Origin of the sequence: Variovorax sp. Varisp36 (assembly GCF_047304235.1) — a bacterium.
Taxonomy (GTDB): Bacteria; Pseudomonadota; Gammaproteobacteria; order Burkholderiales; family Burkholderiaceae_C; genus Variovorax.
The window spans coordinates 1-56,309 of the sequence record NZ_JBGLYU010000034.1 but is presented as its reverse complement, the minus strand read 5'-3'; the positions used below and the strand labels follow the sequence as shown (position 1 = coordinate 56,309).

Sequence of the window (56,309 nt, the reverse complement as noted above, 5' to 3'; positions counted from 1 at the left end):
GCCGCCCGAGCTGACCTACACCGGCCTGACCACGCCCGACCCGGTGATGCTGCAGCGCGAGCTGCGTTCGCTGGTCGAGCGCGGCTTCGGCGCCTGCGCCATCGAGGCCTCGTCCATCGGCATCGCCGAACGCCGGCTCGACGGTGCGCAGATCGCGGTGGCCGTGTTCACCAACTTCACGCAGGACCACCTCGACTACCACGGCAGCATGGATGCCTACTGGCAGGCCAAGGCCGAGCTGTTCCGCTGGCCCGGCCTGCGCGCAGCGGTGATCAACATCGACGACACGCACGGCGCCAGCCTGTGCGCGAACCTGATCGACGCCGGTATCGGCGCGCTCGACGTCTGGACCGTCTCGGCTGGCGGCAAGCCGGCCCGCCTCATGGCGCGCGACATCGGCTACGACGCGCAGGGCCTGGAGTTCTCGGTGGCCGAGCACGGCACCACCGCGGTGGAACGGCTGTCGACCGGCCTCATCGGCCAGTACAACGTGGCCAACCTGCTCGGCGTGCTCGGCACCCTGCGCGCGCTCGGCCTCACGCTGGCCCAGGCCGTGGCCGCCTGTGCCAGCCTCACGAGCGTGCCGGGCCGCATGGACCGCGCGGGAACCGGCGAAGGTGCACCGCTGGCGGTGGTCGACTACGCCCACACACCCGACGCGCTCGACAAGGCCCTGATCGGCCTGCGCCCGCTGGCCAGGCAGCGCGGCGGTGCGCTCTGGTGCCTGTTCGGCTGCGGCGGCGACCGCGACCCGATCAAGCGCCCGATGATGGCCGCCGTCGCCGAACGCCAGGCCGACCGCGTGATCGTCACCAGCGACAACCCGCGCAGCGAGAAGCCCGACGCGATCATCAGCCAGGTGCTGCGCGGCTTCTCGCGTCCCGAGGCCGCGCAGGTGCAGCCCGACCGCGCCATCGCCATCGCCGACGCGATCGCGCAGGCCGCGCCGCGGGACGTCGTGCTGATCGCCGGCAAGGGCCACGAGGCCTGGCAGGAAATTGCCGGCCAGCGCATCGACTTTTCGGACAAGGCCCACGTGCTGCAGGCGCTGGCGAAGCGGAGTGCCGCGGCATGACCGACACGACGCCGCTCAATATCACGCTGGCCCAGGTGCAGCAATGGATTCCGGGTTCGCGCCTCGTGGGTGACGCCTCGACCGTCATCGCGCGCGTGCACACCGACACGCGCACGCTTGCGCAGGGCGACTTGTTCGTCGCGCTCAAGGGCGAGCGCTTCGACGCCAACGACTTCCTCGCCGATGCGAAGAAGCAGGGCGCCGTGGCCGCCATTGCGCACCGCGGCCTGGAAGCCGTCGGCCTCGCCGGCCTCGAAGTGCCCGACACGCTGGCCGCGCTGGGCGCCCTCGGCGCGGGCTGGCGCGCGCAGTTCGAGCTGCCGCTGATCGCCGTGACCGGCAGCAACGGCAAGACCACGGTCACGCAGATGATCGCGGCCGTGCTGTTCGCCGCGCGCGGGGAACGTGCCTTGGCCACGGCCGGCAACTTCAACAACGAGATCGGCGTGCCGCTCACGCTGCTGCGCCTGCGCGCGCAGCACCAGCTCGCGGTGCTCGAACTGGGCATGAACCATCCGGGCGAGATCGCGCGGCTGGCCGCCGTTTCGCGCCCGACCATCGCGCTCGTCAACAACGCGCAGCGCGAGCACCAGGAATTCATGGCCACCGTCGAGGCGGTCGCCGTCGAGAACGGCGCCGTGTTCGCGGTGCTGCCCGATGACGGCACGGCCGTGTTCCCCCATGGCGACCCCTTCACCTCGCTGTGGACCGACATGGCGCATGCCACCGGCGCCCGACGCTGCATGACCTTCGGCGAGTCCGAAGACGCCGACATCTCGCTCGACAGCGCCGAATGGAAGCAGGGCGCCTGGGCCGTGCGCATCCGCACGCCGCTCGGCGCCTTTGACGCGCGCCTGCACATCGCGGGCCGGCACAACGTGGTCAATGCGCTGGCGGCCACCGCCTGCGCGCTCGCGGCCGGCGTGTCGCTCGAGACCATTGCCGAAGGCCTGTCGGCCTTCGAGCCGGTCAAGGGCCGCTCGCGCGCCAGCGAGATCGTGCTGGCCGGCGGCCATGCGCTGACGCTGGTCGACGACAGCTACAACGCGAATCCCGATTCCGTGATTGCAGCCATCGACGTGCTCGCCGCCCTTCCGGGCCCGCGCCTGCTGGTGCTCGGCGACATGGGCGAGGTGGGCGATCGCTCGCCCGAGTTCCATGCCGAAGTCGGCGCGTGGGCGCGCCGGCGCGGCATCGAGTCCGTCTACACGCTGGGCGCGGCGACGATGCACACCGCCACCGCTTTCCAGGAGAGCGGCGGGGGACGCGACGGACGCCATTTCGACGAGTTCGACGCGCTCGGCGCGGCCGTGCTCGCGCGCCTGCCGCAGGTCGGCAGCGTGCTCGTGAAGGGATCGCGCTTCATGAAGATGGAGCGCGTGGTGAAAGCCATCGAGGCACAACAACAAAAGGAGGCCGGTCATGACGCATGAGCCGCGCGAAAAGACATGCTGATGACCCTGGCCCAATGGCTGCAGACGCTCTCGCCCGAGTTCGGGTTCCTGCGCGTCTTCCAGTACCTCACCTTCCGCGCGCTGATGGCCGCGCTGACCGCGCTCGTGGTCGGCCTCGTGGCCGGCCCTTACGTGATCCGCCGCCTTGCCGCACTCAAGATCGGCCAGCCGGTGCGCGGCTACGGCATGGAGACGCACCTCACCAAGAGCGGCACGCCCACCATGGGCGGCGTGCTGGTGCTGTTCGCCATCGCCTTCGCCACGCTGCTGTGGTTCGACATCTCCAACAGGTTCGTGTGGATCGTGCTGTGGGTCACCATGGGCTTCGGTGCCATCGGCTGGGTCGACGACTGGCGCAAGGTGGTGCGCAAGGACCCGGAAGGCATGCGCTCGCGCGAGAAGTACTTCTGGCAGTCATTGGTCGGCCTGCTCGCGGGCTTCTACCTGCTGTTCAGCATCTCCGAAAGCTCCAACTGGCGCGTGCTCGAGCTGTTCTTCGCCTGGGTGCGCTCGGGCTTCGATCTCGACTTTCCGCCCAAGATCAACCTGCTGGTGCCTTTCTTCAAGGAAGTGAGCTACCCGCTCGGCGGCATCGGCTTCGTGATCCTCACGTACCTCGTGATCGTGGGCGCGAGCAATGCGGTGAACCTGACCGACGGCCTCGATGGGCTGGCGATCATGCCGGTGGTGATGGTGGGCTCGGCGCTGGGCGTGTTCGCCTACGTCACGGGCAGCGCGGTGTATTCCAAGTACCTGCTGTTCCCCAACATCCCGGGCTCGGGCGAGCTGCTGGTGTTCTGCTCGGCCATGGCCGGCGCGGGGCTTGCGTTCCTCTGGTTCAACACGCACCCGGCGCAGGTGTTCATGGGCGACGTGGGCGCGCTGGCGCTCGGCGGCGCGCTGGGCACCATCGCGGTCATCGTGCGCCAGGAGATCGTGTTCTTCATCATGGGCGGCATCTTCGTGGTCGAGGCGATCTCGGTGATGGCGCAGGTCATGTACTTCAAGTACACCAAGAAGCGCTTCGGCGAAGGCCGCCGCGTGCTCAAGATGGCGCCGCTGCACCATCACTTCGAGAAGAGCGGCTGGCGCGAGACGCAGGTCGTTGTGCGCTTCTGGATCATCACGATGCTGCTGTGCCTCGTGGGCCTTTCGACGCTGAAGCTGCGGTGACAGGAACATGCGGCATCTGAAAGACCTCCCCGTCCTCGTCCTCGGCCTCGGTGCATCCGGGCTGGCGATGACGCGCTGGTGCGCGCGCCACGGTGCCGTCGTGACCGTGGCCGACACGCGCGAAGCGCCGTCGCTGCTGGCGACGCTGCGGGCGGAACTGCCCGAGGTGGGCTTTGTCGGCGGGCCGTTCTCGGCCGCGCTGGTCGAGGGCACACCGATTCGCGCCGTGTACCGCTCGCCGGGCCTGTCGCCCGAAACCATCGCGCCGGTGACCGATGCGGCGCGGGCCATGGGCCTGCCGGTTGGTGGCGAACTGGACCTGTTCGCGCGCGCGCTGCTGGATCTGCGCACGGTCGAGGTGCCGGTGGTGGAAGCCGGGCCGGAGCCTGAACCCGAAGCCGCCGCCGAAGCGGAAGCACCGGCCGAGCCCGAAGCTCAGGCGCAGCTGGCGCTGGAGGAGCCTGCGCCGGTTGAAGAAGCGGTCGAACCCCCGGCCCCGGCCGAAGCTGCCGAACCTGTCGAAGCGCAGCTCGAATCGACCGTCCCCGCGATGGCCGAAGCGATGCCGCGCGACCCGTCGATGAGCGTTGCCGCCCCGATGCCGTCGGAAGCTTCGGAGGCCGCACCCGCCGAAGTCATCACGACGACGGAAGCCGTCGAGGCCGAACCTGAGCAGACCGACGGCGCAGTGCAAGCAGCACCGGAGGCAGCGGATGTGCCCAAGGCTGCACCCGCCACCGTCTCCCGCCTCCCGACCACAGGCAAGCCCTACGTCCCGACCGCCGCCAGGGAGGCTGCAGAGTTCGTCGCCAAGATCGCCGAGATCTCCGCCACCAATCCGGCCTCGGCCGCGGTGGAGGAAGAGTCGCCCCAGCTCGAACTGGCGCCTCCCGTCGAGCCCGAAGCGCCAAAGGGCTATACGCCCGCGGTGCTCGCCATCACCGGAACCAACGGCAAGACCACCGTGACCTCGCTCACCGGCCAGTTGGTCGAACGCGCGGGCAAGACCGTGGCCGTGGCCGGCAACATTGGCCCGACGCTGCTCGATACGCTGTCCGCGCACATCGATGCCGGCACGCTCCCCGACGTGTGGGTGCTCGAACTGTCGAGCTTCCAGCTCGACGGCGTGCAGGGCTTCGAGCCGACCGCTGCGACGGTGCTCAACCTCACGCAGGACCATCTCGACTGGCACGGCGACATGAAGGCTTATGCCGCAGCCAAGGCGCGCATCTTCGGTTCACGGGGCTTGATGATCCTGAACCGTGACGACGACGGCGTGATGGCCATGCTGCCCGCACCCGTCAGGGTCAAGCTGCAGCGCCCGCAGATCCGCACGCACATCACCTTCGGCAGCGCGATGCCGCTGCGCCCGGGCGACTACGGCATCGAGCGCGTCAACGGCATGGCCTGGCTGGTGCGTGCACTGGAGGCCGACGAAACGCAGAAGCGCAAGCGCGGCGCAGTGGTCGAGGAAGAAATCTTCCTGCAGCGACTGATGCCCGCCGATGCGCTGCGCATCCGCGGCCGCCACAACGCCATGAACGCGCTGGCCGCGCTCGCGCTGGCCAGCGCCGCCGACTGCCCGCTGGGCCCGATGCTCTACGGCCTGCGCGAATACCGCGGCGAGCCGCATCGCGTGGAACCCATCGCCATCGTGGACGAGGTCGAGTACTTCGACGACAGCAAGGGCACCAACGTAGGCGCCACCGTGGCCGCGCTGACCGGTCTCGGCGAAGAGCGCCGCGTCGTCGTGATCCTCGGCGGCGAAGGCAAGGGACAGGACTTCGAACCGCTGGCCGAACCCGTGCGCCAGTACGCGCGCGCCGTGGTGCTCATCGGCCGCGACGCGCCGCTCATCGAAGCCGCGCTGGCACAGACCGGCGTTTCGCTGCTGCATGCCGGCTCGATGGACGAGGCCGTGAAGCTCGCATCCGCACGCGCCAACCCCGGCGATGCCGTGCTGCTGTCACCGGCCTGTGCGAGCTTCGACATGTTCAAGGATTACGCGCACCGCGCCGAGGTGTTCCGCGAGGCCGTGCAGGCCTTCGAGGACAGCCCGCGCGGCATGGGCGATTCGACGGAGGACACGGTTTGAACTCTGCCGCCCCGGGCGCCACGCCCAACGCATCCACCGGCCGCTTCGGCGGCTGGTTCAGGCGCGCCCGCAGCGGGATCGACTCGCTGCCCGTGCACCTGCCCGTGCGGCTGGGCGGCGCCGGCGTCGCGCAGACAAAGGCCACGCCGATGCGCGTGCTGGGTTTCGACCAGGCGCTGGTCTGGGTCACGGTCGCACTGCTGATGTGGGGCCTGGTCATGGTGTATTCGGCCTCCATCGCGCTGCCCGACAACCCGCGCTTTGCGCGCGCCGGCTACAGCGCCTCGTATTTCCTCACGCGGCATGCGGCCTCGGTGATCTTCGCGTTCATCACCGCGCTGCTGGCTTTCCAGATCCCCATGAAGACCTGGGAGCGCGCCGCGCCATGGCTCTTCGTGGCTTCGCTGCTGCTGCTGGTGGCCGTGCTCATTCCGCACATCGGCATCAACGTGAACGGTGCGCGCCGCTGGCTGCCGATGGGCTTCATGCGCTTCCAGCCCTCGGAGCTGGCCAAGCTCGCGATGGTGCTCTACGCCGCCAGCTACATGGTGCGCAAGATGGAGATCAAGGAGCGCTTCTTCCGCGCCGTGCTGCCGATGGGCATCGCGGTGGTGGTGGTCGGCATGCTGGTGATGGCCGAGCCGGACATGGGTGCCTTCATGGTGATCGCGGTGATCGCCATGGGCATCCTGTTCCTGGGCGGCGTGAACGCGCGCATGTTCTTCGTGATCGCCGCGCTGGTGGTGGTGGCCTTCGGCACTATCGTCGCGACCAGCCCGTGGCGCCGCGAACGAATCTTTGCCTACCTCGATCCGTGGAGCGAAGAGCACGCGCTCGGCAAGGGCTACCAGCTGTCGCACTCGCTGATTGCCATCGGGCGCGGCGAGATCTTCGGCGTGGGCCTGGGCGGCAGCGTCGAGAAGCTGCACTGGCTGCCCGAGGCGCACACCGACTTCCTTCTGGCCGTGATCGGCGAGGAATTCGGCCTGGTCGGCGTGCTGCTGATCATCGGCCTGTTCCTTTGGCTCACGCGCCGCATCATGCACATCGGCCGGCAGGCGATCGCGCTCGACCGCGTGTTCTCGGGCCTCGTGGCCCAGGGCGTGGGCGTGTGGCTCGGCTTCCAGACCTTCATCAACATGGGCGTGAATCTCGGTGCGCTGCCGACCAAGGGCCTGACGCTGCCGCTGATGAGCTTCGGCGGCTCGGCCATCCTGATGAACCTGGTGGCGCTGGCCGTGGTGCTGCGCATCGATTACGAAAACCGTGTCCTCATGCGTGGAGGCCGCGTATGACCGGCCGTACCGCACTCGTCATGGCCGGTGGTACCGGTGGCCACATCTTCCCCGGACTCGCGGTGGCCGAGGCCCTGCGCGAGCGCGGCTGGCAGGTGCACTGGCTGGGCGCGCCCGGCAGCATGGAAGAAAAGCTCGTGCCGCCGCGCGGCTTCGCCTTCGAGCCGGTGCAGTTCGGCGGCGTGCGAGGCAAGGGCCCGCTCACGCTGTTCCTGCTGCCGCTGAAGCTGCTGCGCGCCTTCTGGCAGAGCCTGCGCGTGGTGCGCCGCGTGAAGCCCGACGTGCTGGTGGGCCTGGGTGGCTACATCACCTTTCCGGGCGGCATGATGGGCGTGATGCTCAACAAGCCGCTGGTGCTGCACGAGCAGAACTCAGTGGCCGGCCTCGCCAACAAGGTGCTGGCAGGCGTCGCCGATCGTGTGTTCACGGCCTTCCCGAACGTGCTGAAGAAGGCGCAATGGGTGGGCAATCCGCTGCGCGCGGCGTTTACCTCCAAGCCAGATCCGGCCGTGCGCTTCGCGGGCCGCACCGGGCCGCTCAAATTGTTGGTGGTGGGCGGCAGCCTCGGGGCGCGCGGCCTCAACACCGTGGTGCCGCAGGCGCTGGCCCGCATCGAACCGGCGGCGCGCCCGCAGGTGGTGCACCAGAGCGGCGCCAAGCAGATCGACGAGCTGCGCGCCAACTACACGGCGGCCGGCGTCGAAGGCGAGCTCACGCCCTTCATCGAAGACACCGCGCAGGCGTATGCCGACGCCGACATCATCGTCGCGCGCGCCGGTGCCAGTACCGTCACAGAAATCGCGGCCGTCGGCGCAGCAGCGCTGTTCGTGCCTTTCCCCTCGGCGGTCGACGACCACCAGACCACCAACGCGCGCTTCCTTGTGGACGCGGGCGGCGGGTGGCTCGTGCAGCAGACCGACCTCACTCCTGAATTGCTGGCTGATTTGCTACAGAAAACCGGGCGCGACGCGCTGATAGAGAAGGCCGTCAAGGCCAAGACCATGCAGAAGACGAAGGCGGTGGAAGCCGTAGTCCAAGCCTGCGAGGAGCTTGCCAAATGAAGCACGCGATTCGTCACATCCATTTCGTGGGCATCGGCGGCTCTGGCATGAGCGGCATCGCCGAGGTGCTGCTCAACCTGGGCTACAGGATCACGGGCTCCGACCTGTCCGACAGCGCCACGCTGCGCCGGCTCGCGGGCCTGGGCATCGGCACCTTCGTCGGTCACGCTGCTGCGCACATCGACGGGGCCGACGCGGTCGTCACCTCCACCGCCGTGCAGTCGGACAACCCCGAAGTGCTGGCCGCGCGCGAGAAGCGCATTCCGGTCGTGCCGCGCGCGCTGATGCTGGCCGAGCTGATGCGGCTGAAGCAGGGCATCGCCATTGCCGGCACGCATGGCAAGACCACCACCACCAGCCTGGTGGCAAGCGTGCTCGACGCCGCCGGACTCGACCCGACCTTCGTGATCGGCGGGCGCCTGAACAGCGCCGGTGCCAACGCGCAGCTCGGCAGCGGCGACTACATCGTGGTCGAGGCCGACGAGTCGGACGCGTCGTTCCTGAACCTGCTGCCCGTGATGGCGGTGGTCACGAACATCGATGCCGACCATATGGAGACCTACGGGCACGACTTCGCGAAGCTCAAGAAGGCCTTTGTCGATTTCCTGCACCGCATGCCCTTCTACGGCGTGGCCATCCTGTGCACCGACGATCCGGCGGTGCGCGAGATCGTGGCCAACGTGACCTGCCCGGTCACCAGCTACGGCTTCGGCGAGGACGCCCAGGTGCGCGCCGTCGACGTGCGCGCGGTCGGCGGCCAGATGCATTTCACCGCGCAGCGCCGCAATGGCGTGACGCTGCCGGACCTGCCCATCGTGCTGAACCTGCCGGGCGAGCACAACGTGCGCAACGCGCTGTCGGTGATCGCGGTGGCGGTGGAGCTCGGCATTCCCGACGAGGCCGTGCAGCGCGGCCTTGCGGACTTCAAGGGCGTGGGCCGCCGCTTCCAGAGCTACGGCGACGTGGCCGTGCAAGGGGGCCATGCAGCCGGCACCTTCACCGTCATCGACGACTACGGCCATCACCCGGTCGAGATGGCGGCCACCATCGCGGCCGCGCGCGGCGCGTTCCCGGGCCGCCGGCTGGTGCTGGCCTTCCAGCCGCACCGCTACACCCGCACGCGCGACTGCTTCGAGGATTTCGTGAAGGTCATCGGTACCGCCGACTCCGTGCTGCTCGGCGAGGTCTATGCCGCGGGCGAGGCACCCATCGTGGCGGCCGACGGGCGCACGCTGGCGCGCGCGCTGCGCGTGGCCGGCAAGGTCGAGCCGGTGTTCGTCGACGACATCGCGGCCATGCCGCAGGCCATTCTCGACAACGCCCGTCCGGGCGACGTGGTGCTCTCCATGGGCGCCGGGTCCATCGGCGCGGTGCCGGGCAAGGTCGTCGAACTCGGCGCGGCTGTGGCTGCGGCACCCTCAACATCGGAGCGCGGTTCGCGCAAAGGGAGGGCCTCATGAGCCTTCAGAATCCTCAACTCTTCGGCAAGGTTGCCGTGCTGTTCGGCGGCAGTTCCGCCGAACGCGAAATCTCTTTGATGTCGGGCACCGGCGTGCTCGAAGCCCTGCGTTCGCGCGGTGTCGACGCGCACGCCTTCGATCCTTCGCAGCGCGAGCTGGCCGACCTCAAGCGCGAAGGCTTCGCGCGCTGCTTCGTCGCTTTGCATGGCCGCCATGGCGAGGACGGCACCGTGCAGGGCGCGCTCGAACTGCTCGGCATTCCCTACACCGGCTCGGGCGTGATGGCGTCGAGCGTGGCCATGGACAAGGTCATGACCAAGCGCATCTGGCAGGCCGACGGCCTGCCCACGCCCAAGTACGTGCGCCTGGCCTTCGACCAGCAAAGCCGCGAACAGGTCATGGTGGTGCCCGACGTGCTCGGCCTGCCGCTGATCGTGAAGCCACCGCGCGAGGGCTCGTCCATCGGCGTGACCAAGGTCGAGGGCTACTCCCAGATGCAGGACGCGGTCACGCTGTCCGCGAAGTACGACGCCGATGTGCTCTGCGAGGAGTTCATCGAGGGCGAGGAAGTGACCTGTGCCGTGCTCGGCCAGGGGCTCGATGCGCGCGCGCTGCCGGTGGTGCGCATCGCCGCGCCCGAGGGCGCCTACGACTACCAGAACAAGTATTTCACCGACGACGTGAAGTACCAATGCCCGAGCGGCCTTCCCGAGGCCGAGGAGCACGAGATCCAGCGCATCACGCTGGCCGCGTACCACACGCTCGGTTGCCGCGGCTGGGGCCGCGCCGACGTGATGATTCGCGCCAGCGACCGCAAGCCATTCCTGCTGGAGATGAACACCTCGCCCGGCATGACCAGCCATTCGCTGGTGCCGATGTCGGCCCGAGCCGCGGGCATCGCGTACGAAGAACTGTGCCTGCGCGTGCTGGCCTCGGCCGCGCTCGACGCCACGGGGGGGGCGCAATAGCCATGGCCGACGGCATCCCCGCTCCCTTCGACGTCAAGCTCATGAACATCGTCGCGAACATTGCCTTCGCGATGGTGGCGCTCATGCTGCTGGCGGCGGGCGCGTGGTGGGTGCTTCGGCAGCCGTTCTTCCCGCTCGCCGGGATCAAGGTGGACGGCGAGGTCACGCACAACAACGCGGTCACGCTGCGCGCCAACGTGGCACCGCAGCTGTCGGGCAACTTCTTCACCATCGACCTGGCGCGCGCGCGTTCCGCCTTCGAGTCCGTGCCTTGGGTGCGCAGTGCGGTGGTGCGGCGCGAGTTTCCGAACAAGCTGCGTGTGACGCTGACCGAACAGGTGCCGGTGGCCAACTGGGGCGACGAGGCGGGCTCGAAACTGATCAATGGTTTCGGCGACGTGTTCGAGGCCAACGTGGCCGAGGTCGACGACAACCTGCCGCGCCTCGATGGCCCGATCGAACAGGCGGGCCAGGTGCTGGGCATGTACCGTGTGCTGCAGCCGCAGTTCCAGCCCTACGACCTGGCCATCGACGAGCTCACGCTGTCGAGCCGGGGCAGCTGGAAGGTGGTGCTCGACAGCGGCGCCGAGATTGAACTCGGCCGCGGCCAGAGCGAGGAGGTGACGGCCCGCCTGCAGCGGTTCCTGAAGACCGTGACCCAGGTCGCGGGGCAGTACCGCCGCACGATGGCCGACGTCGAGGGCGCCGATCTGCGCCACAACGACGCGTATGCACTGCGGCTGCGCGGCGTCACCACGGTCTCGCCAGAGGCCCCAAGAAAAATCAAGTAGCGAATACCGAGAAATCGAGGACATATCAATGCCCAAAGAATACAAAGACCTGGTCGTAGGACTCGACATCGGCACCGCCAAGGTGATGGTGGTGGTGGCCGAGGTGCTGCCCGGTGGCGAGCTCAAGCTGGCCGGCCTCGGCATCGCGCCGAGCAATGGGCTCAAGCGCGGCGTGGTGGTGAACATCGACGCCACCGTGCAGAGCATCCAGCAGGCGTTGAAAGAGGCCGAGCTGATGGCCGACTGCAAGATCAGCCGCGTCTACACCGGCATCACCGGCAGCCATATCCGCGGCATCAATTCCAGCGGCATGGTGGCGGTGAAGGACAAGGAAGTGACGCCCGCCGACGTGGCCCGCGTGGTGGAGACGGCGCGCGCCATCAACATCTCGAGCGACCAGCGCCTGCTGCTGGTGGAGCCGCAGGAGTTTGTGATCGACGGCCAGGACGTGAAGGAGCCGATCGGCATGAGCGGCATGCGGCTCGAAGCCAAGGTGCACATCGTGACCGGCGCGCAGAGCGCGGCCGAGAACATCATCAAGTGCGTGCGCCGCTGCGGCCTCGAGGTCGACCAGCTGATGCTGAACCCGCTGGCCTCGAGCCAGGCGGTGCTGACGGAAGATGAACGCGAACTGGGCGTGGTGCTGGTCGACATCGGCGCGGGCACGACCGACGTGGCGATCTTCACCAACGGCGCGATCCGCCACACGGCCGTGATCCCGATCGCGGGCGACCTCATCACGAGCGACATCGCGATGGCGCTGCGCACGCCGACGAAGGACGCGGAAGACATCAAGGTCGAAAACGGCTATGCCAAGCAGCTGCTGGCCGACCCCGACACGCAGGTCGAAGTGCCGGGCCTGGGCGATCGCGGCCCGCGCATGCTGAGCAAGCAGGCGCTGGCCGGCGTGATCGAGCCGCGCATCGAAGAGATCTTCTCGCTGGTGCAGCAGGTGGTGCGCGAGTCGGGCTACGAGGAAGTGCTGTCGTCGGGCGTGGTGCTCACGGGTGGCAGCGCGGTGATGCCGGGCATGGTCGAGCTTGGGGAAGACATCTTCCTGAAGCCTGTGCGGCGCGGCATTCCGAAGTATTCGAGCGCGTTGTCCGACATGGTCGCGCAGCCCCGTGCGGCGACAGTCATGGGTCTGCTCGAAGAAGCTCGTTTCGCGCGCATGCGCGGCTTCAAGGTCGCGCAGAAGAATGGGTCGGTAAAGACTGCATTCGGACGTTTCAAGGACTTCATCGTGGGGAACTTCTGACCATGATCCATTCCCCACTCTGGCTCGCGCGTGGAAGCCCTCCATTGCATTTCAACGAGCGATGGCGGCGCACAGGTCCACCATCGTGACGGTCTCATCGTTGATCCCGTCACGGCACAAGAAAAATTCATAGATACACAACGGCAACTGCAAGATTCAAGGAGTTAAAAATGACCATCGAAATGATCGAAGTCGAAGAGTTCAACCAGGGCACGCAGATCAAGGTGATCGGTGTCGGCGGTGGCGGCGGCAACGCGGTCGCCCACATGATGGAACGCGGCGTGCAGGGCGTTCAGTTCGTCTGCGCGAACACTGACGCACAGGCACTGCAGCGCAGCAGCGCGCACAAGATCATCCAGCTCGGCACCAGCGGCCTGGGCGCCGGCAGCAAGCCCGACAAGGGCCGTGAAGCGGCCGAACTCGCGGTGGACGACATCCGCGCGGCCATCGACGGCGCGCACATGCTGTTCATCACGGCCGGCATGGGCGGCGGCACCGGCACCGGCGCCGCTCCCGTGATCGCGCGCGTCGCGAAGGAAATGGGCATCCTCACCGTGGGCGTGGTGACCAAGCCCTTCGACTGGGAAGGCGGCCGTCGCATGACCAACGCCGACGCCGGGCTGGCCGAACTCGAAGCCAACGTCGACTCGCTGATCGTGGTGCTCAACGAGAAGCTGCTCGACGTCCTGGGCGAGGACATCACCCAGGACGAAGCCTTCGCGCACGCCAACGACGTGCTGAAGAACGCCGTGGGCGGCATCTCGGAAATCATCAACGAGTACGGCGGCGTCAACGTCGACTTCGAAGACGTGCGCACCGTGATGGGCGAACCCGGCAAGGCCATGATGGGCACGGCCGCCGCCGCGGGCCCGGACCGCGCGCGCATCGCCGCCGAACAGGCCGTGGCCTGCCCGCTGCTCGAAGGCATCGACCTCTCGGGCGCCAAGGGCGTGCTGGTGTTGGTGACGGCGTCGAAGGGTTCGCTGAAGCTGAACGAGTCGAAGCTCGCGATGAACACCATCCGCGCCTACGCTTCGCCGGACGCGCACGTGATCTACGGCGCCGCCTACGACGACAGCCTCGGCGACCAGATGCGCGTGACCGTGGTGGCCACCGGCCTCTCGCGTGCCGATGCCCGCCGTCAGGCCCCCACGCTCGAAGTGATCCGCACCGGTACCGACAACATCCCGTTCACCGTGCCGACGCTCGGTGGCATGGGTCATGCCGGTGGCAGCGGCAGCCAGCCCAACTACGACGGCATGGCCGTTCCCAGCGTGTGGCGCACCAACCGCACGATGGCCGCCGCGAAGGTGGACGCGCTGTCTTCGGGCGGCATGGACGACTTCGAGATCCCGGCCTTCCTGCGCCGCCAGGCCGACTGATATCGGCTCGCCCCCCGGCTGCGCGCACTTCGTGTCGCTTCGCCTTCCCCCTGCCGGGGGCAACACCTGAGGACCGGCGGAGCCGGATCCTCGGTGTTTCGCGAAGCGGCCTATAGACGCAGAGGGCACGAAGGTTCGCAAGGGGCGCAGGGGGGACCTGAAAGGGACTTCCCCTGACCCTAGGCGCTGCGTTCACTTCGTGCCCCTTGCGTCCATCGTCGGGGGTTTAATGGATAGGACCCATGTCTATCGGTGCCATAGCGAAGGGCATAGGGGCCCACGCCCGGCGCGCGCCTAAAATCCCCGGCGTGCTGCAACAACGAACCCTCAAGTCGATCAGCCGCGCCGTGGGCGTGGGGCTTCACAGCGGCCAACGCGTGGAGCTGACCCTGCGTCCGGCCCCGGCCGACACGGGCATCGTGTTCCGCCGCGTCGACCTGCCGGAGCCGGTCGAGATCCGCATGACCGCCGAGTCGGTCACCGACACGCGTCTCGCGTCCACGGTCTCCACCGGCGGCGCGAAGGTGCAGACCGTCGAGCACATCATGTCCGCCTGCGCGGGCCTGGGCATCGACAACCTCTACATCGACATCACGGCCGACGAAGTGCCGATCCTCGACGGGTCGGCCTCGTCCTTCGTGTTCTTGCTGCAAAGCGCGGGCATCGCGCTGCAGAAGGCGCCGCGCCGCTTCATCCGCGTGACCCGCAAGGTCGAGGTGCGCGAGGGCGAAGGCGCCAACGAGAAATGGGCGAGCCTGGAGCCGTACCACGGCTACAAGCTGAGCTTCGAGATCGACTTCGACCACCGCGTCGTCAACTCCACCGGCCAGCGCGTGGAGTTCGACCTGGGCACTGATTCATACAGCCGCGACATCGCGCGTGCGCGCACCTTCGGTTTCACCAAGGAGGTCGAGTACATGCGCAGCAAGGGCCTCGCGCTCGGCGGCGGGCTGGACAACGCCATCGTGATGGACGACACCAAGGTGCTCAATGCCGGCGGCCTGCGCTATGACGACGAGTTCGTGAAGCACAAGATCCTCGACGCGATGGGCGACCTTTACATCATCGGCAAGCCGCTGCTGGCGGCCTACACCGCGTTCCGCTCGGGCCATGCGCTCAACAACAAGCTGCTGCGCGAACTGCTCTCGCACAGCGACGCCTACGAAGTCGTGACCTTCGACGACGAGAAGCGCGCGCCACGCGGTTTCGGCGAAGTCGCCCGCGCCTGGTAGGCGTCGCCCCGACGATGCTTCTTTTCCGCTGGGCCATCCTGCTGCTTCTGCTGGTGGCGGGCGTGTGCTTCGCGTTCTATGCGGGCACGGGGCAGGCCAGGTACCGGCGCATCGGATGGATCGTGTTGAAGTGGACGCTGCTCGCGGCGTTCGGCTTCTTCGCGGTGCTGATCGCCGAACGCGTCGTGTAGTTGGGCTCGCCCCCAGGCTTCGTGCATTGGCCCGTCAGGCGGCCAGCGCCTGCAACGCCTGCACCTGTTGCGCGAGCAGCGGTCCCTTGCGGTGTGTGGGCACCAGCAGCATGACTGTGTCGCCGACTGCTTTCGGCCTGCCCCAGGGCGCATGCAGCTTGCCTTGCGCGAGCATTGGCGCAACCAGCCGCTCGCGACCCATCAGCACGCCTTCGCCATCGAGCGCGGCCTGCAGTGCGAGGCTGTAGAGCGAGAAGTCGGGGCCGGCCGCGAGCGCGTCGGCTTCGATCGCCGTGGTGCCGGGCCGCGCGGCTTGCAGCCAGCGCGGCCAGTCGTCGCGCCAGACGGTGTCGTGCAGGCCGCCGCAGCGCGCCAGCAGTTCCGTCAGGTCATCGAGGGAGCGCGGCCTGCCGCTGGGTGATGGCTGCTGCAGGCGCGGGCTGCACACCGGCAGCAGCCGGTCGCGTACCAGCGGGATCGCCTGCGCGCCGACGGCTGTTTCGATGTGCTCGCCGGCCCGTGCATAGAACAGCCCGAGATCGAAGGGCTCGCGGCGGAAATTCGGCGGCTGCTCCAACGCCGTGACCGACACCTGCACGCCGGGCAGCGCGGCCTTCAGCCGGGAGAGCCGCGGCGACAGCCAAAGCTGCGCCACGGCCGGCAGCGCAGCCACCTGCAGCGTGCTGCGGCGCGCGGCGGTCTGGGTCTCGTGGCGCAGTGCCTGCACCGCAAGGCCGAGCTGATCGACGGCCGCGCTGAGGGCAGGCAAGGCGCGCCGCCCGTGCGGGCTGAGGCGAATGCCCTGGCTGTGCCGCTCGAACAGTGCGCCGCCGGCCCAGGTTTCCAGCGCCTTGATCTGCTGCGCGACGGCGGCCGGCGTGACGAACAGTTCTTCGGCCGCGCGCGCGAAGCTGCCGTGGCGCGCGGCCGCCTCGAAAGCGCGCACGGCCGTGTGCGGCGGCAGGCGAGGGCGGGGCGGTGCGAGCGGCATGCGAGGATCTTCCAGGCCAAGTTTTTCCAGGGCTCAGGCCTAGATTATCCGGTTTGCCCGGCCGCGCACTGCAGGCGACGATGCGCCCATCCACCACTTCCAGCGAGATCCACCGCATGCCCGCCGCCCTGCAACGCCGCCCCTGGGTTCCCGCCGCCAGCGAAGACCACGTGCTTTCCATTGCCGCCGACGCCGCCGCGCGCGATGCGGCGGGCGTCGCCACCGAGATCGAGCGGCTGGTGGCCGACAACCACCGCATCCACGACATCGACGGGCTGAATCTCAACCCCGCTACCAACGTGATGAACCCAGCCGCCGAGGCGCTGCTGTCGCGCGGGCTCGGCTCGCGCCCCTCGCTCGGCTATCCGGGCGACAAGTACGAGATGGGATTGGAGGCCATCGAGCGGATCGAGGTCGTCGCCGCCGAACTCGCGGCTGAGGTCTTCGGCGCGAAGTTCGCCGAAGTGCGCGTGAGTTCCGGCGCGCTGTCGAATCTCTACGTGTTCATGGCGACTTGCCAGCCTGGCGACACGATCATCGTGCCGCCGCCCAGCATCGGCGGCCATGTCACGCACCATGCGGCGGGCGCGGCCGGGCTCTATGGCCTGAAGCCGGTTTCCGCGCCGGTCGATGCCGATGGCTATACGGTCGATACCATCGCGCTGGCCAGGCTGGCGCGCGAAGTGAAGCCGAAGCTCATCACCATCGGCGGCAGCCTGAACCTGTTTCCGCATCCGGTGCCCGAGATCCGCGAGATCGCCGATGGCGTGGGCGCGAAGCTGCTGTTCGACGCGGCACACCTCTCGGGCATGGTGGCCGGCAAGGCGTGGCCGCAGCCGCTCGAACAGGGTGCGCATGCGATCACCATGAGCACCTACAAGAGCCTGGGCGGCCCGGCGGGTGGCCTGATCGTGTCGAATGACGCGGCGCTGATGGAGCGCATCGACGCCATCGCATACCCCGGCCTCACGGCCAATTCGGATGCGGGCCGCACGGCCGCGCTGGCCCGCGGGCTGCTCGACTGGAAGGCGCATGGCGTAGCCTATGCAGCTGCCATGCGCGAGACCGCGCAGGCACTGGCGCGCGCGCTCGATGCGCAAGGCCTGCCCGTGTTCGCGAAGGCGCGCGGCTTCACGCAGTCGCACCAGCTTGCGGTTGAAGCAGCGCGCTGGGGCGGCGGGCAGCATGCGGCGAAGAAGCTCGCGCGAGGCGGCCTGCTGGCCTGCGGCATCGGCCTGCCGATCGCGCCCGTGGAGGGCGACATCAATGGCCTGCGGCTCGGCGTGCCCGAGATCGTGCGCCTGGGCTTCACGCCCGACGACATGCCGCAGCTTGCCGACTGGATCGCGCGTGCACTCGAAGGCGATGCGGCGTGCGTGGCCGCCGAAGTGCGCGAGCGCCGCACGCGGCTCGGCGAGTTGCGCTACATCGTGCGCTGACTCAGCGCGAACGCCCTTGCCGGTAGGTGCCGGCGTGGGTCTTCGACAGCTGGGCCGCTTCCGCGAGCCGCGCCATCGAGCGCCCCACCTGTGCATGCGTGATGGCGATGCCCAGCGCGTCCGCCGCATCGGCGCCCGGCAGGCCTGGCAGGTCGAGCAGCCGCCGCACCATCTCCTGCACCTGCGCCTTGGCGGCCTGGCCGTGGCCCGCCACGGCCTTCTTCATCTGCAGCGCGGTGTACTCGGCCACCGAGAGGTTGTTGCTGACCAGCGCGGTCACGCAGGCACCGCGCGCCTGCCCCAGCAGCAGCGTCGACTGCGGGTTGACATTGACGAAAATGATCTCGACCGCCGACGCATCGGGCTGGTAGCGCGACGTGATCTCCGCGATGCCGTCGAACAGCACCTTCAGGCGCGCCGGCAGGTTGCCGGTGCCCAGATGCCGGGTGCTGATGGTGCCGCTGGCCACGTAGCGCAGCGCATGGCCGTCCGCGTCGACCACGCCGAAACCGGTGGTCTGCAAGCCGGGGTCGATGCCAAGAATGCGCATGAGAGAAACGAAAGGCCTACGCCCGAGCAAAGAGGAGAGAGAAGGACCGAGCCAGCGCTGGAAAGCCGCGCGATCGCGGGCAGAATCCGTGCCGATTCGTACAGTCTGCCCCGCTTCCCGCAGGGCGCGCCACACAAGGAAGCGAATGTGAATGTAGTCGAGTCCTCCGCGCAGCGGCAACTGGACGAGGCGCAAGCCTTGCTCGAACGCCTGCAGCACCCCGCTGAACGCGCAGCCGCGAGCTTCCGGCGCGTCGAACTGCTCAACGACCTGGGCCGCCGCGACGAGGCGCTGGCCGGCTGCACCTGGCTGCTCGACGAATTCGCGGCCATGCCCGAGGCCGGCGTGGTCGTGCCCTGCTGCCAGGCGCTGCGCCTGCTGGCGCACATGCTGCGCCAGATGCACCGCCCCGCCGATGCGCTCGCCACCCTCGACCGCCTGATCGCCGCGCACGGCCAGCGCGGCGAGCCCGGGATCCGCGAGCACATCGCCCATGCGCTGTACCAGCGCACCTGGTGGATCGACGAGCCCGCGGCGCGCTGCGAGGCCTGCGACGCCATGAGCGAACTGCTCGACAGCCAGCCCGATGCCGCGCTCGACGCCTGGCGCGTGGAGGCCCGGCTGCTCAAGGCCGAGATCGAACATCACCGCGGCCTGCCGCAGGACGCACTGGCCACGCTCGATGCGGTAATCGAGCGCTTCGACGGCAGCACCGAGCCGGGCGTGGTGCTGCGCGTGGCGCGCGCGCGCCTGGCCTCGGTGCTGAACCTGCGCGAGCTGGCGCAGCATGCGCAGGCCCAGGTGATGTGCCTGGCGGTGGCCGACCAGATCGAGGCCGGCCTTGAGGACGCGGCGCCCGAGCTGCGCATCGAGGGCGTGCGGGCGCTGACCCTGTTCTTCGACGGGTTCGGCATCGACGAGCATGCGAACCGCGCCGAGCTGGTCGGCTGGCTGCTCGAGCGCTACGGCCGCGATGCCTCGGCGCAGGTACGCCGCATGGCCGTGCGCCGTGCCTACGACTGGTCGGTGGGCCTGCGCGAGCAGGATGACGGGGAGGCCGCGCTGGCCGCCTGCGAGCGGTTGCTCGCCACCTTCGGCGCGGACTCCGATGCCGGGGTGCAGCGCACCGTGGCGGGCGCGCTGCTCAACAAGGGCTTCGTGCTGCTCGAACGGCTCGGCCGGGCCGAAGAGGCGCTCGCCGTGTACGAGCAGCTCGCGAAGCAATTGCGGGGCGCTCTCACGCCCGAGCTGCAGGACACCCTGGACAAGGCCACCGCCGGCCGCCAGGCCTGCCTGAAGCGGCTGCGCAAGGCCGATGCCGCCGGCAACCTGCCGGAACTGCCGTCCGAGCTGCGCGACGAAGTGCGCGACAAGGTCAGGCAGGGCCGCAAGCATGGCGATGCCGGCGAATCGAACGAGGCCATCGCGCTGTTCGACGAGGTGCTGGCCGCGCATGGCGCGTCGCCGCACCCCGAGCTGCGCCGGCAGTGCGCGCGGGCGCTGGTCCACAAGGCCTTTTGCCTGGTCGCGCTGGAGCGCTTCGCCGAAGTGGTCGTTGCCGCCGATGCGATGGACGCGCGCTACGGCGCCGACCCGTCCACGGAGATGCAGGAGACCGTCGCGCTGTGCCTGCAATACAAGAGCACCGCGCTCGACCGCCTCGGCCTGCACGACGACGGGATGCGGGTGCACGACCAGATCGTCGCGCGCTGGGGCAACTCCGAGTTGCCGGACCTGCGCGGGCGCGTGGTCGGTGCGCTGTTCCGCAAGGGCGCCACGCTGCGCCAGACCGGCCAGCTCAAGGCGGCCGTGGACTGCTACGACGAGGCCATTGCTCGCACCACCGGTGCGAGGGAAGGCACGCTGCAGCTGTGGGCCGCCAAGTCGATGATCAACAAGGCCAAGGCGCTCGACAAGCTCGGCGACCCCGTGGGGCAGGCCAAGGCCTACCGCGCGCTGATCGCGCGCTTCGGCGATTCGGGCGATGCCGCGCTGCGCGAGCGCGTCGCCAATGCCTGCGAATGGCTGGCCGAGGCCGAGGGCCGGCAGGGTCGCGTCGAGGCGCAGCGCGCGGCGCTCGAAGCCGCGCTGGGGCGCTTCGGCACGGCGTTGTCGGCCGAGCAGCGCGCGCGCCTCATGCGCGAGCTGCAGGCGCTGAAGGCCAGGGCGTTCGGCCGAAAGGCCAAGGAGGCCTTCGACCGCGTGGTGCGACGCAAGGCCTGAGCGAGGTCACCCGACACTCGAATCTGAACTGTCTCCGGAGTTCTTTCAGGAATACCGCGGAACCGGCTTTGCCGGGCCGCAGGTATTGCCCCCTGCAAGGGGGTTGGCGAAGCGACACGAAGTGCGCGCAGCCTGGGGGTGTGCCACGTTCAGGCGTTGAAGTACCAGCGGATCGAGTGGAAGAAGATCGGGGCGGCGAAGCACAGCGCATCGACCCGGTCGAGAAGGCCGTTGGCTCCCGTCACGCCCACGCCCTTCTGGCCCCAGTTCGGAATCCCCCGGTCGCGCTTGAGTGCCTTCATCACGAGGTGCCCCATCGATCCCGCGATGCAGGCAATGACCGATACCGCCAGCGCTTGCCCGAACCTGAACGGCGTGATGAACGAGAACAGCGCGCCCACCAGGCTGGCCACGACGATGCCGATACCCCAGCTGGTCCAGTTGAAGCTGCGGCTCACGTTGGGCGCGAAGGGCGTGCGCTGCATGCGGCGCGAGATCAGGTGCTGCACCAGCACCGAGGTCTGCACCACGAACACCAGGAAGAACACGAGGAACGCGCTCTTGCCTTCGTAGCCCGGAAAGCTCAGCAGCAGCAGCGCAGGCACGTGGCTCATGCCGTAGACGCAGACCATGATGCCCCACTGCAGCTTGGCGTTGCGCTCGAGGAACTGGCTCGGGTCGTCGGCCAGCGCGCTCGCCACCGGGATCGCGAGGAACACGTAGACCGGGATGAACACGGTGAACAGGTCGAAGCGCGCGGTGGCCACCAGCCAGAACTGGATCGGCAGCACCACGAAGAAGGCCAGGATCAGGCTGCGGTGGTCGCCGCGCCGCGTGGGCGAGAGCGTGATGAACTCGCGCAGCGCGAAAAAGGAAATCAGCGCGAACAGCACGGTGGCCACGGTTTCGCCCAGCGCCCAGCCGATCCAGAAGATGATCACCATGAACCAGGTGGTGCCCAGCAGCGCGCGGAAGTGCGCCAACTCGGCCTGCCAGGCGGCGTCGTGCACGGGGTTTCGGCGCTCCCGGAAGGTGAGGAAGAACGCGGTGGCGCTCACGATTGCGAGCAGGCCGAAGACGATGAGGAAGAGTGCAGCGACCTGCTGGGTCGGGGTGAGGCTGCGCAGGAACTGGTTCATCTGTCGGTCATTTCAGACATCGCGCAAGGCAATCACCGCGGCACGCGCACGATCAAGGAAGGGCCGGCGCTCTTCGCCTTCTTCGACACGGATCGGCGCGCCGAAAGTGACCGAGCAGAGGATGGGCACTGGCACGATCTCGCCCTTGGGCATCACGCGCTGCACGTTGTCGATCCAGGCGGGCACCAGCACCACCTCTGGGAACATCGTGGCTAGCGTGTAGAGGCCCGACTTGAACTTCTGCGGCTCGCCCGTGTGGCCGCGCGTGCCCTCGGGAAAGATGATGATCGAGTCGCCGCTTCGCAGGGCTTCGACGAGGGGCGCAAGCGGATCGGGCGCAGGAGCTGCCGCGACGGGCGGGGCTTCGGGTTCTGCCGACGGAGGCGGCGGGGCAGGGGGCTCCGGCAGGTCGAGCCGGCCTTGCGCTTCGGGCACCGTCTCGGCGGGCGGTTCCGGTGTCGTCAATGGCAGCAGGGGCTCCATCGACGGCTCGATGCGCTCGGCCGGTGAGGGAGCGACGGCTCGCGCAGCGGGCGCTGGCGGCGGGGCCTCGACCGCCACAGGGGCAGGGGATGCCGTCGCAGCAGGCGCCGCCTGGCGCTCCACGTACACCGCGTTGAACACCTCCGTCGTGATCCAGCGCTTGACCGGCGTGTTGGCCCAGTAGTCGCGCGCCGCGATCGGCCGCGTGATGCTGCGCAGCTCCTCGGGCAGCGCCGCCCAGATCATCACCAGGTCGGCATGGCTCTGGTGGTTGGCGAAGTAGATGCGCTGCTCGGCCTTCGGCGGACAGCCATACCAGCGCGCCTGGGCGCCTGTGAGCAACCGGACGATTCCCAACAACAACCAACCCGTGAGCTTTGCCAGCATATGGGCGCGATGATACGGGCCATGCGATGGCGTCTCGATCCTCTTTCACTCGTGTGGGCGGCGGCCCTGTTCTTCGTTCTCGTGCTGCTGGCCACCGTCGGCGCGCGCTGGGGCTGGCTGCGCAGCTTCTTCGGCGACGTGCTGGCCGTGGTGTGGGTGTACTTCGTCTTCAGGACCGCGATCGCCGCACGCGTATGGCCGCTGGCATTGGCCGCGCTGGGCGTGGGGCTCGCGGTCGAGCTCGGGCAATACCTCGCGGCGGCGTGGCACCTGCACATCCCGAATCGCGCCTTGCGCATCGTGCTCGGCAGCACGGCCGACTGGTGGGACGTGCTGGCCTATGTGATCGGCTTCGGTGCGGTGCTGGCCATCGAAGGCCTGCGCGGCACGCTCAGGGCAGTTCGGCCGCAGGCATCCGTGCCATGACCGTCGACGCCCGCCCGCTCAGGTAGGGCGAACCGAGCCGGCGCTCGAAGAACCTGGGGCTCGGCAGCATCACCGCGAGGCGCGCGGCCTCGCTGGTGCTCAGGCGCGAGGCAGGCTTGCGGAAGTAGTGCTGCGACGCCGCCTCGGCACCGAACACGCCTTCGCCCCACTCGACATTGTTGAGATAGATCTCGAGGATGCGCCGCTTGTCCAGCAGCACTTCGAGCAGCGTGGCGAGCACCAGCTCCTGGCCCTTGCGCAGCAAGGTGCGTTCGCTGGACAGCAGCAGGTTCTTCGCGAGCTGCTGCGTGATGGTCGATCCGCCGCGCAGCTGCACGGGCCGCACCGGCTTGCCGCGTGCCAAGGCGCGCGCCGCGCGTTTGGCGGCCAGCTCCTCGGCCTTGGCGTTGCGCTGGCGCGCGCGCTCGATGGCTTCCCACTCCACCCCGTTGTGGTCGACGAAGCCGGCGTCCTCGCTCGCGATGACGGCGCGCTTGAGCGTGTCGTTGATCTGCGAATAGGGCACCCACTGCTGCCGCCAGCCGCCGCCGCTGCCCTGGTGGATGGCAATCTGGAAGGCTTCGGAGCGCTGGAACGCGGTGCTCTGCGGATCGACCACGGCCATTGCCGCGATGCGCGCCACGAAGAACAGCTCGAGTGCCGCGCCCGCCACCACGAGGCAGGCGATCAGGCGCAGCACGGCTTTCATTTTTTCGCAGCGGCGAGCGATGCGCGCACTTCGGCCAGCACCTGTGCGGAAGGCGGGCGCACGCCGCGCCAGATCTCGAACGACTCGGCCGCCTGCTCGACGAGCATGCCCAGCCCGTCGCGCGCCACCGCGCCATGCGCCTCGGCCCAGTCCATGAAGCCCGCGGCCGCGGGGCCGTACATCATGTCGACCGCGAGCCCGCCGGCGCGCAGCACGCTGGCCGTCACCGGCACCGCATCGCCCGCGAGGCTGGAGGCGGTGGCGTTGACCACCACGTCGAAGGCGCCCGGCACTTCGTCGAGCGCCCAGGCCTCGAGCGAGGCGCCATGGCGCAGCGCGAGGGCCGCATGGCGGCGCACCAGCTCGACGGCCTTGCCGAGGGTGCGGTTCGCGACCACGACGCGCGAGACGCCCGCATCGAGCAGCGGGCCGAGCACGCCGGCTGCCGCACCGCCCGCACCGATCAGCAGCAGCGCCTTGCCTTTCAGCGGCACGCCCGCGTTGCGCACGATGTCGTTGACCAGGCCGATGCCGTCGGTGTTGTCCGCATGGATGCTGCCGTCGGCGTCGAAGCGTAGCGTGTTGGCCGCCTGCGCGAGCAGGGCGCGTTCGCTGGTGTGCTGCGCCAGCGCAGCGGCTTCGAACTTGAAGGGGACCGTGATGTTGCAGCCGCGCGCGGTGTCGCCGCGTTCGGCGGCTTCGCTGCGAAAGGCCGCGATGCCTTCGGCGAAGGCGCCGAGCGGAATCAGCCGCCGGCCATAGTCCAGCTGCTGGCCGCAGAGTTCGGCAAAACGCGCGTGGATGCCGGGCGAGCGGCTGTGCTCGACCGGGTTGCCCATGACGCAGTACAGGTCCATGGCGTCTGCCTCCTTGGGTTTTCTTGTCGTCTACTGCGAGGAGAGTTCGACCGACCCGTCGTGTGCAAACCGGAAGTGCGGCCGGATCACGATCTGGTCCGCATGCTCCTTGCGCATCGCATCGGTGAACTTGCCGAAGTTGCCGACGCTGGCAACGATGGCCTGGGCGCGCCGGTCCAGCACGGGAGTGCCCGAGCTTTCATCGACCACCGTCGAGAGCAGTCGGCCGTCGAAGTTGACCGTGATAGTCATCGTGAGCTCGCCATAGAGCTTCTTGCCGGCGAGCGTCGGGAAGTTGGCTGTGCCCTGCGCTTCCACCCGGCGGCGCAGCGAGTCCACGTAGCTCGCGAAGGCCGCTTCCCGCGTGAAGGGGCTCAGGAAGCGCTTCTTCGGGCGTGCGTTTTCCTCGTTCACGCGGCGCTCGATCTCGGCCAGCAGGTTGATCATCTGCCGGCGCTTTTCTTCCTGCGCCGTGGCCTCGGTCGGGTCGCCGGGGTTGCGCGGGTCGGGCGCAGGCATTGCGGCGAGCTCTCGCTTGAGCTGGGTGAGCATCTGCAACTGCTCGGTCTGCATCGCATCGACCTTGCGCTGCGCGTCCTCGAACGAATCGCCGACGGTGGTGAAGCTCGACGGCGGCAGCGGGCTGGTCGCGCGGCCCTTGTCGAGGTCGCCGCCGCCCGCAAGCGAGGTCTGCGCCCGCAGCCGGGCGCTGGGGTCGGGCTTGTCGTTGGTCTTTGTGTTGACCAGGATCACTTCGAGCGGCGTGTCGCTGAAGACCTTGTTGAACGATTCGGGATCGACGAAGCGCACCGCGAGCAGCACGGCATGCGCAATGACCGACACGCCCAGTGCAATCTGCAGCGTGCTGAGGTCCTTGAAGTTCATTCTCGAAATTCCTCCAGGGGGCGCATTTCTCCGGACGATCTGCCGAAGTTCATGCTGGCGTGTTTTCGGGTGCGGCTTCGCTGTCGCTCAGGTCGACGGCAATGGCGATCGGGCCTGCGACCACCTCTTCTTCCTCTCCGCTCTCTTCGTCGACGGCCGCATCGGCCTTCGGCGCGTCGAGGCGTTCGAGCACGGTGCCGGTCACGTCGAGCGCGATCTCGTCGATCTCGCCGAGCTTCACGCGCAGCCGTGCGCCGCGTTCCTGCTGGCCGGCCACCGGGAACACCAGCGGCAGCGTGTCGGCACGCACCAGCGCGCCGTTCGGCAGGTCCTTGATGACGGTGGCTTCGAGTTCGGTGATGCCCTGCTGCTGCAGGTACTTCAGCGTCCAGAAGCGTTCCATGCCGCCCTGGTAGGCGTTGTACGTGGCATAGGCCGCGTCGAAGCCGGAGAGGATCGAGAACAGGTCGGCGTCCTTCGGCTTGAAAGGCGCGGCCAGTGCAGCGGTCTTGCCGTGGCGCGCCGCCGCGATGATCTGCCACTGGTTCACGAGGTCGGTATAGCGGCGCAGCGGCGAGGTGCTCCACGCGTAGCTCTTCACGCCCAGGCCCGCATGCGGCAGCGCGCGCGTGCCCATGCGCACCTTGATGCCGGGCGCGAGGCTCGCCTGGCTGCGGTAGAGGCCGGGCACGCCCAGTTCGCCGAGCCAGCCGCCCCAGCTGCTGTTGGCCAGGATCATCGCCTCGGACACGATCAGGTCGAGCGGCGCGCCGCGCTGGCGCGTGCTGATCTGCACCTGCTCGCTGCCGGTGGGCTCGCCGTCGTTGCCGACGAGGCGGAAGTTGTAGTCGGGCCGGTTGAAGTTCTCGGGCTTGCCGCGCACCACCTCGCGCTGCGCCTTCAACTGCTTGGCGAGGCGGAACAGGAAGGAGAGCGGGGCGCGCAGGTTCGCGGCGGCTTCGGGCGTGTCGTCGCTCTGGAACGCGCCGTCCTCCAGCCAAGGCTGCGTGACGACGCTGTCGAGCTGGTCGTGGCGCAGGTTGGCCACGATCGGCACGCGCTCCAGTTTCGTTTCGGTGGCTTGCAGTTCCAGCGTGGCTTCGTCGAAGCGCGCATAGAGCGACACGGCAGGCCGGTCACCGCCTTCGAGCAGGGTGTAGGTGTTGACCACGTCGTCGGGCAGCATCGTGATCTTGTAGCCCGGCATGTAGACCGTCGACATGCGCGCACGCGCCACGTTGTCGATGGCGCTGCCCGGCGTCAGCGCCAGAGCCGGCGCCGCGATGTGGATGCCGACCGTGACGGTGCCCGTGCCCAAGCCTTGCACCGAGAGCGCGTCGTCGATCTCGGTGGTCTGCGAATCGTCGATCGAGAAGGCCTGCAAGCCGGACGCCACCGGCAGGTCGTCCACGATGGCCGGTGCCGCGAGCGCGGGAAAACCGGTGCCCTTGGGAAAGTTCTCGAACAGGAAGCGGCGCCAGTGGAACTGGTAGGGCGAGTCGATGGCGCCGGCGCGCTCCAGCAGATCGAGCGGCGGGCGCTGCGTGGCGCGCGAGGCGTCGACCACGGCCTTGTATTCGGGGGCGTTCTTGTCGGGGCGGAACAGGATCTTGTAGAGCTGCTCGCGCACCGGTGCGGGGCACACGCCTTCGGCCAACTGCGCGGCCCATTCGGCGATCTGCGCCTGGATGGCTTTTTTCTTCTCGATGGCGGCCAACGCCTGCTGCACGATCTCGGCCGGCGCCTTCTTGAAGCGCCCCTTGCCCGCGCGGCGGAAATAGTGCGGCGCCTCGAACAGCGCGAACAGGGCGGCGGCCTGCTGCGCCAGCGAGGGCTTGTCGCTGAAATAATCGGCTGCGAGATCGGCAAAGCCGAATTCCCCCTCGGCCGCGAATTCCCAGGCGAGGTCGAGGTCCATGGCGGCGGCGAGCGTGCGCGCCTCGGCGATCAGGTCGGCGGGCGACGGTTTCTCGAAACGCAGCACGATGTTGGCGCCCTTGACCTTTACGCGCTTGCCGGTGTCGAGTTCGACCTGTGCCGACGCCTCGGCCTCCGACAGCACGCGGCCGCCGAGGTACTTGCCGGCTTCTTCAAACAATACAAACATCCCTCGATTGTCCCACGCTGAAAACCGGCGCGATCCAATTCCAGGATGCGGTGGAACCGGCCTTGCCGGGCCGCAGGCATCGCCCCCTGCAAGGGGATTGGCGCAGCGACATGAAGTGCGCGAAGCCCGGGGGTGTACCTAGATCGGGTTGATGAACGCCATGACGTCGTCGAGATGCGCTTTCTCGAAGTCGGAGAGGGCGTGGTCGCTGCCTTCGAGCAGCTTGATGTTGCTGTCGGGATAGCGCGCGGACATCTCATGCCAGTCGAGCGCTTCGTCGCCCTTGGCGATGATGGCGAAGACGCGCTCGGGCCGCGTGAGCGGGCCGACTTCCATCGCACGCAGTTCGTGGATGTATTCGGGGCGGAAGTAGAAATGCTCGGCCGGGTCGTGCCAGAGGGTCTGGTCGCCGATATAGCGCGTGAGGTCGCGTGCGGGATGCACGGCCGGATTGAGCAGCACCGCGCGGCAGCGCGTCATGCCGGCCACGTAGGTCGCGTAGTACCCGCCGAGCGACGAGCCCACCACCGCCATCGACTTGCGCGGCCAATGCGCGATGCCCTTCATCACCATGTCGATGGCATCGTGCGGCGACGGCGGCAATTGCGGGCACCACCACTGCAGGTTCGGGTGGCGCTGCGCCACGCGTTCCGCGACGATCCGGGCCTTGGTCGAACGAGGCGAAGAACGGAAGCCGTGCAGATAGAGCAGGTGAGTGGTGTGCGCATCCATGCGAGGAAAGGACGGGAGGTGCGGCTGTTGCACCTCGCTTGGCGGGACCGGGTAATTCTGCATGAGGTCTGTTCTCGCGAGGCCGCTTCCAACATACGAAAAGCCCGCTGTGCGGGGGTTCTTCGGGAACGCTATAGCTTACTGAGGCCTGGGGCGCGTGGGCACCCTGTGTACGCGGAATCCAAAAGTACTCATGTGATGGCCAAGGGGTGCAGGTGGCCTGCGTTCGGGCTACGTCACATGCGAGAGAGGGGCTCGCCTCGGAAAAGCGCGGTTTCGTGGAGCCTTGCGATGTGCATCCCATGAACCGGGTAGGCGCGTACGGATTCGGTGGGGGCGCCGAGGCTTATGCTCTGCCCATGAACACTGAGGCTCAGGAGGACGCGACGCTGCACCGCTGGGGTGTGCTCGTTGTCGAAGACGACAGCCGCGCGCGCGCCTTTTTCGAGGCCAGCGTGCAGCGCAGCCCACGCCTTTTCTGGCTCGGCAGCGCCGGAACGGTGCAGGAAGCGCTGGGATGGCTGGCCCGCACCGCCACCATTCCCGACGTGCTGCTGGTCGACCTCGGCATGCCCGACGGCACGGGCCTCGATGTGATCCGGGACGCGGTCGCGCGCTTTCCTGGCTGCGAGCCGCTGGTGGTGTCGGTCTTCGGCGACGAGGAGAACGTGCTCGCCAGCATCGAAGCAGGGGCCGTGGGCTACATCCACAAGGACGCCGCACCGGAGGACATCGCGCAGACCATCGTGGAGATGAAGGCTGGCGCCTCCCCGATCTCGCCCATGATCGCGCGGCGCGTGCTCGCGAAGTACCGCAGCCTGCAATCGGCGGCCCCTCCCGGCGCGGCGCCGGGGGCAGCGCCCGAAGCCGCCGCGGAAGAGTCCGACCGCGGCCTGCTGTCGGCGCGCGAGCACGAGGTGCTGACGCTCATCGCTCGCGGCTTCTCGTACGCGGAAATCGCGCGGCTCAAAGGACTGAGCGTGCACACGGTGCAGACCCACATCAAGAATCTCTACGGAAAGCTCGCCGTGCATTCCAAGAGCGAGGCGGTTTTCGAAGCGACGCGTCTCGGCCTGTTGTCTCATCCGGGCTGAACGCAGATGCGACCAAGTCGGGTGCTGCTGCTGGTGCTTTGGCTGGCGATGCTCTTCGCGGGTATCCCCGGCGTCTGCGGCGCGGCCGCGTACGAGGCACCGATCGAACTGCGCCAGGGCACCGTCACGACCTCTGTCGACGGCACCACGCGCACGGGGCCTGTCGAGCTGCCCTACCACTGGGACCGCCGGCACCAGGGGCGTCCCGGCCTGGCGAGCTTCGATCTGCCGTTCAGGCTCGAGGCCGTGCCCGAGACACCGTGGGGCATCTTCATCCCGCGCGTCGGCAACGTTTTCGAGGTGCAGCTCAACGACGCGCTGCTGCAGGTCTACGGCGACCTGAGCCGCGGCAATGATGCCGACTACGCCAAGGCGCCCATCTACGTGCCGGTGCCCGGGCGCCTGCTGCGAACGGGCGACAACCTCCTGCAGATCCGGCTGCGCGCCGACACCGCGCGGCGCGCGGGGCTTTCGCGGGTGGTCATCGGGCCGGCCACGCCGGTGCGCAACGAACTCTTCGAGAGTGCCTACGCATGGCGCTTCACCGGCTCGGTGCTGCTGATGGCCTTCAGCCTGATCGTGGGCGGCATCGCGTTGGCGCTGTGGCTGACGCAGGTCGACGCCGATGCCAGGGGCGCGCAGCGGCGCGACGGCATTTACTTCTGGGCCGCGCTGGCCGAGTTCTGCTGGGCGCTGCGGGTGGCCGACGGCGTGATCGCGGAGCCGCCGCTGTCCTGGGGGCCATGGGGCGTGCTGATGGCCGCCTGCTATGCGGGCTGGGCAGCCTCTTCCATGATGTTCGTCTATCACCTTGCGGGATGGGCGCGCGAGCGCCGCGGCCGGTGGGTGCGCTGGCCGATCGCGGGCGTCGTGGCGGGGACGGTGCTGTCCATTGCGCTGTCGCTGCAGCGCGACGAGCCGATGTGGCTCACCGGCTGGCTCGCCGTCGAGATCGTTTTCGTCCTGGCCTTCGCCGGCGCCTTCGCGGTTGCCACCCTGCGCAAGCCGAACGCCGAGAAGCTGCTGGTGGCCGGCGCTGCCCTGGTGACGGTGGCCTTCGGCACGCGCGACTGGCTGGTGATCCGCCTCGGCGACGCCTATGGCGAGACCACCTGGGTGCGCTATTCGTCGGTGTTCTTCGGCGTGGCGCTGCTGCTGATCGTGCTGCGGCGCTTTCGCGCGGCGAGCGTGCAGGCGCGCGGCTCGGTCGCGGCGCTCGCCGAGCGGGTGGCCCAGCGCGAGCGCGAGCTCGCGGCCACCTACGCAGAGCTCGAAGCGGCGGCGCGCGACCAGGCGCGCACCCACGAGCGCGAACGCATCCTGCGCGAGATGCACGACGGCGTGGGCTCGCACATCAGCTCGGCGATCCGGCAGCTGCAGTCAGGCCAGAGCAGCTCGGGCGATCTGCTGCGCACGCTGCGCGATTCGCTGGACCAGCTGAAGCTGTCGATCGATTCGATCCACCTGCCGCCGGGCGACGTGGGCGCGCTGCTGGCGGCGGCGCGCTACCGGCTGGAACCCCGGCTGGCGGCGGCGGGCATCGAGTTCGAATGGGCGGTGGACGAGGTGGAGCCGGTAGAAGGGCTCGACGCGCTGGGCATGCGGCAGTTGCAGTTCCTGCTGTTCGAGGCGATCTCCAACGTGCTGCAGCATGCGCAGGCCACCGTGCTGCGGTTCGAAGCCGGCATGCAGGGCAAGACGGTGCAGCTGCGGGTGATCGACAACGGCAAGGGCTTCGACGCGGTGAAGCACCTGCCGCGGTCGCTGGCGGAGCGCTCGGGGGCCATCGGGGCCCGGCTGGCGGTGGAAAGCCGACCCGGGCGCACGGTCGTTCAGCTCGAATTCGATTGAGGGGGCTGGCGGGGCAGGGATAATCCGCCCCCATGTCTGCCGTGTTCAACCAGCCCTCCCTGGCGCGTCGCATCGCGCCCATCTTCCAGGGCTTCGACGGCTTTCTGGCCTTCGCCGTGCTGCTGCTCGCGTTCGCCGGGCTGCTGACCATGTATTCCTCCGGCTACGACCACGGCTCGCGCTTCGTCGACCATGGCCGCAACATGCTGCTGGCCGGCTTCATCATGTTCGCGGTGGCGCAGGTGCCGCCGCAGCGGCTGATGCTGGCGGCCGTGCCGCTCTACACGATGGGCGTGGCCCTGCTGGTGGCGGTGGCGCTGTTCGGCATCACCAAGAAGGGCGCCACGCGCTGGATCAACGTGGGCGTCGTGATCCAGCCCAGCGAAATCCTGAAGATCGCGATGCCGCTGATGCTGGCCTGGTGGTTCCAGCGGCGCGAGGGCCAGTTGCGGCCACTCGATTTCGTGGTGGCGACGGTGCTGCTGGCGGTGCCGGTCGGCCTCATCATGAAGCAGCCCGACCTCGGCACCTCGCTGCTGGTGCTGGCGGCCGGGCTGGCGGTGATCTTCTTTGCCGGGCTGCCATGGAAGCTGATCGTGCCGCCGGTGCTGATCGGCGCGGTGGCCGTCACGCTGATCGTGGGTTTCGAGTCGAGGCTGTGCGCTGACGGGGTCGACTGGCGCGTGCTGCACGACTACCAGAAGCAGCGCGTGTGCACGCTGCTCGACCCCAGCAAGGACCCGCTGGGCAAGGGTTTCCACATCATCCAGGGGATGATCGCCATCGGTTCGGGCGGGGTGGGCGGCAAGGGCTTCATGCAGGGCACCCAGACGCACCTCGAGTTCATTCCCGAGCGCACCACCGACTTCATCTTTGCCGCGTATTCCGAGGAGTTCGGGCTGATGGGCAACCTGGCGCTGATCTCGGCCTTCATCCTGCTGGTCTTTCGCGGGCTGGTCATCGCCACCAACGCGGCCACCCTGTTCTCGCGCCTGCTGGCGGGAGCGGTGACGATGATTTTCTTCACCTATGCCTTCGTGAACATGGGCATGGTCAGCGGCATTTTGCCGGTGGTGGGGGTGCCGCTGCCGTTCATCAGCTACGGCGGCACCGCCATGGTGACGCTCGGGTTGGGGCTGGGCATCCTGATGTCTATCGCCCGGGCCCGAAAACTGGCTCAAAGCTAGCGCGCCCCCAGGCCAGGAACACCGGGGAACCGGCCTTGCCGGGCCTCCGGTGTCCCCGGCAGGGGGAAGGCGAAGCGACGCGAAGTGCGCGCAGCCTGGGGGCGAGCCATAGAATCCTGAAATGATCTCTCGCGAACCCACCATCGAGCGCCTCGCCACGGCGCAACAGCTCCTGCTCACGCCGTTCGGACTCGACGAATCGCACCTGAGCAAGGCCTTGGCCGAGATCACCGCGCACCGGGTGGACGACGCCGACCTGTACTTCCAGTACACCCGCAGCGAAGGCTGGAGCCTCGAAGAGGGCATCGTCAAGACCGGCAGCTTCAGCATCGACCAGGGCGTTGGCGTGCGCGCGGTCAGTGGCGAGAAAACCGCCTTCGCTTACTCCGACGATATTTCCGAAGCCTCGCTGCTCGACGCGGCGCGCACGGTCCGCTCCATTTCCTCCGCTGGCCGCACCGGCCGCGTGAAGACGGCGACCCGCAAGATCGCCTCCAGCCGCTCGCTCTACGACGGCATCGACCCCATCGCCACGCTCGACAGCACCGCCAAGGTGAAGCTGCTCGAAAAGGTCGAAAAACTGGCCCGCTCGCGCGATCCGCGCGTCGCGCAGGTCATGGCCGGCCTCGCAAGCGAATACGACGTGGTGCTCGTGGCCCGCGCCGACGGCACGCTGGCCGCCGACGTGCGCCCGCTGGTGCGCCTGTCGGTCACCGTGATCGCCGAGCAGAACGGCCGTCGCGAAATCGGCTCCGGTGGTGGCGGCGGGCGTTTCGGCCTGGCCTATTTCACCGACGAGCAGATCGCCGAATACGTCGACCACGCCGTGAAGGCCGCGCTGACCAACCTCGACGCGCGCCCGGCCCCGGCCGGCGAAATGACCGTGGTGCTCGGCTCCGGCTGGCCCGGCATCCTGTTGCACGAGGCCATCGGCCACGGGCTCGAGGGCGACTTCAACCGCAAGGGCTCCAGCGCATTCTCGGGCCGCATCGGCCAGCGCGTGGCGGCCAAGGGCGTCACCGTGCTCGACGACGGCACCATTGCCGACCGCCGCGGCTCGCTCAACGTCGACGACGAGGGCAACGCCAGCCAGCGCAACGTGCTGATCGAGGACGGCATCCTCAAGGGCTACATCCAGGATGCGCTCAACGCGCGCCTCATGAAGGTCAAGCCCACCGGCAACGGCCGCCGCGAGAGCTACGCCCACGTGCCGATGCCGCGCATGACGAACACCTACATGCTCGGCGGCGACAAGGACCCGAAGGAAATCGTCGCCAGCATCAAGAAGGGCCTGTACGCCACCAACTTCGGCGGCGGGCAGGTCGACATCACGAGCGGCAAGTTCGTGTTCTCGGCCAGCGAGGCCTACTGGGTCGAGAACGGCAAGATCCAGTACCCCGTGAAGGGCGCGACCATCGTGGGCAACGGCCCCGACGCGCTCACCCGCGTGACCATGATCGGCAACGACATGGCGCTCGACTCCGGCGTCGGCACCTGCGGCAAGGAAGGCCAGAGCGTGCCCGTGGGCGTCGGCCAGCCGACCCTGCGCATCGATGGTTTGACCGTAGGCGGAACGGCCTGAGAGCTTGCTAAGCTGCGCTCCTTCACAAACTAGGAAGGAGCTTTCGATGATGAGGATCAGGATCAATTCGTCCGCGACCCTGTGGGCCGTGACTGCAGCGGTGGCGCTGGCAGGCGCAGGCTGCGCGTCGCGCGGCGGCAGCCAGGGCGCGGCTGCGCCGGCACCCGCGGCCGCTCCCGCCGCACCGGCCCGCGGCGGCGCGAAGGCCGGCATGGATGCCCAGGGCAACGTGGTCGATTCCTCCAAGGTCGAGGCTGGCAGCGGCCGCACCGTCAAGGGCCTGAACGGCTACGAAGGCGAGATCACCGGCAACCCGGCGCGCAACAGCAAGTTCGCGCGCCTGCAGATCGGCATGAGCGCCAGGCAGGTCACGGACCTCGCGGGCCCGCCGACCGACCAGGGGGCCTACGTCACCGGCAAGGCCTTCATTCCGTTCTATTTCGGCAGCGACCGCCACCGCTACGAAATGACCTACAAGGGGCAGGGGCGGCTGGTCTTCGCGGGCGGCGGCATGGGCGACTATTCCAGCGGCAACCTGATCTGGATCATCCACAACCCGAACGAATCGGGCTACCGATAAACAACGCACGTCCCGGCCGCTTGACCGGGATTTTTCTTTCCGTGCTACATTTCGCCTCCATGTCCGCTCTTCGCGCTTATTTCTTTGCCTACTTTTGGTTCCCGGTTTCCGGCGGACGAGAGGCGAGCGCGTAAAGCAAACGAACACCCTCCCAAAACCGCCGGTGGCCTCAAGCCCCCGGCGGTTTTTTTATGCCCTGACGACATTCACTCCAACAAGGAAGCACCCATGAGCACGAACACTGCCCCCGCCAGCGACAGCTGGTATGCGAGCGTCGAAAAAACCAGCAAGACCGACGACGAACGCATCAAGGACATCAACGTGCTGCCCCCTCCCGAACATCTGATCCGCTTCTTCCCGATCCGCGGCACGCCGGTCGAAACGCTGATCGAAGGCACGCGCCGCAGCATCCACAACATCATGGCCGGCAAGGACGACCGGCTGCTGGTGATCATGGGTCCCTGCTCGATCCATGACCCGGCCGCCGCGCTCGAATACGCCCGCCGCCTCAAGGTCGAGCGCGAGAAATACGCCGGCACGCTCGAGATCGTGATGCGCGTGTACTTCGAGAAGCCGCGCACGACGGTCGGCTGGAAGGGCCTCATCAACGACCCGTACCTCGACGAGAGCTTCCGCATCGACGAAGGCCTGCGCATCGCGCGCCAGCTGCTGATCGACATCAACCGCCTGGGCCTGCCGGCGGGCAGCGAGTTCCTCGACGTGATCTCGCCGCAGTACATCGGCGACCTGATTTCCTGGGGCGCCATCGGCGCGCGCACCACCGAAAGCCAGGTGCACCGCGAACTGGCCTCGGGCCTGTCGGCTCCGATCGGCTTCAAGAACGGCACCGACGGCAACATCCGCATCGCCACCGACGCCATCCAGGCGGCGGCGCGCGGCCATCACTTCCTGTCGGTGCACAAGAATGGCCAGGTCGCCATCGTGCAGACCAACGGCAACCGCGACTGCCACGTGATCCTGCGTGGCGGCAAGGCGCCGAACTACGACGCCGCCAGCGTCGAGGCCGCCTGCAAGGACCTGGAAGCCGCCAAGCTGCCGCCCACGCTGATGGTCGACTGCAGCCACGCCAACAGCTCCAAGCAGCACCAGAAGCAGATCGACGTGGCGAAGGACATCGCTGCGCAGATCGCCGGCGGCTCCAACCGCGTGTTCGGCGTGATGGTCGAAAGCCACCTGCAGCCGGGCGCCCAGAAGTTCACGCCGGGCAAGGACCAGCTGTCGGGCCTCGAGTACGGCAAGAGCATCACCGACGCCTGCATCGGCTGGGACGATTCGGTGCAGGTGCTCGACACGCTGTCGCAAGCGGTCAAGCAGCGCCGGGGTTAAAGCATTTCGGCCAGGTCGGGCCAGTGGTGCCGCATCGACGCAGCCTCGCTGCTGTCGGTCGGCACCATCGAGAAGTCGGCGAAATCGAAGCCGGGCCCGACCATGCAGGCGACCAGCGTGTAGTCGCCCGAGCTGTGGCCCTGAATCGGCCGGGCGGCCTGCCATTGGCCGGCGGGCACCACGTGCTGGGGACGCGTGCCGTGCACATCGACTGGGCCCAGCTTCACGTGGGCCGGCGCCGTGCGCATCGCGGCGTCGCAGGTCCACAGTGCCAGCGGCACGCCTTCAAGATGAACCCAGACCTCGTCGGACAGCACCCGATGCCAGCGCGAATGCTGGTTTGCTTCGAGCAGGAAGTAGATGCTGGTCAGCGCGCTGCGGGGCGCGCGGCCGTCGACGGGCTCCACGCTGGCGGGCGATCGGAACACCTCGGCATACCAGCCGCCCTCGGGGTGGGGCTGGAGCTTCAGGGCGTCGATCAGCTCACGCGCGCGCATGGCGCTCATGATGCGTGGGTGGCGCGTAGCGCCGCAAGCAGTTTGTCGTGCACGCCGCCGAAGCCGCCGTTGCTCATGCAGACGATGTGATCGCCCGGCCGGGCGGCGGCCACGACCTGCCTCACGAGCGGCTCGATGGCCCCGGCCACCTGCGCGCGCGCGCCCATCGGCGCAAGCGCCGCCGCCGCGTCCCAGTCGAGCCCCGCCGTGTGGCAGAACGACAGGTCGGCCGACTCCAGGCTCCACGGCAACTGCGCTGCCATGACGCCCAGCTTCATCGTGTTGCTGCGCGGTTCGAAGGCCGCGAGGATGCGCTCACTTTGCTTGCCGGCCGCGTCGAGCTTCTGGCGCAGGCCGTCGAGCGTGGTGCGGATGGCCGTCGGATGATGCGCGAAATCGTCGTAGACCGTGATCGCCCCGCCGTTGTGCTCGACCGTGCCGCGCAGTTCCATGCGCCGGCGCACATTGCGGAAGCTGCCCAGCGCCCGGGCCGCTTCGGCCGGCGCCACACCCACGTGCTCGGCCGCGGCGATGGCGGCCAGCGCATTCATCTGGTTGTGCAGGCCCGAGAGCTCCCATTCGACCCGGCCGACGACTTCGCCTTGCTGCAGCACGTCGAAAGCGTCGTGCGAGCCGCGCGCCTGCCATTCGCCGCCGGCACCGAAGCGCGCGAGTTCGCTCCAGCAGCCCTGGGCCAGCACACGCTGCAGGCTTTCTTCGGCAGCGTTCACCACCACCCGGCCGGTGCCCGGCACCGTGCGCACGAGGTGATGAAACTGGCGTTCGATGGCGGCAAGATCGTCGAAGATGTCGGCATGATCGAACTCGAGGTTGTTCAGCACGGCGGTGCGCGGCCGGTAGTGCACGAACTTGCTGCGCTTGTCGAAGAAGGCCGTGTCGTACTCGTCGGCCTCGATCACGAAGGCAGGGCCGTCGCCCAACCGGGCCGAGACGCCGAAGTCCAGCGGCACGCCGCCCACCAGGAAGCCGGGTGCCTTGCCGCCTTTTTCCAGCACCCAGGCCAGCATCGACGTGGTCGTCGTCTTGCCATGCGTGCCGGCCACGGCCAGCACATGGCGGCCCAGCAGCACGTGTTCGGCCAGCCATTGCGGGCCGCTGGTGTAGGGCTTGCCGGCGTCGAGGATGGCCTCCATCAGCGGGAACTTGGGGCTGCCGTCAGGCAGCCGCGCCCGGGACACCACGTTGCCGACCACGAACATGTCCGGTGCCAGGGAGAGCTGCTCGGCGCCGAAACCCTCGATCAGGTCGATGCCGAGGGCGCGCAGCTGGTCGCTCATCGGCGGGTACACGCCGGCGTCGCAGCCCGTGACCCGGTGGCCTGCCTCGCGCGCCAGGGCGGCCACGCCGCCCATGAACGTGCCGCAGATACCCAGAATATGAATGTGCATCGGTCGATTCTAGGGAAGCGGCATGCCGCGCCCGTGCCGGGGCCGCGTGTTTCTCCCGCTCTTCGTACTGATGTTCATGTGAGGGGCGCCCGCTGCGGGCAAAATGCCCCGATGGACACGTCCAAGCGTGAAATTGCCGCTGCTGCTGCCCGCCTCGTCGTCGAGGAGGGGCTGGAATACGGCCCGGCCAAGCGCCGGGCCCTGCGCGACCTGGGCCTTTCGGCGCGCACCGCGCTGCCGAACAACGACGAGGTCGAGGCCGAGGTGCGCGAGTACATCGAGCTTTTCTGCGCCGATACCCAGCCTCAGGAACTGCATGTGTTGCGGCTGCTCGCGCTCGAGTGGATGGAGCGCATGGCCGCGTTCCGCCCCCATGTGGGCGGTGCCGTGTGGCACGGAACGGCGACACGGTTGTCGGATATTTATATTCAGTTGTTCTGCGATGACTCCAAATCGGCCGAAATCGCCTTAATTGATCACCATGTGGACTATGAGCCGCGCATGGTGACCGGCTTCCACGGCGAGCAGGTCGAGGCCCTGAGCGTGCATGCTCCGAGCCGCGCGCTCGGCGAGGAGATCGGCGTGCACCTGCTGGTCTACGACCTCGACGACCTGCGCGGTGCCCTGAAGCCCGACGCCCAGGGGCGCGCGCCGCGTGGCGACCTGGCTGCGCTGCGCCGACTGATCGAACAAGAAAAGGACAAGTGAATGAATTCTTCGCCCACCCGACGCGGCATGCTTTATGCCGGCGTGGCGGCAGCGGCTGCGGCCGCCGGGTTTGGCGGCGCCTGGTGGAAGGAGCGCAGCAGCGGCGCGGGCGGTGAGATGCTCGACGCGGCCTTCTGGGCCCAGAGTTTCGAGCGGCCGGAGGGTGGTGACCTCGTGCTGTCGAGCTTGCGCGGCAAGCCGCTGCTGCTCAACTTCTGGGCGACGTGGTGCCCGCCATGCGTTGAGGAAATGCCCCTGATCGACGCCTTTTTCCGCGAACAGGGTGCTAATGGCTGGCAAGTGGTCGGATTGGCCATCGACCAGCCGAGTGCCGTGCGCAAGTTCCTGCAGCGTACGCCGGTGACCTATCCGACGGGCCTGGCCGGCTTGCAGGGCACGGAGCTGGTCAAGAATCTAGGCAACACGGGCGGCGGTTTGCCCTTCACGCTGGTCCTGAATGCGAACGGCTCCGTGGCCGCCCGTAAAATGGGCAAGCTCGATGCTGCCGACCTGAACACTTGGCGGCGTGAACTGGTTCACGGTTAGAATCACTTCCTTACGCTGGCGTTAGACGCCGAAAGCCGAAAATCACCGATTTTCGAACAAGTTATATCCTGAAGACCGGCTCAGCCGGCACTGGAGTCCCATGGATCTGCGCAAACTCAAGACACTGATCGATTTGGTGTCCGAATCGAATATTTCCGAACTGGAAATCACGGAAACCGAAGGCAAGGTTCGCATCGTCAAGGGCGGTGGTGCCGCCCCCGTGCAGTATGTGCAAACCCTGGCAGCGCCTCAGGCGGCCGCTGCACCGGCAGTCACCGCTGGTGCTCCGGCGGCATCCGCCGTGGCCGGCGCACCGGCAGCCGAAGCCGCTCCGGCAGGCCATGCCGTGAAGTCGCCGATGGTCGGCACCTTCTACCGTTCGTCCAGCCCGGGCGCCCCGGCGTTCGTCGAGGTCGGCAGTAAGGTCACCGAGGGCGACACCGTCTGCATCATCGAAGCGATGAAGATCCTCAACGAAATCGAAGCCGACAAATCCGGCACGATCACCCAGATCCTCGGCGAAAACGGCCAGGCGGTCGAATACGGACAGCCGCTGTTCATCATCGAGTGACCATGTTCAAGAAGATTCTGGTTGCGAACCGGGGGGAGATTGCACTCCGGATTCAGCGTGCCTGCAGTGAACTCGGCATCAAGGCCGTGATGGTCTATTCCGAGGCTGACCGCGAAGCGAAGTACGTCAAGCTCGCCGAAGAAGCGGTGTGCATCGGTCCGGCCCCGTCGGCGCAGAGCTACCTCAACATGCCGGCGATCATTTCGGCGGCCGAAGTGACCGACGCCGAAGCCATCCACCCCGGCTATGGCTTCCTGAGCGAGAACGCGAACTTCGCCGAGCGCGTGGAGCAAAGCGGTTTCCAGTTCATCGGCCCGACGCCCGACAACATCCGCACGATGGGCGACAAGGTGTCGGCCAAGCAGGCCATGATCAAGGCCGGCGTGCCGTGCGTGCCCGGCTCCGAGGGCGAACTCTCGGACGACGCCGCCACCAACAAGCGTATCGCGCGTGCCATCGGCTACCCGGTCATCATCAAGGCGGCGGGCGGCGGCGGTGGCCGCGGCATGCGCGTGGTACACACCGAGGCGGCGCTGGTCAATGCGATCCAGATGACCAAGGCGGAAGCCGGCGCGGCCTTCAGCAACCCGGCCGTGTACATGGAGAAGTTTCTCCAGAACCCGCGCCACATCGAGATCCAGATCCTCGCGGACAAGCACAAGAACGCGGTCTACCTGGGCGAGCGCGACTGCTCCATGCAGCGCCGCCATCAGAAGGTGATCGAGGAATCGCCCGCCCCGGGCATTCCGCGCAAGCTGATCGAGAAGATCGGCGAACGCTGCGCTGCCGCCTGCAAGAAGATCAACTATCGCGGCGCCGGCACCTTCGAGTTTCTCTACGAAAACGGCGAGTTCTATTTCATCGAGATGAACACGCGCGTGCAGGTGGAGCACCCGGTGACGGAGTTCACCACGGGCATCGACATCGTCAAGACGCAGATCATGGTCGCGGCCGGCGAGAAGCTGCCGTTCACGCAGCGCCAGATCCAGATGCACGGCCATGCCATCGAGGTGCGCATCAATGCCGAGGACGCGTGGAAGTTCACGCCGTCGCCAGGCCGCATCACGATGTGGCATCCGCCGGGCGGCCCGGGCGTTCGCGTCGATTCGCACGCGTACACCAACTACTTCGTGCCGCCGAACTACGACTCGATGATCGGCAAGATCATCGTCTACGGCGACACGCGCGAGCAGGCCATGGCCCGCATGCGCACGGCGCTCAACGAGACCGTGATCGAAGGCATCCAGACCAACATTCCGCTGCACCGCGAACTGATGGTCGATTCCAAGTTCATGACGGGCGGCACCAACATCCACTACCTCGAAGAGTGGCTGGCTGCGCACAAGCGCTGACCCGGAACGTCGCGATGTTCGAACTCCGCCTGATGGCGCCGGAAGACCGGGTCGAAACGCTCGGTGAAGCGCTCGATGCACTCGATGCATTGAGCGTGTCGGTGGAAGACGCCGACGCGCAGACCGATGCAGAACAGGCACTGTTCGGCGAACCGGGCATGCCGCCGCCGAAAGAAGGCTGGCAGCGTTCGCGCGTGATCGCGCTGTTCCCCAACGAGGCGCTCGCGAAAGAGGCCGCGTCGGTGCTGGTGCTGCAGGACTTCTTCGAAGGCTGCGAGGTGCTCGGCATCGCGCCCGTGCCCGAGCAGGACTGGGTACGCCTCACGCAATCGCAATTCGCGCCGGTCGAGATCACGCCCGAGTTCTGGATCGTGCCGACGTGGCACGAGCCGCCCGGGCAGGCCAGGCAGGTGATCCGGCTAGACCCCGGCCTGGCCTTCGGCACCGGCACGCATCCCACCACGCGCATGTGCCTGCGATGGATCGCCACGCAAGGCACGCTCGGCAACCAGCGCGTGCTCGACTACGGCTGCGGCTCCGGCATTCTCGCGATCGGTGCGGCGAAGTTCGGTGCAGCCGAGATCGACGCCGTCGACATCGATGAAGCCGCGGTCTCCTCGACCCGGCTCAATGCCGAGGCCAACGGCGTCCGGCTGAACGCCGGCCTGCCCGAAGCGGCCAAGGGCCACTACGACACCGTGCTCGCCAACATCCTGGCCACGCCGCTCAAGGTGCTCGCGCCGCTGCTGCGCAGCCATGTGAGGGCGGGTGGATCGCTGGTGCTGGCCGGCATTCTCGAGCGCCAGGCCGACGAGTTGAAGGAAGCCTACGCGCCTTACGCCGCGCTCGAAGTCAGCGACACCGAGGACGGCTGGATCCTCATGACCGCGCGCTGCTGAGCCACCGCATCGCGCCCCTCTCGCGGCGAGGGCGCAACCCTACAATCGCCCGGTCATGAGTCTCGTCACGCGCTGCCCTGCCTGCACCACCACCTTCAAGGTGGTGCGCGACCAGCTTCGCATTTCGGACGGCTGGGTGCGCTGTGGCCGGTGCAGCCACGTGTTCGACGCCACGCTCGATCTGCACGAGGCGCCAGATGGCGCCCCGGCAAATGCGTCGCCGCCGGTGCCGGGTGGCGGCTACATGCCGGGACTGGTCGAATCTTCCCCGGAGTCCGAAGCGACGCCCCCTCCGGAACGCCGGAAGCCGGCGGAAGATGCGGATTTCGTCGGCGACGAGCCCGAGCCACAACCTCTGCACACGCTGCCACCGGGAGTTCCGGCATCCGCACCGTCACCTGCGGCTGTGTCGCCGCCGGCGTTCTCGCTGTCATTGCCCGAACACGGCATTGACGAGCCGTGGTCCGACCTCGACGCCAGCGAACCCGCGTGGAAGCCGCCGCCGAGCACGCTGCCACCGTTTCCGAACATCGACCTGAACCTCGCTTCGCCGCCCCCAGCGCCGTCGCCTCCGGCACCGCCGCTGCCCATTGCCTCGCGCATCAGGACGCGCGCGCTGATCGAGCATGCGAGCATCGACGACGATGGGGAGGGGGAGCGCCAGCAGCAAGAGAAGGACCATGACCAGGTGCAGATGCAGAAAGCGCTGCGCCGGGCCCGCATCAAGTCGGCCAAGATCGCGAGCGCCAAGGCCCGCGAGGAGCGTGCAGCCGCGAAGGTGCCGGCCGTGGTGGTGCAATCCGAGAGCGAAAGCGAGCCTGCCCCTGCGTTCTCCTCGGACTTGGAGCTGCCGGTGGGCCATCCCCTCGCGGACGAGGACGAGCTTGCCGAGAAGGCGCCCGGCTTCTGGCAGCGCAAGGGTGTGCGCATCGTGCTGATCTTGCTGGCGGTGCTCGCCGTGCTGCTGCTCGTCGTTCAGGTCATTCGCCATGAGCGCGACGGCATCGCGGCGCGCCAGCCGAACCTGCGGCCTGCCCTCGCGGCGCTGTGCCAGCACACCGGCTGCGAACTCGCTGCCCTGCGCCAGATTGGCGACATCGTCATCGAAGGCGCGGCCTTCGCGCGTGAGAAGAGCGGAGGCAACGACTACCGCCTGAGCTTCACCCTGCGCAATGGCGCGACCGTGCCGCTCGCCATGCCGGCCGTCGAGCTCTCGCTGCTCGACACGCAGGAGCGCGCCGTGGTGCGTCGCGTGCTGATGCCGGCGGACTATGGCGCGCCGGCGGTACTGCCGGCCCGCGCCGACCGCGCGGCCTCGCTGCCCCTGGCCTTGTCCGCCTCGGAGGCCGCGGCGCTGCCACCCATCGCGGGCTATCGCGTCGAGGCTTTCTATCCCTGAGCGGCGGCGCCTGCCTGCACGCGTCCTTTTTCCTCCCCAATTCTTTTATCAACGGTGCACCCATGGCAGCAGTGATTTGCGGTTCCCTCGCATTCGACACCATCATGACTTTCGAGGGCCGGTTCGCCGACCAGATCCTTCCGGACCAGTTGCACATTCTCAATGTGTCGTTCCTGGTGCCGACCCTGCGTCGTGACTTCGGCGGCTGCGCGGGCAACATCGCCTACAGCCTCAATGCATTGGGAGGTACCGCGCTGCCCATGGCCACGCTCGGCAGCGACGGCGCGTCGTACCTCGAGCGCATGCGCTCGCTGGGCATCGATACCGGGTTCGTGCGCCAGCTCGACGACACCTTCACCGCGCAGGCGATGATCATGAGCGACGTCGACAACAACCAGATCACCGCCTTCCACCCCGGAGCGATGCAGCAGGCGCACATCACGAAAGTGGCGGCGCGTGACGATATCAAGCTCGGCATCATCGCGCCCGATGGCCGCGACGCGATGCTGCAGCACGCGGAGCAGTTCGCCGCCGCGGATGTCCCGTTCGTGTTCGATCCGGGCCAGGGCCTGCCGATGTTCGACGGCGAGGCGCTGCGCCATTTCGTCGACCTTGCGAGCTGGGTTGTGGTGAACGACTACGAAGGCAAGATGCTTTCGCAGCGCACCGGCTGGAGCCTGGCCGAGATCTCGAAGCGCGTGCGCGGCCTGGTCGTTACGCTGGCGGCCGAGGGCTGCGAGGTGTGGACCGATGGCGAGCGCGAGCATGTGCCTGGCGTGGTCGCGACCGAAGTGGTCGAGCCCACGGGTTGCGGCGACGCCTGGCGCGGCGCGCTGCTGTTCGGTCTGGAAAAGGGTTGGCCGCTGGCGCGATGCGCCGCACTTGGCAACAAGGTCGGTGCGCTCAAGATCGCGCAGCGCGGCCCGCAGAACTACGAGATCGACCGAAAGGCTCTGGGTCTCTGATCTTCCTTCTTCCCGAAGCACCAATAAAAAAGCCCGGCACCGCAAGGTACCGGGCTTTGCGCCTTCAAGGCCGCTGAGAAGCTCAGGGCTTGCTGGCCGTGGGGAACGGCCAGGCTGCCTGGGGATTCAGCGTCGTTTGCGCTGCAGGGGCAGGCGCTACGGCTGCGGCCTTGGCGGGCGCGGCGGCCTTGGGAGCCTTCTTCGCAGCAGGCTTCTTGGCAGCAGGCTTTTTCGCGGCTTTCTTGGCCGCGGCCTTTTTCGCAGGCGCCTTCTTGGCAGCAGCCTTCTTCGCAGGGGCCTTCTTCGCGGCTGCCTTCTTGGCAGGAGCCTTCTTCGCCGCCGCCTTCTTGGCAGGAGCCTTCTTCGCTGCGGCCTTCTTTGCCGGAGCCTTCTTGGCCGGTGCTGCCTTCTTCGCGGCTACCTTCTTGGCAGGAGCCTTCTTGGCGGCTACCTTCTTCGCTGCGACCTTCTTGGCCGGAGCCTTCTTCGCAGCTACCTTCTTGGCGGGAGCCTTCTTGGCTGCGACCTTCTTTGCCGGAGCCTTCTTTGCAGCGGCTTTCTTAGCCGGCGCTTTCTTTGCAGTTGCCATTTCTATTTCTCCTTGATCAAGTTGAAAAAATCAACCTATTGAAGCACTCCACGCACGTTGGGTAGCGTGAAGCGATTCATGGCGTTGGAATCTGAGCCCAGCACCATGAACACCTGAGCCCTCGTCCATGCCGCGCTCTTCGGCGCGATCGGTGGCAAGGGCAATTCTTGAATTCATTAATTATTGTCGGAAAGATTCAATCCCAGGAGAGCGCACCACCCGACTGGTACTCGATCACGCGGGTTTCGAAAAAGTTGCGCTCTTTCTTCAGGTCAATCATTTCGCTCATCCAGGGGAAGGGATTTTCTTCGTTCGGGAAGAGCGTTTCGAGGCCGATCTGCTGCGCACGCCGATTGGCGATGTACCGCAGGTAGCCCTTGAACATGGAGGCGTTCATGCCGAGCACGCCGCGAGGCATGGTGTCTTCGGCGTATTTGTATTCGAGCTCGACGGCGCGCATGAAGAGCGCCTTGATCTCGGCCTTGAACTCCGCCGTCCACAGGCCGGGGTTCTCGAGCTTGAGCTGATTGATCAGGTCGATGCCGAAATTGCAGTGCATCGACTCGTCGCGCAGGATGTACTGGTACTGCTCGGCGGCGCCGGTCATCTTGTTCTGGCGGCCGAGCGCAAGGATCTGCGTGAAGCCGACGTAGAAGAACAGGCCCTCCATCAGGCAGGCGAACACGATGAGCGACTTGAGCAGCGTCTGGTCGGTCTCGTGCGTGCCGGTCTTGAAGAGCGGGTCGCTGATGGCTTCGATGAACGGGATCAGGAACTGGTCCTTCTCGCGGATCGACGGCACTTCGTTGTAGGCGTTGAAGATCTCGCTCTCGTCCAGGCCGAGCGACTCGACGATGTACTGGTACGCGTGCGTGTGGATCGCTTCCTCGAAGGCCTGGCGCAGCAGGAACTGGCGGCATTCGGGCGCCGTGATGTGGCGGTAGGTGCCCAGCACGATGTTGTTGGCGGCCAGCGAGTCGGCGGTCACGAAGAAGCCGAGGTTGCGCTTGACGATGCGGCGCTCGTCTTCGGTCAGGCCGTTCGGGTCTTTCCAGAGCGCGATGTCGCGCGTCATGTTCACTTCCTGCGGCATCCAGTGGTTGGCGCAGGTGGCGAGGTACTTTTCCCAGGCCCATTTGTACTTGAACGGCACCAGCTGGTTGACGTCGGTCTGACCGTTGATGATGCGCTTGTCGGAAGCCTTGACGCGCTGGGCGACGGGTGCCGCGGCACGCATCGCGTGTTGCTGCGCAAGCTGTGCAGTTTGCGCGAGCGACGAAGTCGGAGCATCCACCACACGGCCTGCGGGCGAACCGCTGGTCGATGCGTTGTGGTGCTGCAATCCTTGCTGCATATCCTTTGGTAAGGAGGGCTTGACTTCTTCGTCCCAGGTCAACATAGAAAAATCCAATGCTCAATTATCGGAGCAACGCGTGAGAGTTGCAAAGTGCTCGTTCACACCGTGCTCCATTTATGTGGTTGTTATGTTGCTCGCATGCGTCGCGCGGTGTCGGTCAATGCCTCGATTGACCGAACGCCGCGCGATTTTTTTCTTCGCACGCGCCTCGCTGATTCAGCGCAGCGTCACTGGCACGCTTCGCAGGTCGGATCGTCGACACCGCAGAACGCGATGTCGGTGGCGGGCATCGCGCTCATCTGCGCCTTCGCTGCGGCAGCGGCGGCTTCGAGTGCGCTCATGCCCGAGGGTGCGTCGTTGCCCGACGACACTGCGTTGAGACGGCCCGATTGCACCGTCGATTTTTCGGCGTGCGTCGCGCTCTGCGTGCGCAGGTAGTACGTGGTCTTCAGGCCGCGCACCCATGCGAGCTTGTAGGTGTCGTCGAGCTTCTTGCCCGATGCGCCGGCCATGTAGATGTTCAGCGACTGCGCCTGGTCGATCCACTTCTGGCGGCGCGCGGCGGCCTCCACCAGCCATGTCGTTTCGACTTCGAACGCGGTGGCGTAGAGCGCCTTCACGTCCTGCGGCACGCGGTCGATGGGGCGCAGCGAGCCGTCAAAGTGCTTCAGGTCCATGACCATCACGTCGTCCCACAGGCCCAGGCGCTTCAGGTCGCGCACCAGGTAGTGGTTGATCACGGTGAACTCGCCCGACAGGTTCGACTTGACCGACAGGTTGCCGAAGCAGGGCTCGATCGAAGCGTCCACGCCGATGATGTTCGAGATGGTCGCGGTCGGGGCGATGGCCACGCAGTTCGAATTGCGCATGCCGTCGGCCTTGATCTTCTGGCGCAGCGTGTCCCAGTCGAGGGTGGCCGAGCGGTCGACCTCGACGTAGCCGCCGCGGGCCTTCTCGAGCAGGTCGAGCGAGTCGATCGGCAGGATGCCCTTGTCCCACAGCGAGCCCTTGTAGCTCGAGTACTTCCCGCGTTCGCGGGCCAGCTCGGTCGAGGCCCAGTAGGCGTGGTAGCAGATGGCTTCCATCGACTCGTCGGCGAACTGCACGGCTTCCTGCGAGGCGTAGGGAATGCGCAGTTCGTACAGCGCGTCCTGGAAGCCCATCAGGCCCAGGCCGACCGGACGGTGGCGCAGGTTGGAGTCGCGCGCCTTCTTCACGGCGTAGTAGTTGATGTCGATCACGTTGTCGAGCATGCGCATCGCGGTCGAGATCGTGCGCTTGAGCTTTTCCTGGTCGACCTTGCCGTCCTTCAGGTGCTGCAGCAGGTTCACCGAACCCAGGTTGCAGACGGCGGTTTCGGTGTCGCTGGTGTTCAGCGTGATCTCGGTGCAGAGGTTCGACGAGTGCACCACGCCGGCGTGCTGCTGCGGCGAGCGCACGTTGCAGGCGTCCTTGAACGTGATCCAGGGGTGGCCGGTCTCGAACAGCATCGTGAGCATCTTGCGCCACAGGTCGGTCGCCTGGATGGTGCGCGCGGGCTTGATGTCGCCGCGGGCAGCCTTCTCTTCGTAGGCCACGTAGGCCTTTTCGAAGTCGGCGCCGAACAGGTCGTGCAGGTCGGGCACGTTGGAGGGCGAGAACAGCGTCCAGGTGCCTTTTTCCATCACGCGGCGCATGAACAGGTCGGGAATCCAGTTGGCCGTGTTCATGTCGTGCGTGCGGCGGCGGTCGTCGCCGGTGTTCTTGCGCAGCTCCAGGAACTCCTCGATGTCGAGGTGCCAGGTTTCCAGGTACGTGCAGACCGCGCCCTTGCGCTTGCCGCCCTGGTTCACGGCCACGGCCGTGTCGTTCACCACCTTCAGGAACGGCACCACGCCCTGCGATTCGCCGTTCGTGCCCTTGATGTGGCTGCCCAGCGCGCGCACGCGGGTCCAGTCGTTGCCCAGGCCGCCCGCGAACTTCGAGAGCAGGGCGTTTTCCTTGATCGATTCGTAGATGCCGTCCAGGTCGTCGGGCACGGTGGTCAGGTAGCAGCTCGACAGCTGCGAGCGCAGCGTGCCGGCGTTGAACAGGGTGGGCGTGCTCGACATGAAGTCGAACGACGACAGCACTTCATAGAACTCGATGGCGCGCGCTTCGCGGTCGATTTCGTTCAGCGACAGGCCCATGGCCACGCGCATGAAGAAAGCCTGCGGCAGCTCGATGCGGGTCTTGCGCACGTGCAGGAAGTAGCGGTCGTACAGCGTCTGCAGGCCAAGGTAGTCGAACTGGTTGTCGCGCTCGGCCTTCAGGGCGGCGCCCAGGCGGGGCAGGTCGTACTGCAGCAGCTTCTCGTCGAGCAGCTCGTTCTCGACGCCCTTCTTGATGAACTGCGGGAAGTAGTCGGCGTAGGCGGTGGCGCGCTCGACCGGCATCACTTCGCGGCCGATGATTTCCTTGAAGATCGTGTGCAGCAGCAGGCGCGCGGTGGCGAAGGTGTAGTCGGGGTCCTTCTCGATCAGCGTGCGGGCTGCGAGGATGGACGCCTTGTAGACCTCGTCGAGCGGCACGCCGTCGTACAGGTTGCGCATCGTCTCGGCGACGATCGGCGCGGCCGTGATGCTGTCGCCCAGGCCTTCACAGGCGGACTCGATCAGGCCCTTGAGTTCGTTCAGGTCGAGCGCGACCAGTTCGCCGTTGTCCAGCACGTGCAGCGCGGGCGCGGCCGGCACGTCCTGTTCGCCCTGCTTCGAACGCTCTTGCGAGCGGCGCTCGCGGTACAGCACGTAGGCGCGGGCGATTTCATGGTGGCCGCCGCGCATCAGGCCGAGCTCGACCTGGTCCTGCACGTCCTCGATGTGGAAGGTGCCGCCGCCCGGACGCGAACGCACCAGCGCGCGGATCACACCCTGCGTGAGCACATCGACCGTTTCGCGCACGCTGGCGGAAGCCGCGCCCTGGGTGCCGTGCACGGCCAGGAAGGCCTTCATCATCGCGATCGCGATCTTGTTCGGCTCGAAGGGAACAACGGCGCCGTTGCGCCGGATGATCTGGTAGTGGGCGAGGTTCTGGCCGCTGGGGGAGCCAGCAGTGTCTCGCTGCTGTTGCAGTGACGTCGAGGGAACGGCACGCGGGGTCGATTGGGGGTTCAGGGCTGTTTGCATTCGCTTCCTCTCGGTTGGCAATTCTTGTTGGATGGCGGCGCCTGGTCGGGGCACCGCGCCGGTGTGGATGACCGGACGGAGGACACTATATCTAGGGTGCGGGGGGTCTACAAGCCACTACAGGTAGTGTTTTGCGGCAATTTTTGGTAGTAGGGGTAACTATCTAGGCATCGGCACGGCCGTCGATGCCGCGTGGACACTGGACTATGGTCGCGCAACCCGCATGGAGCTTGGCTTGCAAGACGATTTGGGCCTGCAGGGCGCATGGTTGCTGCATCGCGCGTTCGCAACTTTCGTATTGCTGCGCTGCACGAGTGGCGCATCGCGGGGCGCCGGGCGATTGAAAAAATTAGCGCTGCGTCACCTGCGGCGGAAACATCTGTGGATTCCAGCCGAGCTGTTCGCGCAGCCGACGCCACTCGAAGCCCGCGCCTGGGTCCTGCTTGCGGCCCGGCGCGATGTGCTCGTGGCCGGCGATGTGCGCGATCGGATAGTGCTGCGCGACCACTGCGCACAGGCTCGCGAGCGTCTCGTATTGCGGCTCGTCGAACGGCTGGCCCTCGAGTCCTTCGAGCTCGATGCCGACGGAGTCATCGTTGCAGTTGCCGCGGCCGCGCCACGACGATGCGCCGGCGTGCCAGGCACGGTCGTCGCAGCTTACGAACTGCCAGAGTTCGCCGTTGCGGCGCACGTAGAAATGCGAGGACACCTCGAGCCCGCGGATCGACTGGAAATAGGGGTGCGCGTCCCAGTCGAGCTGGTTGGTAAAGAGCCGCTGCACCGCATCGCCGCCGTATTCGCCGGGCGGCAGGCTGATCGAGTGCAGCACGATGAGGTCGGTCTGCGCGCCAGCGGGCCGGGGCCCGAAGTTGGGCGAGCGCAGCGCCTTCGCGAAGCGGTACCAGCCGGCTTGCCAGAGCCCGCTGTCGTTGGCTTCAGTCGTCGACATGGCTGCTCGCGCCATCGTCGCCGTTGGGCGTGGTGATGCCCAGCCGCGCGATGCGGTAGCGGATCTGGCGCAGGCTCATGCCGAGCCGCGCGGCGGCCGCGGTGCGGTTGAAGCCGCTCTCGTGCAGCGCACGCACGAGGATCTCGCGCTCCTGCTGGTCGAGATAGGCCTGCAGGTCGGAGGGCAGCGGCGGCGGTGCGGCCTTGGGCGGCGCCACCGGCACGCTCGGAAGTGGAGCCAGCGCGACAGGCGCGTCGGCGACGGGCGATAGCGGCGCTGGCGCGGACGCCGCGGCTTCGGCCGCAGCGGTGAAGCCGCCCATCAGGTCGAGATGGAGTTCGTCGCCGTCGTTCAGCGCCACCGCGCGGTGCAGCAGATTTTCGAGCTCGCGCACGTTGCCGTTCAGCGGATGCTGCGCGAGGCGGCGCAGCAGTTCGTTCGACAGATGCGGCACGGGCAGGCCGCCGTCCTGTGCGATGCGCGAGAGCAGCGCGGCGCACAGCGCGGGCAAGTCCTCACGGCGGTCGCGCAGCGCGGGCACCGCGATTTCGATCACGTTGAGGCGGTAGAAAAGGTCTTGCCGGAAACGGCCTGCCTGCACTTCGGCGTGCAGGTCTTTATGGGTGGCGCTCACGATGCGCACGTCGACGGCGTCTTCCTGCGTCGAGCCGATCGAGCGCACGCTGCGCTCCTGGATCGCGCGCAGCAGCTTCGACTGCATGGCCAGCGGCAGGTCGCCGATCTCGTCGAGAAACAGCGTGCCGCCGCGCGCGGCCTGGAAGTAGCCGTCGCGGTCCTGCGACGAGCCGGTGTACGAGCCCTTCTTAGCACCGAAGAACTCGGCTTCGAGCAGGTTCTCGGGAATCGCGCCGCAGTTCACCGCGACGAACGGCCCCTCGCTGCGCTGGCTGCAGGCATGCACCGCGCGCGCCACCAGTTCCTTGCCGGTGCCGGACTCGCCGCGTACCAGCACCGGTGCCATGCCGCGCGCCACCTTGGCGATGCGCGACTTGACGAGGCGCATGGGCTCCGACTCGCCCACGAGACGGTCGAGTGCGGCGATGCCGGTGCTGGAGGTGGCCACCACGGCGTCGCTGATGACGTTGTTGTTGACGGCGGGCGCAGCCTGCGCCAACTTGGCCGTCGGCTGCGGCGCGTGCCGCGCCTGCACCGCGGAGGCCACCACGGCGCGGAACTGCTTCAGATCGACCGGCTTCGTGAGGTAGTCGAAGGCGCCGGCCTTCAATGCTTCCACCGCGTTCTCGGCGGAGCCATAGGCCGTCATCACCACGCAGCGCTCGCTGCGCTGGTCTTTCTGGATGCGGTGGATGATTTCCATGCCCTGCCCGTCGGGCAGCCGCATGTCGGTGATCACCGCGTCGAAACGGCCGGCCTCCAGGTGCTCCCACGCTTCCGACACGCTGCCGGCGGCCTCGACGCGATAGCCCTCGCGCAGCAGCGTCAGTTCGTACAGCGTGCGCAGGTCGGGCTCGTCGTCGATGACCAGGATCTGCGCCGGCCGCTGTGTGGAAGGGGTGGAGTTGCTCACGGGCGTTATTGTGTCAGCCGGTTTTCGCTGGCGGCAAAGCTGACGAAGAATTCGTTGCCCTCGGGTCCGCCCGGCACCAGCGCGCGCCGCTCGTAGCCGATGGTGGCGCCGTGCCGCCGGCACAGTTCGCGGCACAGGAACAGGCCCAGCCCGCTGGAGCGGCTCTCGGATGAGAAAAAGGGTTCGAACAGGTGCCGCTGCACCGCCGGTTCCAGCGGCGCGCCGTCGCTCCACACCATCAGGCTCGGGCGGTTGCTGCCGCCGCGCTGCTGCGCGGTCAGCACCTGGATCGAGCCTTCGCTCTTGCCGGCGTAGCGTGAGGCGTTGTCCAGCAGGTTCACGATCAGCCGGCGCAGGTGCTCGGCGTCGAAGCGCACCTCGCTGCCGGGCGCGTCGAGCGACACCAGTACGCCCTTGCGCTGGGTCTGGCGCACCCATTCCTCGGCCAGCACCTGCACCGCGGGGTCGAGCACGACCTGCTCGCCGAGCGACAGCACGCGCTGCTGGCGCGCGCGCGAGACGTCGAGCACGTCGTCCACGATGCGCGCGAGCCGCTGCGCGTTGTGCTGCACCATGCTCGTGAGCTTGCGGTGCGCGGGATCGGTCAGGTCTTCGTTGAGCAGCGCGCTGGCCTGCGTGATGGCGGCCAGCGGATTGCGGATTTCATGCGCCACGGCGGCCGACATGCGGCCCATCGCGGCCAGCTTCTCGGTGCGGATGCGGGCCTCGAGCTCGCGCAGGTCCTGCAGGAACATCACGCACAGGCTGTCGAGGCGCTGGTCGCTGGTGGGCGTGAGCCGCGTGCGCACGCGCACTTCGCGCGCCGCACCGCGCGCCTGCGCGACGGGAATTTCTTCCGTCTGCGGCGCCCGGCGCGCGAAGGTCTGGCGCGCCAGCGCGGCCAGTGCATGCCAGGCGGGCTGGGCATGCAGCGGGAACGGCAGCGTCAGCTTCGCCAGGCCCTGGCCGAGGATCGCGTCGGCCGCCGGGTTGGCCGCATGCACCAGGCCTTCGGCGTCGATCACCAGCACGCCTTCGCTCAGGGTCTCGATCACCAGGTCGTTGACCTGCGCCTGCATCTGCGCGCTGCTGCGGCTGCGCTGCGCCACGGCTTCCTCGCGCGCCAGCCGGCGGGCCATTTCGTGCGCGAGCAGCGCCACCACGAACAGCCCGGTGCCGGTGAGCGCCGCCTGTACGAAGCGTGCCGACGAATCGACCGGCTGCTGCAGCCAGTGCCAGCCCGCGTCGGCCAGCAGCAGCAGCGTGACGGTGGCGGTGGTGCCCAGGCTCACGATCATGGTGCCGAGCACCGCGCTCATGAGTACCGGCAGCGCGAACAGCGGCGTGTAGTTGACGCTGCCGCCCTGCAGCACCTGCAAGGCGGTGAAGGCGGCCAGGTCGATGCCGATGGTCAGCAGCCAGAGCGCGGCGAAGCCGCGGATCGGCGGCTGGACGCGCCTGTAGCGCATGCCCAGCCAGGTCGCGACGAGGTACAGGGCCGAGATGGCGATGGCCACCGGCTGCATCGTCTGCCCGATGGCAAAGGCCACGCCCTGCAGCAGCACCAGCACCAGCGCGACGAAGCAGCGCGCGCCCATGAAGCCGCGCCAGAGCCGGATCAGCGCCGTGCTCTCGTCCGGGTGCTGGTCGAGCACGTCCCAGTCGGTGACCGGCTCGCCGCGCGCCCAGAGCGGGGAACTCATCGCGCGGCGGCCGCTTCGCGGTGCGCAGCGCTGCAATAGACCGCGCCGCCTGGGCCGGAGATGGCGTCGGTCGCGGGCAGGTGCAGCCCGCAATGAGCGCAGCGCACCATGGCCTGCGGCGGCCCGGGCGGAGTGGGGACGCGTTGCTGTGCCTTGGCCGCACGCTCGCGCATGGCGTCGCGCATTTCTTCGCGCCGGTTCTTGCGCCAGAGCCAGATCGCGACCCAGAGCACCGCGAGAACGAGGAGGTATTTCATACGGGAGGCCGGGCCAGCACCACTTCGAACACGAAGCGGGAACCCACGTAGGCCAGCAGCAAAAGGGCGGAGCCGGCATACAGCACGCGCCGCGCCGTACGGCCGCGCCAGCCGAAGCGGGCCCGGCCGGTCAACAGGATCGCGAAGGTGAGCCAGGCGAGCACCGAGAAGGTGGTCTTGTGGTCCCACTTCCAGACACGGCCCGCGGCGCCGTACAACTGTTCGCTGAACAGCAGGCCGGCCAGCAGCGTGGCCGACAGCAGTACGAAGCCGGCTGTGACGAAACGGAAGGTGAGCCGCTCGAGCGTGAGCAGCGGCACGCCGCCCTGCGGTTCGGCGGTGGCGAGCCGGATCTGCTTTTCGGCGCGGGTGATCAGCCAGGCGTGCACGACCGCAGCGCCGAACAGGCCGTACGAGGCGATGCCGAGCGCCAGGTGCAATGGCAGCCACGGCGAGGCCGTGACATGCAGCGGCGTGCCCGGGAACAGGATGGCCAGCAGCACCGCGGCCGCGCCCAGCCAGGCCAGCGCGCGCCGTACTTTCAATTGGGGATACATGCGGCTTTCGACTGCGTAGACGGTGAGCACCAGCCACGCGGTGACCGACAGGGCGGGCGCAAAGCCGAAGCGCGGCTCGCCGCCGATGAGGCCGTGGACCAGCACGGCGGCATGCAGAAGCCATGCAATGCCGAGTGCCCACTGGGTCGATTGGCGGCTCAGTCTTGCGCCGGCAGCGGCGACAAAACCGTAGGCAGCCCCGGCGGCGATGCCCAGCGCCACGCCGAGTGGGGAGGGGATCGCTAAAATCATCGGCTGGAGTTTATCTCCCCCAGGCTTGCGCACTTCGTGCCGCAGCGCCAACCCCCTCACCGGGGGCGGCACCGGAGGCCCGGCCAAGCCGGTTCCCCGGCGTCTCGCGAAGGGGCGCAAGCCGCCGATTCAGGTACACGACTTTCCAATGACCCGCTGCGGCGGGCAGCAAGGCATCCCGCTCATGGCCACCGCCCTCACAGAAAAGTTCTCCCGCCTCGTCAAGACGATGAGCGGCCAGGCCCGCATCACCGAAAGCAACGTGCAGGACATGTTGCGCGAAGTGCGCATGGCGCTGCTGGAAGCCGACGTGGCGCTGCCCGTGGTGCGCGACTTCGTGGCCCGGGTGAAAGACAAGGCGCTCGGCCAGGAAGTGCTGGGCTCGCTCAAGCCGGGCCAGGCGCTGGTCGGCATCGTCAACCGCGAACTGGCCGCCACCATGGGCGAGGGCGTGTCCGACATCAACCTCGCGGCTCAGCCGCCGGCCGTGATCCTCATGGCCGGCCTGCAGGGCGCCGGCAAGACCACCACCACCGCCAAGCTGGCCAAGCACCTGATCGAGAAGCGCAAGAAGAAGGTGCTGACGGTGTCAGGCGACGTGTACCGCCCCGCCGCCATCGAGCAGCTCAAGACCGTCACCAAGCAGGCCGGCGCCGAATGGTTCCCGAGCACGCCCGACCAGAAGCCGCTCGACATCGCGCGCGCAGCGCTCGACCACGCCAAGCGCCACTATTTCGACGTGCTGCTGGTCGACACCGCCGGCCGCCTTGCGATCGACGAAGCGCTGATGACCGAGATCAAGCAGCTGCACGCGGCGGTCGACCCGGTCGAGACCCTGTTCGTGGTCGATGCCATGCAGGGCCAGGACGCGATCAACACCGCCAAGGCCTTCAAGGAAGCGCTGCCGCTCACCGGCATCATCCTGACCAAGACCGACGGCGATTCGCGCGGCGGTGCGGCGCTGTCGGTGCGGCAGGTCACGGGCGTGCCGATCAAGTTCGCCGGCACCAGCGAGAAGATCGACGGCCTCGAGGTATTCGATGCCGAGCGCCATGCGGGCCGCATCCTCGGCATGGGCGACATCGTCGCGCTGGTCGAGCAGGTCACGGCCGGCGTCGACGTGGCGGCGGCGCAGAAGCTCGCGGCCAAGGTCAAGAGCGGCGCGGGCTTCGACCTGAACGACTTCCTGGGCCAGCTGCAGCAGATGAAGCAGATGGGCGGGCTCTCCAGCCTGATGGACAAGCTGCCCACGCAAATGGCCGCCAAGGCGACCGAGGCCGACATGACGCGCGCCGAGCGCGACATCCGCCGCAAGGAAGGGATCATCCAGAGCATGACCCCGCTGGAGCGCCGCAAGCCTGAGCTGTTGAAGGCCACGCGCAAGCGCCGCATCGCGGCCGGCGCCGGCGTGCAGGTTCAGGAGGTGAACCGCCTGCTCAACGAGTTCGAGCAGATGCAGGGGATGATGAAGAAGATGAAGGGCGGCGGCCTCATGAAGATGATGAAGAAGATGGGCGGCATGAAGGGCATGGGCGGTATGGGCGGCCCTGGTGGCCCGAAGCTGCCGTTCTGAGCGAACGCCACACGCACATATATATAAGAA

At 67.8% G+C, this 56,309-nt stretch carries 49 protein-coding genes (1 of these 49 running past the window's edge); 30 read left to right on the top strand and 19 right to left on the bottom strand.

What is annotated here, in order from left to right:
* The 13 genes from ACCD11_RS19710 to ACCD11_RS19650 all read left to right on the top strand — a co-directional run.
* Positions 1 to 1,075 carry the 3' portion of a UDP-N-acetylmuramoyl-L-alanyl-D-glutamate--2,6-diaminopimelate ligase gene (locus ACCD11_RS19710; RefSeq protein WP_413315133.1) on the top strand. The gene continues 485 nt to the left of window position 1, outside the view, so 1,075 of the gene's 1,560 nt are visible here — the last part of the coding sequence; its start codon lies beyond the left edge, outside the window; the stop codon is at positions 1,073 to 1,075.
* Positions 1,072 to 2,508 carry a UDP-N-acetylmuramoyl-tripeptide--D-alanyl-D-alanine ligase gene (locus ACCD11_RS19705; RefSeq protein WP_413315132.1) on the top strand — a complete coding sequence of 479 codons (1,437 nt, stop codon included), beginning with the start codon at positions 1,072 to 1,074 and terminating at the stop codon, positions 2,506 to 2,508. The genes ACCD11_RS19710 and ACCD11_RS19705 overlap by 4 nt, the downstream gene beginning before the upstream one ends.
* 15 nt (positions 2,509 to 2,523) lie before the next feature.
* Positions 2,524 to 3,702 (top strand): phospho-N-acetylmuramoyl-pentapeptide-transferase, encoded by a 1,179-nt coding sequence (mraY, locus tag ACCD11_RS19700; RefSeq protein ID WP_007832453.1) that lies wholly within the window; start codon positions 2,524 to 2,526, stop codon positions 3,700 to 3,702.
* Between the two features lie 7 nt (positions 3,703 to 3,709).
* Positions 3,710 to 5,797, top strand: a complete 2,088-nt coding sequence (murD, locus tag ACCD11_RS19695; protein ID WP_413315131.1) for a UDP-N-acetylmuramoyl-L-alanine--D-glutamate ligase — start codon at positions 3,710 to 3,712, stop codon at positions 5,795 to 5,797.
* Complete coding sequence (gene ftsW, locus ACCD11_RS19690; RefSeq protein ID WP_413315130.1) at positions 5,794 to 7,092, top strand: putative lipid II flippase FtsW; 1,299 nt, start codon at positions 5,794 to 5,796, stop codon at positions 7,090 to 7,092. The genes murD and ftsW overlap by 4 nt, the downstream gene beginning before the upstream one ends.
* Complete coding sequence (gene murG, locus ACCD11_RS19685; protein WP_413315129.1) at positions 7,089 to 8,153, top strand: undecaprenyldiphospho-muramoylpentapeptide beta-N-acetylglucosaminyltransferase; 1,065 nt, start codon at positions 7,089 to 7,091, stop codon at positions 8,151 to 8,153. Before ftsW ends, murG begins: the two co-directional genes overlap by 4 nt.
* Entirely contained in the window at positions 8,150 to 9,613 is a 1,464-nt protein-coding gene (gene murC / locus ACCD11_RS19680) for a UDP-N-acetylmuramate--L-alanine ligase (protein WP_007832447.1), read from the top strand. The genes murG and murC overlap by 4 nt, the downstream gene beginning before the upstream one ends.
* Positions 9,610 to 10,581: a D-alanine--D-alanine ligase gene (locus ACCD11_RS19675; RefSeq protein WP_007832446.1), complete on the top strand. Its 972-nt coding sequence runs from the start codon at positions 9,610 to 9,612 to the stop codon at positions 10,579 to 10,581. The genes murC and ACCD11_RS19675 overlap by 4 nt, the downstream gene beginning before the upstream one ends.
* 2 nt (positions 10,582 to 10,583) lie before the next feature.
* A complete protein-coding gene (locus ACCD11_RS19670) occupies positions 10,584 to 11,372 on the top strand; it encodes a cell division protein FtsQ/DivIB (protein WP_413315128.1) in 789 nt (262 codons plus the stop codon).
* 28 nt (positions 11,373 to 11,400) lie between these two features.
* Positions 11,401 to 12,630, top strand: a complete 1,230-nt coding sequence (gene ftsA, locus ACCD11_RS19665) for a cell division protein FtsA (protein ID WP_007832444.1) — start codon at positions 11,401 to 11,403, stop codon at positions 12,628 to 12,630.
* A 170-nt stretch (positions 12,631 to 12,800) separates the two neighbouring features.
* A complete protein-coding gene (ftsZ, locus tag ACCD11_RS19660) occupies positions 12,801 to 14,012 on the top strand; it encodes a cell division protein FtsZ (protein WP_007832443.1) in 1,212 nt (403 codons plus the stop codon).
* 308 nt (positions 14,013 to 14,320) lie between these two features.
* A complete protein-coding gene (gene lpxC, locus ACCD11_RS19655; RefSeq protein WP_042673244.1) occupies positions 14,321 to 15,244 on the top strand; it encodes a UDP-3-O-acyl-N-acetylglucosamine deacetylase in 924 nt (307 codons plus the stop codon).
* Between the two features lie 14 nt (positions 15,245 to 15,258).
* A complete protein-coding gene (locus ACCD11_RS19650; protein WP_007832441.1) occupies positions 15,259 to 15,435 on the top strand; it encodes a hypothetical protein in 177 nt (58 codons plus the stop codon).
* A gap of 34 nt (positions 15,436 to 15,469) precedes the next feature.
* On the opposite strand, the gene ACCD11_RS19645 is transcribed toward ACCD11_RS19650, so the two are convergent.
* The gene (locus ACCD11_RS19645; RefSeq protein WP_413315127.1) at positions 15,470 to 16,426 is read right to left on the bottom strand and encodes a LysR family transcriptional regulator; all 957 of its coding nucleotides are present in this window, start codon (positions 16,424 to 16,426) and stop codon (positions 15,470 to 15,472) included.
* A 116-nt stretch (positions 16,427 to 16,542) separates the two neighbouring features.
* Between ACCD11_RS19645 and glyA the strand changes: the two genes are divergently transcribed.
* Positions 16,543 to 17,865 (top strand): serine hydroxymethyltransferase, encoded by a 1,323-nt coding sequence (gene glyA, locus ACCD11_RS19640; RefSeq protein ID WP_007832435.1) that lies wholly within the window; start codon positions 16,543 to 16,545, stop codon positions 17,863 to 17,865.
* Position 17,866: 1 nt separating this feature from the next.
* Here the strand turns inward: glyA and ruvC are convergent, their stop codons facing one another.
* Positions 17,867 to 18,415 carry a crossover junction endodeoxyribonuclease RuvC gene (gene ruvC / locus ACCD11_RS19635; RefSeq protein ID WP_007832433.1) on the bottom strand — a complete coding sequence of 183 codons (549 nt, stop codon included), beginning with the start codon at positions 18,413 to 18,415 and terminating at the stop codon, positions 17,867 to 17,869.
* Positions 18,416 to 18,562: 147 nt separating this feature from the next.
* On the opposite strand from ruvC, the gene ACCD11_RS19630 reads away from it, so the two are divergent.
* Positions 18,563 to 20,638: a hypothetical protein gene (locus tag ACCD11_RS19630; RefSeq protein WP_413315126.1), complete on the top strand. Its 2,076-nt coding sequence runs from the start codon at positions 18,563 to 18,565 to the stop codon at positions 20,636 to 20,638.
* Positions 20,639 to 20,787: 149 nt separating this feature from the next.
* Here the strand turns inward: ACCD11_RS19630 and ACCD11_RS19625 are convergent, their stop codons facing one another.
* Positions 20,788 to 21,777, bottom strand: coding sequence for a phosphatidate cytidylyltransferase (locus tag ACCD11_RS19625; RefSeq protein ID WP_007831391.1), 990 nt, complete (start codon positions 21,775 to 21,777; stop codon positions 20,788 to 20,790).
* Positions 21,778 to 21,789: 12 nt separating this feature from the next.
* The gene (locus ACCD11_RS19620; protein WP_413315125.1) at positions 21,790 to 22,647 is read right to left on the bottom strand and encodes a lysophospholipid acyltransferase family protein; all 858 of its coding nucleotides are present in this window, start codon (positions 22,645 to 22,647) and stop codon (positions 21,790 to 21,792) included.
* Here ACCD11_RS19620 and ACCD11_RS19615 point away from each other — a divergent pair, their 5' ends adjacent.
* Positions 22,648 to 23,073 (top strand): DUF2809 domain-containing protein, encoded by a 426-nt coding sequence (locus tag ACCD11_RS19615; RefSeq protein ID WP_413315124.1) that lies wholly within the window; start codon positions 22,648 to 22,650, stop codon positions 23,071 to 23,073.
* On the opposite strand, the gene mtgA is transcribed toward ACCD11_RS19615, so the two are convergent.
* The 5 genes from mtgA to ACCD11_RS19590 form a co-directional block, all read right to left on the bottom strand.
* Positions 23,039 to 23,782 (bottom strand): monofunctional biosynthetic peptidoglycan transglycosylase, encoded by a 744-nt coding sequence (gene mtgA, locus ACCD11_RS19610; RefSeq protein ID WP_413315123.1) that lies wholly within the window; start codon positions 23,780 to 23,782, stop codon positions 23,039 to 23,041. The genes ACCD11_RS19615 and mtgA overlap by 35 nt on opposite strands.
* Entirely contained in the window at positions 23,779 to 24,639 is an 861-nt protein-coding gene (aroE, locus tag ACCD11_RS19605) for a shikimate dehydrogenase (protein WP_413315122.1), read from the bottom strand. The genes mtgA and aroE overlap by 4 nt, the downstream gene beginning before the upstream one ends.
* Positions 24,640 to 24,669: 30 nt before the next feature.
* Entirely contained in the window at positions 24,670 to 25,524 is an 855-nt protein-coding gene (locus ACCD11_RS19600; protein ID WP_413315121.1) for an energy transducer TonB, read from the bottom strand.
* Positions 25,525 to 25,573: 49 nt separating this feature from the next.
* Entirely contained in the window at positions 25,574 to 27,631 is a 2,058-nt protein-coding gene (locus tag ACCD11_RS19595) for a ribonuclease catalytic domain-containing protein (protein WP_413315120.1), read from the bottom strand.
* A 138-nt stretch (positions 27,632 to 27,769) separates the two neighbouring features.
* The gene (locus ACCD11_RS19590; RefSeq protein WP_042673102.1) at positions 27,770 to 28,363 is read right to left on the bottom strand and encodes a YqiA/YcfP family alpha/beta fold hydrolase; all 594 of its coding nucleotides are present in this window, start codon (positions 28,361 to 28,363) and stop codon (positions 27,770 to 27,772) included.
* Positions 28,364 to 28,722: 359 nt separating this feature from the next.
* Between ACCD11_RS19590 and ACCD11_RS19585 the strand changes: the two genes are divergently transcribed.
* The 6 genes from ACCD11_RS19585 to ACCD11_RS19560 all read left to right on the top strand — a co-directional run bounded on the left by ACCD11_RS19585 (position 28,723) and on the right by ACCD11_RS19560 (position 36,004).
* Positions 28,723 to 29,457, top strand: a complete 735-nt coding sequence (locus tag ACCD11_RS19585) for a response regulator transcription factor (RefSeq protein ID WP_042673104.1) — start codon at positions 28,723 to 28,725, stop codon at positions 29,455 to 29,457.
* 6 nt (positions 29,458 to 29,463) lie between these two features.
* Positions 29,464 to 31,308: a sensor histidine kinase gene (locus ACCD11_RS19580; protein WP_413315119.1), complete on the top strand. Its 1,845-nt coding sequence runs from the start codon at positions 29,464 to 29,466 to the stop codon at positions 31,306 to 31,308.
* A 32-nt stretch (positions 31,309 to 31,340) separates the two neighbouring features.
* Positions 31,341 to 32,495: a rod shape-determining protein RodA gene (gene rodA / locus ACCD11_RS19575; protein ID WP_007831412.1), complete on the top strand. Its 1,155-nt coding sequence runs from the start codon at positions 31,341 to 31,343 to the stop codon at positions 32,493 to 32,495.
* A 121-nt stretch (positions 32,496 to 32,616) separates the two neighbouring features.
* On the top strand, positions 32,617 to 34,077 hold the full coding sequence (gene tldD / locus ACCD11_RS19570; protein ID WP_413315118.1) for a metalloprotease TldD: 1,461 nt from the start codon (positions 32,617 to 32,619) through the stop codon (positions 34,075 to 34,077).
* A gap of 46 nt (positions 34,078 to 34,123) precedes the next feature.
* Entirely contained in the window at positions 34,124 to 34,657 is a 534-nt protein-coding gene (locus ACCD11_RS19565; RefSeq protein ID WP_007831416.1) for a hypothetical protein, read from the top strand.
* Positions 34,658 to 34,885: 228 nt separating this feature from the next.
* A complete protein-coding gene (locus ACCD11_RS19560) occupies positions 34,886 to 36,004 on the top strand; it encodes a 3-deoxy-7-phosphoheptulonate synthase (protein ID WP_056597427.1) in 1,119 nt (372 codons plus the stop codon).
* Here ACCD11_RS19560 and ACCD11_RS19555 read toward each other — a convergent pair.
* Complete coding sequence (locus tag ACCD11_RS19555) at positions 36,001 to 36,510, bottom strand: cupin domain-containing protein (RefSeq protein ID WP_007831420.1); 510 nt, start codon at positions 36,508 to 36,510, stop codon at positions 36,001 to 36,003. The genes ACCD11_RS19560 and ACCD11_RS19555 overlap by 4 nt on opposite strands.
* Complete coding sequence (gene mpl / locus ACCD11_RS19550) at positions 36,507 to 37,910, bottom strand: UDP-N-acetylmuramate:L-alanyl-gamma-D-glutamyl-meso-diaminopimelate ligase (RefSeq protein WP_413315117.1); 1,404 nt, start codon at positions 37,908 to 37,910, stop codon at positions 36,507 to 36,509. Before mpl ends, ACCD11_RS19555 begins: the two co-directional genes overlap by 4 nt.
* 111 nt (positions 37,911 to 38,021) lie before the next feature.
* Between mpl and ACCD11_RS19545 the strand changes: the two genes are divergently transcribed.
* The 7 genes from ACCD11_RS19545 (at position 38,022) to ACCD11_RS19515 (ending at position 44,350) form a co-directional block, all read left to right on the top strand.
* Positions 38,022 to 38,618, top strand: coding sequence for a hypothetical protein (locus tag ACCD11_RS19545; RefSeq protein ID WP_413315116.1), 597 nt, complete (start codon positions 38,022 to 38,024; stop codon positions 38,616 to 38,618).
* Positions 38,619 to 39,164 carry a TlpA family protein disulfide reductase gene (locus ACCD11_RS19540; RefSeq protein WP_413315115.1) on the top strand — a complete coding sequence of 182 codons (546 nt, stop codon included), beginning with the start codon at positions 38,619 to 38,621 and terminating at the stop codon, positions 39,162 to 39,164. It abuts the gene before it with no gap.
* A gap of 100 nt (positions 39,165 to 39,264) precedes the next feature.
* Positions 39,265 to 39,735: an acetyl-CoA carboxylase biotin carboxyl carrier protein gene (gene accB, locus ACCD11_RS19535; protein ID WP_007831428.1), complete on the top strand. Its 471-nt coding sequence runs from the start codon at positions 39,265 to 39,267 to the stop codon at positions 39,733 to 39,735.
* Positions 39,736 to 39,737: 2 nt separating this feature from the next.
* Positions 39,738 to 41,087, top strand: a complete 1,350-nt coding sequence (gene accC / locus ACCD11_RS19530) for an acetyl-CoA carboxylase biotin carboxylase subunit (protein WP_007831429.1) — start codon at positions 39,738 to 39,740, stop codon at positions 41,085 to 41,087.
* Between the two features lie 14 nt (positions 41,088 to 41,101).
* Positions 41,102 to 41,986 carry a 50S ribosomal protein L11 methyltransferase gene (gene prmA / locus ACCD11_RS19525; RefSeq protein ID WP_413315114.1) on the top strand — a complete coding sequence of 295 codons (885 nt, stop codon included), beginning with the start codon at positions 41,102 to 41,104 and terminating at the stop codon, positions 41,984 to 41,986.
* Between the two features lie 55 nt (positions 41,987 to 42,041).
* Positions 42,042 to 43,385, top strand: coding sequence for a DUF3426 domain-containing protein (locus ACCD11_RS19520; protein WP_413315113.1), 1,344 nt, complete (start codon positions 42,042 to 42,044; stop codon positions 43,383 to 43,385).
* Positions 43,386 to 43,447: 62 nt separating this feature from the next.
* Entirely contained in the window at positions 43,448 to 44,350 is a 903-nt protein-coding gene (locus ACCD11_RS19515) for a carbohydrate kinase family protein (protein ID WP_413315112.1), read from the top strand.
* 82 nt (positions 44,351 to 44,432) lie between these two features.
* On the opposite strand, the gene ACCD11_RS19510 is transcribed toward ACCD11_RS19515, so the two are convergent.
* The 8 genes from ACCD11_RS19510 to ACCD11_RS19475 all read right to left on the bottom strand — a co-directional run bounded on the left by ACCD11_RS19510 (position 44,433) and on the right by ACCD11_RS19475 (position 54,706).
* Positions 44,433 to 44,939: a histone H1-like DNA-binding protein gene (locus tag ACCD11_RS19510; RefSeq protein WP_413315111.1), complete on the bottom strand. Its 507-nt coding sequence runs from the start codon at positions 44,937 to 44,939 to the stop codon at positions 44,433 to 44,435.
* Between the two features lie 196 nt (positions 44,940 to 45,135).
* A complete protein-coding gene (locus tag ACCD11_RS19505; protein ID WP_413315110.1) occupies positions 45,136 to 46,338 on the bottom strand; it encodes a ribonucleotide-diphosphate reductase subunit beta in 1,203 nt (400 codons plus the stop codon).
* A 185-nt stretch (positions 46,339 to 46,523) separates the two neighbouring features.
* Positions 46,524 to 49,439, bottom strand: coding sequence for a ribonucleoside-diphosphate reductase subunit alpha (locus tag ACCD11_RS19500; protein WP_007831437.1), 2,916 nt, complete (start codon positions 49,437 to 49,439; stop codon positions 46,524 to 46,526).
* Between the two features lie 349 nt (positions 49,440 to 49,788).
* The gene (ampD, locus tag ACCD11_RS19495; RefSeq protein WP_413315109.1) at positions 49,789 to 50,388 is read right to left on the bottom strand and encodes a 1,6-anhydro-N-acetylmuramyl-L-alanine amidase AmpD; all 600 of its coding nucleotides are present in this window, start codon (positions 50,386 to 50,388) and stop codon (positions 49,789 to 49,791) included.
* The gene (locus ACCD11_RS19490) at positions 50,375 to 51,937 is read right to left on the bottom strand and encodes a sigma-54-dependent transcriptional regulator (RefSeq protein WP_413315108.1); all 1,563 of its coding nucleotides are present in this window, start codon (positions 51,935 to 51,937) and stop codon (positions 50,375 to 50,377) included. The genes ampD and ACCD11_RS19490 overlap by 14 nt, the downstream gene beginning before the upstream one ends.
* A 5-nt stretch (positions 51,938 to 51,942) precedes the next feature.
* Positions 51,943 to 53,640, bottom strand: a complete 1,698-nt coding sequence (locus ACCD11_RS19485; RefSeq protein ID WP_007831441.1) for a two-component system sensor histidine kinase NtrB — start codon at positions 53,638 to 53,640, stop codon at positions 51,943 to 51,945.
* Positions 53,637 to 53,897, bottom strand: a complete 261-nt coding sequence (locus tag ACCD11_RS19480) for a PP0621 family protein (RefSeq protein WP_413315107.1) — start codon at positions 53,895 to 53,897, stop codon at positions 53,637 to 53,639. The genes ACCD11_RS19485 and ACCD11_RS19480 overlap by 4 nt, the downstream gene beginning before the upstream one ends.
* A complete protein-coding gene (locus ACCD11_RS19475) occupies positions 53,894 to 54,706 on the bottom strand; it encodes an inner membrane protein YpjD (RefSeq protein ID WP_007831443.1) in 813 nt (270 codons plus the stop codon). Before ACCD11_RS19475 ends, ACCD11_RS19480 begins: the two co-directional genes overlap by 4 nt.
* A gap of 184 nt (positions 54,707 to 54,890) precedes the next feature.
* Between ACCD11_RS19475 and ffh the strand changes: the two genes are divergently transcribed.
* Positions 54,891 to 56,279, top strand: coding sequence for a signal recognition particle protein (gene ffh, locus ACCD11_RS19470; RefSeq protein ID WP_056597394.1), 1,389 nt, complete (start codon positions 54,891 to 54,893; stop codon positions 56,277 to 56,279).
* Positions 56,280 to 56,309: the final 30 nt, after the last annotated feature.

Bases quoted from the DNA above. Each gene is read 5' to 3' on its own strand.
- ACCD11_RS19705 (WP_413315132.1), top strand. From the start codon at position 1,072: ATGACCGACACGACGCCGCTCAATATCACGCTGGCCCAGGTGCAGCAA.
- mraY (WP_007832453.1), top strand. From the start codon at position 2,524: ATGCTGATGACCCTGGCCCAATGGCTGCAGACGCTCTCGCCCGAGTTC.
- murD (WP_413315131.1), top strand. From the start codon at position 3,710: ATGCGGCATCTGAAAGACCTCCCCGTCCTCGTCCTCGGCCTCGGTGCA.
- murG (WP_413315129.1), top strand. From the start codon at position 7,089: ATGACCGGCCGTACCGCACTCGTCATGGCCGGTGGTACCGGTGGCCAC.
- murC (WP_007832447.1), top strand. From the start codon at position 8,150: ATGAAGCACGCGATTCGTCACATCCATTTCGTGGGCATCGGCGGCTCT.
- ACCD11_RS19675 (WP_007832446.1), top strand. From the start codon at position 9,610: ATGAGCCTTCAGAATCCTCAACTCTTCGGCAAGGTTGCCGTGCTGTTC.
- ACCD11_RS19670 (WP_413315128.1), top strand. From the start codon at position 10,584: ATGGCCGACGGCATCCCCGCTCCCTTCGACGTCAAGCTCATGAACATC.
- ftsA (WP_007832444.1), top strand. From the start codon at position 11,401: ATGCCCAAAGAATACAAAGACCTGGTCGTAGGACTCGACATCGGCACC.
- ftsZ (WP_007832443.1), top strand. From the start codon at position 12,801: ATGACCATCGAAATGATCGAAGTCGAAGAGTTCAACCAGGGCACGCAG.
- ACCD11_RS19650 (WP_007832441.1), top strand. From the start codon at position 15,259: ATGCTTCTTTTCCGCTGGGCCATCCTGCTGCTTCTGCTGGTGGCGGGC.
- ACCD11_RS19645 (WP_413315127.1), bottom strand. From the start codon at position 16,426: ATGCCGCTCGCACCGCCCCGCCCTCGCCTGCCGCCGCACACGGCCGTG.
- glyA (WP_007832435.1), top strand. From the start codon at position 16,543: ATGCCCGCCGCCCTGCAACGCCGCCCCTGGGTTCCCGCCGCCAGCGAA.
- ruvC (WP_007832433.1), bottom strand. From the start codon at position 18,415: ATGCGCATTCTTGGCATCGACCCCGGCTTGCAGACCACCGGTTTCGGC.
- ACCD11_RS19625 (WP_007831391.1), bottom strand. From the start codon at position 21,777: ATGAACCAGTTCCTGCGCAGCCTCACCCCGACCCAGCAGGTCGCTGCA.
- ACCD11_RS19620 (WP_413315125.1), bottom strand. From the start codon at position 22,647: ATGCTGGCAAAGCTCACGGGTTGGTTGTTGTTGGGAATCGTCCGGTTG.
- ACCD11_RS19615 (WP_413315124.1), top strand. From the start codon at position 22,648: ATGGGCGCGATGATACGGGCCATGCGATGGCGTCTCGATCCTCTTTCA.
- mtgA (WP_413315123.1), bottom strand. From the start codon at position 23,782: ATGAAAGCCGTGCTGCGCCTGATCGCCTGCCTCGTGGTGGCGGGCGCG.
- aroE (WP_413315122.1), bottom strand. From the start codon at position 24,639: ATGGACCTGTACTGCGTCATGGGCAACCCGGTCGAGCACAGCCGCTCG.
- ACCD11_RS19600 (WP_413315121.1), bottom strand. From the start codon at position 25,524: ATGAACTTCAAGGACCTCAGCACGCTGCAGATTGCACTGGGCGTGTCG.
- ACCD11_RS19595 (WP_413315120.1), bottom strand. From the start codon at position 27,631: ATGTTTGTATTGTTTGAAGAAGCCGGCAAGTACCTCGGCGGCCGCGTG.
- ACCD11_RS19590 (WP_042673102.1), bottom strand. From the start codon at position 28,363: ATGGATGCGCACACCACTCACCTGCTCTATCTGCACGGCTTCCGTTCT.
- ACCD11_RS19585 (WP_042673104.1), top strand. From the start codon at position 28,723: ATGAACACTGAGGCTCAGGAGGACGCGACGCTGCACCGCTGGGGTGTG.
- ACCD11_RS19580 (WP_413315119.1), top strand. From the start codon at position 29,464: ATGCGACCAAGTCGGGTGCTGCTGCTGGTGCTTTGGCTGGCGATGCTC.
- rodA (WP_007831412.1), top strand. From the start codon at position 31,341: ATGTCTGCCGTGTTCAACCAGCCCTCCCTGGCGCGTCGCATCGCGCCC.
- tldD (WP_413315118.1), top strand. From the start codon at position 32,617: ATGATCTCTCGCGAACCCACCATCGAGCGCCTCGCCACGGCGCAACAG.
- ACCD11_RS19565 (WP_007831416.1), top strand. From the start codon at position 34,124: ATGATGAGGATCAGGATCAATTCGTCCGCGACCCTGTGGGCCGTGACT.
- ACCD11_RS19560 (WP_056597427.1), top strand. From the start codon at position 34,886: ATGAGCACGAACACTGCCCCCGCCAGCGACAGCTGGTATGCGAGCGTC.
- ACCD11_RS19555 (WP_007831420.1), bottom strand. From the start codon at position 36,510: ATGAGCGCCATGCGCGCGCGTGAGCTGATCGACGCCCTGAAGCTCCAG.
- mpl (WP_413315117.1), bottom strand. From the start codon at position 37,910: ATGCACATTCATATTCTGGGTATCTGCGGCACGTTCATGGGCGGCGTG.
- ACCD11_RS19545 (WP_413315116.1), top strand. From the start codon at position 38,022: ATGGACACGTCCAAGCGTGAAATTGCCGCTGCTGCTGCCCGCCTCGTC.
- ACCD11_RS19540 (WP_413315115.1), top strand. From the start codon at position 38,619: ATGAATTCTTCGCCCACCCGACGCGGCATGCTTTATGCCGGCGTGGCG.
- accB (WP_007831428.1), top strand. From the start codon at position 39,265: ATGGATCTGCGCAAACTCAAGACACTGATCGATTTGGTGTCCGAATCG.
- accC (WP_007831429.1), top strand. From the start codon at position 39,738: ATGTTCAAGAAGATTCTGGTTGCGAACCGGGGGGAGATTGCACTCCGG.
- prmA (WP_413315114.1), top strand. From the start codon at position 41,102: ATGTTCGAACTCCGCCTGATGGCGCCGGAAGACCGGGTCGAAACGCTC.
- ACCD11_RS19520 (WP_413315113.1), top strand. From the start codon at position 42,042: ATGAGTCTCGTCACGCGCTGCCCTGCCTGCACCACCACCTTCAAGGTG.
- ACCD11_RS19515 (WP_413315112.1), top strand. From the start codon at position 43,448: ATGGCAGCAGTGATTTGCGGTTCCCTCGCATTCGACACCATCATGACT.
- ACCD11_RS19510 (WP_413315111.1), bottom strand. From the start codon at position 44,939: ATGGCAACTGCAAAGAAAGCGCCGGCTAAGAAAGCCGCTGCAAAGAAG.
- ACCD11_RS19505 (WP_413315110.1), bottom strand. From the start codon at position 46,338: ATGTTGACCTGGGACGAAGAAGTCAAGCCCTCCTTACCAAAGGATATG.
- ACCD11_RS19500 (WP_007831437.1), bottom strand. From the start codon at position 49,439: ATGCAAACAGCCCTGAACCCCCAATCGACCCCGCGTGCCGTTCCCTCG.
- ampD (WP_413315109.1), bottom strand. From the start codon at position 50,388: ATGTCGACGACTGAAGCCAACGACAGCGGGCTCTGGCAAGCCGGCTGG.
- ACCD11_RS19485 (WP_007831441.1), bottom strand. From the start codon at position 53,640: ATGAGTTCCCCGCTCTGGGCGCGCGGCGAGCCGGTCACCGACTGGGAC.
- ACCD11_RS19480 (WP_413315107.1), bottom strand. From the start codon at position 53,897: ATGAAATACCTCCTCGTTCTCGCGGTGCTCTGGGTCGCGATCTGGCTC.
- ACCD11_RS19475 (WP_007831443.1), bottom strand. From the start codon at position 54,706: ATGATTTTAGCGATCCCCTCCCCACTCGGCGTGGCGCTGGGCATCGCC.
- ffh (WP_056597394.1), top strand. From the start codon at position 54,891: ATGGCCACCGCCCTCACAGAAAAGTTCTCCCGCCTCGTCAAGACGATG.